The sequence below is a fragment of the Paeniglutamicibacter sp. GQ140 genome, from assembly GCF_059759235.1.
The window spans coordinates 1-57671 of the sequence record NZ_JCAXDW010000003.1 but is presented as its reverse complement, the minus strand read 5'-3'; the positions used below and the strand labels follow the sequence as shown (position 1 = coordinate 57671).

Below are 57671 nucleotides of genomic sequence, written 5' to 3'. Positions count from 1 at the left end.
AGCGAGAACCAGTCCCCCATGCGCCGGTCGGTGTTGTCCCGGCGCGAGGCGACGTCGCCATAGACGGCCAGGTCGCCGACCGCGGAGACCGACTCGGTGTAGCCGCCGGCCAGCCAGTGAATCACGTCGATGTCGTGGGCGCCCTTTTGCAGCAGCAGGCTCGTGGTGTTCCTGCGCTCGGCGTGCCAGTCCTTGAAGTAGTAGTCCCCGCCGTTGCCCACGAAGTGGCGGCACCACACGGCCTTGACCGTGCCGATGGCACCGGATTCGATGATCCCGCGCATCTGGCGGATCACCGGCATGTGGCGCATGTTGTGCCCGACGTAGAGCCGGGTGCCGGTGCGGAAGGCAGTTTCCAGCAGGCCGTCGACGGCCTCCAGGGTGACATCCAGCGGCTTTTCGCAGAACGTCGGGATGCCCGCCTCCAGGGTGCGCCGGGCGACGAGCGCGTGCTGGTTGTCGGGGGTCAGCACCAGCACCGCGTCCAGGCCCGCTCCCAGCAAATCGTCCAGGTCCGCGGTGATGATGGCCCCGGGCAGCTTGGCCGCGGCGTCGGCGCGGCCGCGCTCGGAGGTGTCGCATACCATGGCCACCATCGAGCCCTGGCCGGGGCGGTGGGCGTGCTTGTACAGGCCGGAGCGCAGGCCGAAGCCGACGACACCTACTTTGAGATCCACGAAATTACTCCTTAGTGACTAAAACATTCGGGCGCCCGCGGCGGCACGTCCTGGTGGACACGCGGCCGGGGGCGGATGGGGGTGCTTGCGGTTCTTCCGCGTTGGGAGGCGCGGCAGACCCGGGGGCGGGGGTGGCGCTAGCCGGCTGAGACATCCAGCGCGAAGTGGCACCGGGAGACGTGGGTGTCGCTGATCCGGATCAGCTCCGGTTCCCGCTGCGCACAGATCGCCTGGGCCATGGGGCAGCGGGTGTGGAACCTGCAGCCCGCCGGCGGGTCGATGGGAGAGGGCGGGTCCCCCTGCAGCACGATCCGCTCCCTGTCGGTGCCGTCGTTCTTGCGCAACTCGGGGGCGGCCGACAGCAGGGCCCGGGTGTAGGGCTGCCCGGTGCGATCGTAGACATCTGCATAGCTGCCCAGCTCGACCACCCGTCCCAGGTACATGGTGGCCACCCGGTCCGCGATGTGCCGCACGATCTGCAGGTCGTGGGCGATGAACAGGTAGCTCAGGCCCAGTTCCCCCTGCAGGTCATCGAGCAGGTTCACCACCTGGGCGCGCACCGAGACATCCAGCGCGGATACCGGCTCGTCGCAGATGAGCATCTGGGGGTTCAGCGCGATGCCGCGGGCGATGCCGATGCGTTGCTGCTGCCCGCCGGAGAAGTTGTGCGGGTACCGGTCCGCGTGGTTCGGGTTCAGCCCCACCAGTTCCAGCAGCTCCTTGATCTTCGCCCGGCGTCCGGCCTTCGGGGCCACCTCCGGGTGGATCTCGAAGGGTTCTCCGACCAGCTCTTCCACCGTCATGCGCGGGTTCAGCGAGGAGTACGGGTCCTGGAAGATCAGCTGGATGTTGCGGCGCATTTCGCGCTTCTCATCTCCCCGCAGGGCGTTGATGTCCTGGCCGCGGAAATACACCCGGCCCTCGGTCGGCTTCTCCAGCCCGGCCATGACCCTGGCCAGGGTGGACTTGCCGCAGCCGGACTCCCCGATCACGCCCAGGGTCTCCCCCGCGTTCACCGAAAGGTCCACACCGTCCAGGGCCTTGACGAACTTGCGCGGGCCGATCGGCAGGTGGCGGTGCACCGCATAGTGCTGCTTCACCGCGCGCATTTCCATCAGCGGGGCGCCCGCCGGCATCGTCCCGGTTCCCGCCAGGGGCTGCGTGCTGGTGCTAGGCGTGGGCATGGGCCAGGACCTCCCGGGTCTGGAAGCAGGCGCTGTGCCGTGCCTCGTCGATTGATTCCAGTGCGGGAATGGCCGTGAGGCATTCCGCGGTGCCGAAGGAGCAGCGGTTGGCAAAGCTGCAGCCGACGGGCAGGTTCAAAAGGTCAGGCGGCGTGCCGGGGATCGCCGGCAGCTTGTGGCCCTTGAGCTCCTCCCCGGCGATCGAGGCGGCCAGCCCCCTGGAGTACGGGTGGCCGGGGCGCGAGAGCACCTCGGCGGTGGGCCCGTGCTCCACGATGCGGCCGGCGTACATGACGGCGACCTGGTCGGTGACCTCCCTGACCACGGAGATGTCGTGGGTGATCAAAATCAGCCCCATGTTCCGCTCCTCCTGCTGTTCCTTGAGCAGCTCGAGGATCTGCGCCTGGACGGTGACATCCAGCGCGGTGGTCGGTTCGTCAGCGATCAGCAGCACCGGGTCAAGGGCCAGCGCCATGGCGATGACGATGCGCTGGCGCATGCCGCCGGAGAACTGGTGCGGGTAGTCGTTCACCCGCGAGGCGGCGGCGGGGATCCTCACCTTGTCCATCATCTTGATGGCCGCGGCCTTGGCGTCCCGGCGGGAGTAGCCGCGGTGCACTCGGTAGAGCTCGCCGATCTGCCGGCCCACCGGGTGGACCGGGTTCAGCGCCGTCAGCGCGTCCTGGAAGACCATCGAGACCCGGGAGCCGACCAGTTGGCGGTGGCGCCTGGGGGTGATGGTGAGCAGGTCCTCCCCCTCCAGCAGGATCTCGCCGCGCGGGATGTGCGCCGGGGGCCTATCCAGGATGCCCATGATGGCCCGGGCGGTGACCGACTTGCCCGACCCGGACTCGCCCAGGATGCCCAGCGCCTGCCCGCGCCTGACCTCGAAGTTCATGCCGTTCACTGCCGTGGCGACGCCCTTGGAGGTGTTGAATTCGACCTCAAGGTCCCGCACGCGCAGCAACACCTCGTCCGCCGGCTCCCCGGCGCGGTTCTGCGGGTTCGTGGTGCTCACTTACTTGCCTTTCGGATCGAACTCATCGCGCATGGCCTCGCCAAAGAGCACGAAACCCAGCACGGTGATGGTCAGGAAAATCGCCGGGAAGACCAGCAGGTGCGGGGCCGCGGAGATGTACTCGCGCGCCGCCGCAAGCTGCAGGCCCCAGGACACCGAGGGAGGGGTGAGCCCGATGCCGATGAAGGTCAGGCCGGCCTCGGCGGAGATCACCCCGCCGATGCCCAGGGTCTGGAGCACCAGCAACGGGGTCAGCGAGTTCGGGATGATGTGCTTGGCGATGATCCGCCCGTTCGAGGCACCCAGCAGCCGGGAGGCCTGGACGTATTCGCGGTTGCGCACCTCCATCACCGAGGAGCGCATGAACCGCACCCCGCCGGGCCAGGAGAACAGCGCCAGGGCGAAGATCACGGTCCAGACGGTGCGCTGCGAAAAGAGCTGCAGCACCACAATTGCGGCCAGGATGAACGGCAGGCCGAAGGCCATGTCGCAGGCGCGGGAAATGATCGTGTCGACCCAGCCGCCGAAGAAGCCGGCCAGCGAGCCGAGGATCGCGGAGATCACGAAGGAGATCGCGGTGACCACGATGCCCACCAGGATCGAGGCCCGCGCCCCGTAGACCACGTTGGTGTAGTAGTCGCAGCCCTGGATGTCGACGCCGAAAAGGTGCTCGGCGCTGGGCGGCTGGTTGGTCTTGAGGATGTCGCAATTGGCGGTGGGGTCAGAGCCGAACCCGGCAAAGAGCTGCGGGAAGGCGGCCATCAGCAGCATCACCGCAACGATCGAGCCCGAGATCAGGAAGCGCGGCTTGAGCCACACCGGCCCGCGGCTCCTCTTCGTCGCCGGCCTGCGGCGGGCAAAGCCGGCGGGCGCCGGGACGCCCATTCCCGCCGGGGCGGTGATCGGGTTGGTCGGGGCCAACGGATCCGCGACGGACTCCGTGGCCTGGTTGGTTTCGGTGTTCTGGCTCATATCCGCACCCTCGGGTCAATGATGCCGTAGAGCAGGTCCACGAACAGGTTGAAAAGGAGGTAGACCAGCACGAGCATCGTGGCGATGCCCACCACGACGGTGCCCTCCTTGTTGTTGATGGCGGCGACCATCAGGCCGCCGATGCCGGGGATGTTGAAGATCGCCTCGATGATCACCGCCCCGCCGAGCATGCCGGCCAGGGACAGGCCCAGGTAGGTGACCACCGGGATCATCGCGTTGCGCAACGCGTGTCCCCAGATGACCCGGCGCGGCGAGAGGCCCTTGGCCCGTGCGGTGCGCAGGTACTCGGCCCGCAGCACGTCCACCAGGGAGGTGCGCGTCAGCCGCGCCAGCCCGGCGGAGGCCTCGATGGCCATGACCAGGGCCGGAAGGATGAAGGCCAGCGGCCATCCGGCGCGGATGCCGGCCGGATCGACCCAGCCCAGCTGGACACCGAAGACCGTCTGCGCGCCCAGCGCGATGACGAAGCCGGGGATGCCCAGGAAGATCACGGTGAAGACCAGGGCGAAGTGGTCCCCGGCCTGTCCGTTGCGCAGTCCGCCGTAGACGCCGATCGCCAGCCCAATGACCATTTTCAGCGCCCAGGCGGTCATCGCCAGGGCAAAGGTGACCGGCAGCCGTTCCAGGATCAGGCCCAGCACGGGGCGGCCGAAGAAGTCGATGCCGAAGTTGCCCTGGACCAGGCCCAGCATGTAGTTGCCGTACTGGACCAGGAACGGGTCATCGAGGTGGTAGGCCAGCCGGATCTGCGCGACGGTGGATTCGGGCAGCGGACGCGAACCGGTCAGCGCCGCCACCGGGTCCCCGGGCATCAGGAACGTGAGTGCGTAGATGATGAAGGTGGCGCCGATGACCACCGGGACCATCTGCAGGATTCTTCGTAGGGTGTAGCCAAGCATGCAACTGCTTCCTTTCGCCGCCCGGTGCGGGGCGGCATCCGCACGGGTGCCGGAGCGGGCCGGAAATCGGCAGGCGCCCGGCACCCGTGCAAGTGTTGTGCCTGGGTCAGCAGCCGTATCCGGCGCGGTAGAACTGCAGATCGCCCTGGGCGTCGTTCATCACGGCGCACTTGGTGTGCAGGCCGAAGTCGGTCGGGATGAACAGCGGGATCGCGGGCATGTCCTTCATGACCACGGCCTCCGCCTGTGCGTACAGGGTTGCGGCCTTGGCCTCGTCCTGTTCGCCGCGGGCCGCGCGCAGCAGCTTGTCGACGCCGTCGTTCGAGTAGCCGGTGGTGACGTTGCCGTCTCCCCCGGTCTCGTACTGGCTCAGGTACTGGTCCGAGCTCTTGTACGACCAGCCCCAGAGGCCGAAGACGGCGCCTTCAAGCTTCTGGTTGTTGCGGCGGGCCTCGAGTTCGGTGCCCAGCATCGGCTTGAGCTGGACCTTGATGCCCAGGTTGTCCTGGATCTGCTTGGAGATGGCCTGGACCAGCTGCGCGTCGGAGGTCGAGTTGTGCTCGATGATGAAGGTGCCGTCGAATCCGCCGGCCTTCTTCAGCAGGTCCTTGGCGCCGGCGGCGTCAAAGGTGCACGATTCGCAGGAGCCTGCCTTGTAGGAATCCAGCGACGGCGGGACAAGGGAATCGGATGCGGCGGCGTAGCCCTGCAGCAGCGAGGCGGCGATGGCCTCGCGGTCGATCGACATGGAGATGGCCCGGCGCAGGTCCGGGTCCTCCAGGCCCTTGACGTATTCGGGGATCTGCAGCGTGTACTGCTTGGAACCGGTCTTGACCTCGTAGAGGGATTCCTCGCCGAGCTGGCTCTTGGCCTTGGAGACCATGGTCGCCGGCACGTTGCGGATCATGTCCAGGTTGTTGGCGGTCATGTCGGTGTACGCCGCATCCACCGCGGTGTAGATCTGCCCGACGAGCCTGTCCGCCCCGCCGGAGAAGCCGGCTGCGCCCTTGAAGCCGTCCCACTTTTCCAGGACGACTTCCTGGTTGTGGTTCCAGGAGACGAACTTGTACGGGCCGTTGGAGACCGGGTTTTCCTCGTAGGCCTTCGGGTCGCTGAAGGCGGCCTCCGGAAGCGGGCACAGCGGCGAGGTGGAAAGCACCTTCGGGAAGTCCGCGTTGGCCGCGTTGAGGGTGACCTCGAGGTTGTTCCCATCGATGACCTTCACGCCCGAGAGCGTCTTGGTCGTCGGCTTGGAGCCGTCGGTGGGGTTCAGTTCCTTGTACCCCTTGAAGGAAACGAAGCTGCCGTTGCCCTGCCAGGCGTTCGAGCCCGTGGCGGTCTTGGCCCAGGCCTTGGCGAACGAGTCGGCGGTCACCGGCGAGCCGTCCTGGAAGGTCCACCCCTCCTGCAGCTCGATGTTCCAGGTGGTGGCATCCTCGCTCGTGACCGACTTGGCGGCCAGCGGCTCCAGCTCCTGCGTCTCGACGTTCACCTCCATGAGGTTCGCGCAGGTCGCCATGGCGACCTGGCTTCCCGGGGACTCGTGCGGGACCAGCGACGTTGGCTCGGCCAGCTGGAACGAGAGGCGCTTCTCGCCACCGGCCGCCCCTCCGGCCTCCGCCCCGACCGAACAACCGCTGGCCGCCAGCATGAACGCTGCGGACGCCGCTGCGACGGCAATCAACTTCTTCTTCGACATGATGCTCCTCGTGTACGAATGACCCGTGTTACTCCGCCGTGCGCGACGGTGTTGGCCAGGCAACCACAGGGTGTGATTAGCCTCACCACTTATTTCACGCTCTAAAATAAACCAGACGAAGCGACGCATGTCAACAAATCCGGCCGCGCTTCCCGCGGTGCGGCCTCTGCCGGCGAGGTTCGGCGGCATTCGGCTAGGTCGCCGGCAGGACCTCGGGAACCGCATGCCCCAGGGGGTCGGCGAGGATCGCATCGACCATGGTCGAGGCGGCAAACAGCGAGAGGGAGAAAACGTGGTCGGAGGACAGCACGACCCGGCCCGCGGCACCGGCCCCCGCGTGTGCGGTGCGGGACACCTCGGCCAGCAGGGAGGCGAAGACCGCCGGCGTCTCGGCCGGGGTTCCCGCGACCACCAGCAGTTCCGGATCGTGGATGTCGATGAGCTGGCTCGCGGCCCGGCCCACATAGCGGTTGCGCTGTTCAAGCACGGAAATCGCCGCCTCGTTTCCGGCCAGGGCCAGCTCCAGTACGTGTTCGATGTGCTGCACCTGCCCCAGGCCCCGGCGCCGGGCCTCCGCTGTCACCGCGTCGTCGGATCCCATCACCGCCAGGCACCCGGTCTTGCCGCAGGGACACGGAACCTGCCGGTCGCTGACGCGCAGGTGCGCGATCTGCCCGGCCGTCTGGCTGAACCCCGCGCGGATCCGGCCGTCGTCGACCATCACCGAACCGATGTCGGCGGTGATGACCATCAGGACGAAGTCGTTGGACTGCCGCCCGTGGCCGTACAGCAGCTCCGACTGGGCCGCCGCACGCGCGTTGTTCTCGAGGATGACCGGGGCCGGCAGGCGGCCGCGCAGCAGCTCCATCACGTGCACGTCGTGCCAGCCCGCCCCGGGGTTGTCGATGATCACCCCGGCGGGCCTGTCCACGATGCCGCCGGTGGCGATGCCGGTCCCCAGCAGCTGCCTGCCGCGGGCGTGGCCGTCCACCAGGACCTCGGCCGCCGCAACCACCAGGTCGATCGACTCCCCGGCCCCCTTGCCGGCGTGCGGCACCAACACGGAGGCCTGCTCCAGGCCGTCAAGCCCCATCAACACCACCCCCGAGGTCCGCGGGCCCAGGTGGATGCCCAGCACCAGGGGGTTCTTGGCGTTGATCTCCAGCGGGATCCGCGGGCGCCCCTGCCCGCCGGCGGAGGAGGGCAGGGCCAGCAGCAGCCCCGCCTCCAGCAGGGCCGAGGCGATGTTGGTGACAGATGCGGCACTGAGCCCCAGCTGGGCCGCGATCTCGGAGCGGGACAGGCCGGGGTAGCCGAACACGTGCTTCATGACGGCCGCGGTGTTCAGCCGGCGCAGGTCGTCGCCGCGATGGCCGCGGCCGTTGCGCGGGCCTCCGGCAGGGTCCCGTTCGAGGTGTTCCATAGAGCCACGCTTTCCATTTCTCGCCCGCCCGGGCCGCTGGGCCGGCACGGATGGGCCGCCAACACGGCCGGAACCGCGCCGGCAATCCACGGCACCGGTTTTCCGACCTTACCCAGCGAATCCGCCGAATCCGAATTTTCCGCGCATCGTGAACCCCGAGGTCACCTGCGGAACCCGGCCCGCCTAGGAATCGGAAAGCAGATGGTCGATCCCGTGGGCGCCGACCCCGTGCAGCGGATCGTCCTGCGGCAGCCCGGACATCAGCGCCGCGTAGTTCGCCGCCCACGCCCGGGCGCGGATCCACGTTCCGGGCGAATACAGCCGGTGGCCCTCGAGCCGTTCCCGGAATTCCGCGCGTCCCCGCGGCGTGAAGTGCAGCCACGCCACCGCCAGGTCGCTGGCCGGGTCCCCCGCGGTCAGGTCCCCGAAGTCGATCACCGCACCGAGCCGCTCCGCCGGTCGGCCTTCGCCGCCGGCAGCCTCGTCACGCACGAGCATGTTGTGCGGGTGCGGATCCCCGTGCAGCCACAGGCGCGCACCGACGTGCCCATCCGCGGCGAGCCCCTGTTCCCAGATGGACAGCAGTGCCCCGCGTTCCGGGGCGGGCACCGCCTGGAGGCGCGACCTCACGGCCTCGTCCCGCTCCCGCAGCGGCACCCCGCGCACCGCATTGCGCGGGGCATCGGCCGGGGCCGGCACATGCAGTGCCCGGAAGAACGCGGCCAGCGCCGGGGCGTAGTCGTCGCGGACCTGCGCCGGCACCGTCGCCGCGCTGCGCCCGGACAGCCAGGGCACGACCACCCAGTGGTACGGGTAGCCCTCCCCCGGCTTGCCCCGATGCAGCGGGACGGGCACCTGCAGCGGCAAGCGGGGCGCCAAGAACGGCAGCCAGCGGATCTCGTTGAGCAGCAGCGCATGGGCCAGGTCCCGGCGCGGCAGGCGCACGGCAAGATCGGGTCCCAGCCGGTAGATCGCGTTGTCCCAGCCGTCGTCGGCGAACCTGACCTCCAGCCCCGCCAGCTGGGGGAACTGCCCGCGGACCAGCGCGCGGACCAGCTCCGGATCCACGCGCACGTCGGCCGCGGGCCGGGGCGTGCGGCTCACGCCTCCTCGTTCATCGCCGCGATCTGGATCAGGTTCCCGCAGGTGTCGTCGAACACTGCGGTGGTCACCGGCCCCATGGCCGTCGGCGGCTGGGTGAACTCGACGCCCAGGCCCACCAGCCGGTCGTACTCGGCCTGCACGTCGGCGACCGCGAAGGAGGTGAACGGGATCCCGTCGGCCACCAGCGCGTCGCGGAACGGCTTCACGGCCGGGTGGCTGGCCGGCTCCAGCACCAGCTCAACCCCGTCGGGGTCCTCCGGCGAGACGACGGTCAGCCAGGAGAACTCCCCCATCGGCACGTCGGTCTTCTTCACGAACCCCAGCGTGGCCGTGTAGAACTCCAGCGCCTTGGCCTGGTCGCTGACCAGCACGCTGGCAAGATTGATCCTCATGGTTTCTTCCCTTCCGACGATGGCGAAGTGCCCGTGCGCGGCGCGCCCGGGCCGGCGGTGCCGCCCATGGCTTCGGTTTCATTCGCGGCGGACGGCCGCCCGGCCTCCGGCGCAGCCGTTGACGCGGCCGTGTCCTGCCGGCCCGCCTCCGGCCAGCGCTCGGCGATCCGGCGCAACGGCGCGGTGTCCACGTAGTGGAACTTGAAGCGGCCCGAGCGCTCGCTGCGCACCAGCCCCGCCGACTCAAGCACCGCCAGGTGCTGCGAAATCGCCTGCCGGCTCGGGTTGATGCCGTGCCGCGAGGACAACCGGTTGCAGATCTCAAAGAGCGTCTGCCCGGTGCGCTCCACCAGCTCGTCCAGGATCACCGCCCGGGTCGGGTCCGCCAGCGCCTTCAACAGCTCTTCCACCCCACCATTAAGGCAAGCCCACGCTTGCCTGTCAAGAGCCACGCCTGTTCCATCCGCGTTGTCCACAACCCCGCGCACCGAGCCCCGCAACCGTGTGCGGCGGCGCATGCTTGGACCATGACCACGGCAGCAGCCATCGCCCTGCTCGCGGGGGACCGCGAGGATCCGAGGTACCCAGTGACCCCGGACGATGAGCTGCGCGCCTACACCGCCCTGGTCCGGGGGCTCGAGGAGCTGGGGCCGCGCATCCCCCGGCACACGAACTCGCCTGCGGACGCCGCCTACTTCATCCAGCTGGTCGAACGCGCCCACCGCGCCACCGGCTTTGCCCAGCTCTCGGCCACCGACATGGCCCAGCGCACCCTGGTCAACGAACTGCCCGAGGACACGCTGCTCGGGATCAACCGGTGCCTCGCGGACCCCGACGCCTACATCGACGGAGACATGGCCCTTCCCGAAGCGCCCGCCACGCCGCCCAAGGGACGGCCCACCTTCAAGGACACCACCGAGTTCCTGCAGCACTCCTTCCGCATCGGCTTCATCGAGGCCCGGGACCGTGTCCGCGCCGCCTCCAGGCTCTTCCCGCACACCGATGTCCACGGCATCGAGCAGCCTCCGAAATTCCCGTTGCTGGCCGAGGCGCTCGCGGGCGGCAAGGCCTCGCCCCAGCAGCTTGCCGAGGCCGCCAGGAAACTTGAGCGGTTGCAGCCGGAGATCAAGCAATACCCGAATCCCGAGGAACTTGCCTCCCGGCTTGAGGCCCAGGTCGCCGACTCCGTCCGGGAGGAAGACCCCCGCACCACCAACAAGTTGTTCGGCGCCATCGGGGTCTCGCTCGCCGGGGGCGTCAAGGAACCTTCCGAGGAAGTGCTGCGCGCCAAGCTTGGCGCGTTCTACCGCGGCACCAACGCCGGGATCGCAGAGTTCCTGCTGCGCGTCCGGGCGGCCGACGCCGAGGCCCTGCTAGCGCTCTTTGCCCAAATGGACAACCCTCGCACCAAGGCGGGAAACCGCGACGCACTTGCCCAGCAGGCAAGCAACGCATGGTACGGCGCTGACACCTCCAACGGTTCCAACGGTTCCAACGAAACAGCCGCAGCCACCCCCAAGGACGGAAGCCGCACGCAACCCGGCACTGCACCTTCGCTCCCGGACTTCCCCGACTTCCTTCTCGATCCCGCGACCGGCCTCCCGCTGACCGACCCCGCCGAAGCCAGCAAGCTCACCCTGGATCCGTTGCCGACGGAGGCCAACATCCTCGAAGCCATGAACAACACCGAATATGGCTCCGACGGCCTCACCCCGCCGCAGCGGCATCTCCAGGGCCTGATGAACCTGATCAAGACCAACGGCAGACCAACCAACGGAACCAAGACCGCGGGACTTCCCTCACCTGAAATATTCATCATCACGACGCTGGACGAGCTCGAGGGCAGGGCGGCGCAATCCGGTCTCACGCTGCACGGGCAGAAATGCACCCCGGCCGAACTCCGGCATGCCCTGTGCATTGGCGGGGCGATCCCCATCACGATGAACGGGGAAGGCCGGATCCTGGATCTGGGCACCGAGCAGCGTTACTTCCCCGACTACATGCGCAAGGCAATCCTCGCCATCTACGGCGGGTGCATCTTCCCCGGGTGCACTGTGCCACCGGAGCATTGCGAGATCGACCATGACGACGAATGGGCCAAGGGAGGAACAACCAGGATCAATGACGGGCGGCCATTGTGTTCCGGGCACCACCATGCCAGGCACACGGGACAGCTCACCGTGATCCGCGATGCCGACGGCCTGTTCTCCGTCATCCTGCCCACGTACCTTGACCCGGAACAGAAACCCCGGCGCAGCACCTACTGGCGACAATCACCCAACACCCCGCCGCTGTTCTGAGCCCGGATCGCGGTGCCTGGCAGGGACCACGGTTAAACGAAGTCGAGCCCCGGCCCCCACACTGTGGGTGACCGGGGCTCGACTTCGCCTGAAGCGGCAAGCGGGGAACTAGCCCTCGATGCCCAGCTTCTCCAGCACCAATTCGCGCACGCGGCCGGCGTCGGCCTGTCCGCGGGTGGCCTTCATGACCGGCCCCATCAGGGCGCCGATGGCCTGCAGCTTGCCGCCCTTGACCTTGGCGACCACGTCGGGCATGGCCTCCATGGCGGCATCGATTGCGGCACCCAGTGCCGAATCGTCGTTCACCACGGCCAGCGACCGCTTCTCGACGATCTGGGACGGGGTTCCCTCGCCGGCGACCACGAACTCGAGCACCTGGCGGGCGATCTTGTCGTTGATCTTCTTGCCCTCGATCAGCGAGTTCAGCTCAACGATCGTTGCAGGTTCGACGCCCATGTCGGTGACGTCCTTGTCGGCGTTCTTGGCCAGGCGTGCAATCTCGCCCATCCACCACTTGCGTGCCACCGCGGCGGTCGTTCCCGCTGCAATGGTTTCCTCGATTGCCTCGGTGACACCGGCGTTGACGACGTCGCGGAACTCGGCATCCGAGTAGCCCCAGTCGGCCTGGAGGCGCTTGCGGCGCTCGGCCGGCGGCTCGGGCAGGCGGGCGCGCAGCTCCTCGATCCACTCGGGGGTGGTGACGACGGGAACCAGGTCCGGCTCCGGGAAGTAGCGGTAGTCGTCCGCGTCGGACTTCGGGCGGCCCGAGGTCGTGGTGCGGGTGTCCTCGTGCCAGTGGCGGGTTTCCTGCACGATGGCCGCACCCGAGTTCAGCACCGCCGCGTGGCGCTCGATCTCGAAGCGCACCGCGTGCTCGACCGCACGCAGCGAGTTCACGTTCTTGGTCTCGGTGCGCGTGCCGAACTTCTCGGCACCCTTGAGCATCAGCGAGACGTTGGCGTCGCAACGCACGTTGCCGCGTTCCATCTTCGCGTCGGAGACATCCAGCGCCTTGACGATCTCGCGGATCGCCGCGACGTAGGCCTTGGCCAGTTCGGGGGCGCGCTTGCCGGCACCCTCGATGGTCTTGGTGACGATCTCGACCAGCGGGACGCCGGAGCGGTTGTAGTCCACCAGCGAGTAGTCCGCGCCCTGGATGCGGCCGGTGGCCCCGCCCATGTGGGTGAGCTTTCCGGCGTCCTCCTCCATGTGCGCGCGCTCGATCTCCACGCGGAAGACCTCGCCGTCGGACAGCTCGATGTCCAGCCAGCCGTCGTAGGCGATCGGGTCGTCGTACTGGGAGGTCTGGAAGTTCTTCGGGGTGTCCGGGTAGAAGTAGTTCTTCCGCGCGAAACCACAACGCTCGGCGATCTTGCAGTTCAGCGCCAGGCCGATCATGATCGCGTATTCCACGGCGGTCTTGTTGACCACCGGCAGCACGCCGGGCAGGCCCAGGCAGACCGGGGTCACGTTGGTGTTGGGCACATCGCCGAACACGTTCGGCGCCGAGGAGAACATCTTCGTCTTGGTGTTCAGCTCGACGTGGACCTCGAAGCCCAGTACCGGGTCGTATTTTTCCAGTGCGACGTCGAAGTCGACCAGTTCATCGGTGTACGAAGCCATGTTAGGCAACCCCTCCAGTGGTGGCGGCGGACAACGCGGGGGCCTGGTCGATCAACCGGCCACCCCACTTGTCTTCCAGCAGTTTTTCAAGTGCCGCACCGGCACGGTACAGGCGGGCGTCCTCGCGGGCAGGTGCCAGGAACTGGATGCCGACCGGCAGGCCCTCGGACAGGCCACCGGGAACGGTGATGCCCGGGATGCCGGCCATGTTCGCCGGGATGGTGGCAACGTCGTTGAGGTACATCGCCAGCGGGTCATCGGTCTTGGAGCCCAGCTCGAAGGCGACGGTCGGGGACGTCGGGGAGATCAGCACATCGGCCTGCGCGAACGCGGCGTCGAAGTCGCGCTGGATCAGCGTGCGGACCTTCTGCGCCGAGCCGTAGTAGGCGTCGTAGTACCCGGCGGAAAGCGCGTAGGTGCCCAGGATGATGCGGCGCTTGACCTCGTCGCCGAAGCCGGCGGCACGGGTGGCACCCATGACGCGTTCGATGGTCAGCGGTCCCTCCGCGGGGAGCACGCGGGTGCCGAAGCGCACGCCGTCGAACTTCGCCAGGTTGGAGGAGACCTCCGAGGGCATGATCAGGTAGTAGGCGCCCAGCGCGTACTTGAAGTTCGGGCAGGAAACCTCGACGATCTCGGCACCCGCGGCGCGCAGCGCCTCGAGCGACTCGTCGAAGCGGGCCTGGACTCCGGCCTCGTAGCCCTCGCCCTGCAGCTCCTTGATGACGCCCACGCGCACCCCGGTCATGTCGCCGGAGGCGCCCTGCTCGGCGGCGGCGATGAGTGCCGGCACCGGCTCGTTCAGCGAGGTGGAGTCGGCGGCGTCGTGCCCGCCGATCAGCTCGTGCAGGTACGCGGAGTCAAGCACGGTCCGGGTGACCGGGCCGATCTGGTCCAGCGAGGAGGCCATGGCGATGGCGCCGTAGCGCGAGACCCCGCCGTAGGTCGGCTTCACGCCGACGGTGCCGGTGACGGCGCCGGGCTGGCGGATCGAGCCGCCGGTGTCGGTGCCCAGGGCCAGCGGCGCCTCGAAGGCGGCCACGGCCGCGGCGGAACCGCCGCCGGAGCCTCCGGGGATCCGGTCCAGGTCCCACGGGTTGCGGGTCGGGCCGTAGGCGGAGTGCTCGGTGGAGGAACCCATCGCGAACTCGTCCAGGTTGGTCTTGCCGAGCATCGGCAGCTTCGCGGCGCGGATCTTTTCGATCACGGTCGCGTCGTACGGGCTCATCCAGCCTTCAAGCATCTTCGAGGCCGCGGTGGTCGGCTGGCCCTTGGTGACGATGAGGTCCTTGATGGCGATCGGCACGCCGGCGAACGGGTGCAGCGCCTGCGCGTCGGCTCCGCCGGCGGCGCGGATCGCGTCGACCTCGGCGGCAACCGCAAGGGCCTCTTCGGTGTTCACGTGCAGGAAGGCGTTGACGCCGCGCTCCCCGCCGTCAACCTCGGCAATGCGGTCCAGGTGTGCCTGGACGGCCGCGACGGAGGTGATTTCGCCGGCGCGCAGCTTGGCTGCGAGCTCGGTGGCGGAAAGGTGAATAATCTCGTTCATGAATTACTCTCCATCCAAAATGGCCGGCACCTTGAAGCGGGTGTCGACGGAGTCAGGTGCGTTCATCAGCGCTTCCTCGGCGGTGAGCGTCGTTCCCACGACGTCCTCGCGGAACACGTTCGACAGGGCAATGGGGTGCGTGGTGGCCGGGATATCGGCCGAGGCGGCCTCTGAGACCGACGCGATTGAATCGACAATGACACCGAGTTCGCCGGTCATTTTGTCCAGCTCGGCATCGCTCATCTCGATGTGGGCCAGCTGCGCCAAATGCGCAACGTCCTCACGGCTGATGGCAGACATGTATCTCCCTAGGTGGGCGGATGGGGTTTCCCCCCTAGTCTAGTACGCCCGGCCCTCGCGGATCGCTTCCGGCAGGCCCCCGCCAAGGCCATCCGGACCCCGGTCGCCCCCGGGGTCCGGGCACCAGCAACCTAGGAAAATTCGATGACGGCCCCGCTGACGGCCTGCCCGGCGGCGCTCCACGGCGACCCGATCCACGCGGCGGCGCCCGACGCGCCCGACGCCCCGGCAACCGGGCGACGGATCACCGCAATTTCCCGGTCCCCGTGCCGGGCGCCGGCGCCGGGTTCCGGGGCCGCAGGATGCACCCCGACCAGCGGCTCAAGGGTGTGGGAAATGTTCTGGTGCTGCGCCTCCACGTCACCCGCCAGCAGGGTCCGCACCTGTGCCTGCCACACCGGGTCCCCTTCCCCGTCGTAGATCCAGCGCGTGCCCAGCACGCCGTGTTCGCTGGTGCCCAGCAGGAAGGACTCGCCGCCGGGCAGCGGGGCCCCGCGATAGGACAGCGGCACGTGATAGGTCACGGGTTCCGGCGATGCGGTGTCCGTGACGATGATGAACTCCATGCCGACCTCGCCGGCGGGGTCATCGAGCCGGAAGCCGCCGACGGTTTCCAGCACCGGCTCCCGGTCACCGGCGAACCACGGCTGGCGCGGCAGCCACGCACTCATGAGCTCCTTCTTGGTGGGATCCATGGTGGTGGCAAAAATCTCGCTCATGATGCTCTCCTGCACGACGTCGACGGATGGAAGCGGCCCGGAATCCCGTCCGCACCAGCGGCGGCACCCCGGACCTGATACCCACCATATCCAATCGGCCCATGTCGCCTACCGAAAACCACGTCATGGGCCACACGCAGCAGGCTCCCGCGCGCGAAACAATTCGCGGTGCGGGAGCCTGGGCCCGGCCAATCCCCCTCCGCGTTGCGCCGGCCTGCGGGCAGCGGCGGGCGGGGAGGCCCGAAAGCGGGGAACGCTAGAGCGCGAGGGTGTAGACCACCAACACGATTTCGGTGTTCGGGACGTACCAGTCACGCTCGGGGGCATGCACGAAGCCGTCGGCCTCATAGAGTGCGCGGGCGCCAACCCAGTGGCCGCCGGTGGTCAGCGAGACGGTGTGCACGTCCTCGAGCTCGCGGGCCCGGGCAACCACGGCGTTGAGCAGGGCGCGGCCGGCGCCCGTACGCTGCACGGCGGGGTCCACCACCAGCATCCGGAATTCCAGCTCGCCGTCCCGGGCGATGTCCGCGTATTCGGTGCCCGCGCGCACCAGCGTGACAGACCCGATGACCGCGCCGTCGCGCTCGGCCACCAGGATCTCGGAGACCGCATGGCGCGCCGCGACCTGCTGGACGAACTGCAGGTACTCGTGCTCCGGGTCCGCGAAGTGCCCGGCGTGCAGGTAGGAATCCACGGTGATCCGCGCGATGTGCCGGTAGTCGGCTTCGGTGGCCGGGCGGATCAACACGGTGCTGGCGGGGTCGAGGGTTGCTGTAGTCATCACCTTCAAGTGTGCCAGCCGGTGCGGCGCGCACCCGTCCCGTGTTGCCAACCTCACCACCTGTGGAACGCAACCTGCGGGGCCTCCCGCTCCGTGCCGCTCCCGGTCATCGTCCGGCCCCGGCGCCTGCGCCCGCGGCGTTTCGGGCACCGCAACCGGCGCCCCCGCCGCGCCCGGATGCACCCGCAAGCGGTTTAGGGGTCCCTCCCGCCGGAGGGTTAAGCTGTCCTGATGCCGTGGCCCCGCCGCGGCCCGCCCGCACCACCGCAAAGGAACACCGATGGAAGTTTTGATCGCCGCCAACGCCGAAGAGGCCGCCAGGTTCGCTGCCAAGGCGGTGATCGATGGGCTGCGCACCCGTGTCACGGGGGATCCGGTCCTGGGCGTAGCCACCGGGTCCACCCCGCTGGGGCTTTACGCCGAGCTGGCCCGGGCCGTCGGGCGCGGCGATGCCGACTTCGGCAAGACCACCGCCTTCGCGCTGGATGAATATGTCGGCCTCGAGGGCACGCACGAGCAGTCCTACCGCCAGACCCTGGTCACCGAGCTGTGCAACGTCATCGGGCTGCCCGAGTCCCTGCTCCACACGCCCGACGGCCACGGGGATTCCGAGGAACGGATCCGGGCACAGGCCGCCGCCTACGACGCCGCCATCGTCGATGCGCGCATCGACGTGCAGATCCTGGGGATCGGCACCAACGGCCACATCGGCTTCAACGAACCGGGGTCCTCGCTGCGCAGCCGCACCCGCATCAAGCGCCTCTCCGCACAGACCCGCATGGACAACGCCCGCTTCTTCGACGGGCTTGACGCGGTCCCCACCCACTCGGTGACCCAGGGGCTGGGCACCATCCTCGATTCCCGCCGCATGGTGCTGGTGGCCACCGGCAGCCGGAAGGCCGCCGCGATTGCCGCCGCCGTCGAGGGACCGCTGTCGGCTGCCTGCCCCGCATCGGTGCTGCAGCTGCACCCGGACGCCGTGGTGGTGCTCGACGAGGCGGCGGCGGCCGGGCTGCGGAACCGCGCCTACTACGACGATTCGGCCGCCGGCCTGCAGTTCGGCATCTAGCCGCTCCGGCTTCCGCCCGCTGGCGGGGGCCGACGACGGGGCCCGCCGCCCGCGTGGTTCATCCGCGGGCGGCGGGCCTGCACATTCCCGGGGGAATCCCGGGCACGAGGTCCCGTTACTTCCCGGCGGGCACTTCGGCCGCGGGTTCCTCCGCGGGCAGCGCGTCGAAGTCCAGATGGCCGGCGGCCTGCCATCCGGGGTTGGCGCGCGGGCGCAGCACCGGCAGCCCGGCCTCGGCCGCGATCAGCGCGCCGGCCGCCCAGTCGAACTCCTGGGTGCCGTACTCCGCATAGGCGTCGAGCGTGCCGTCGGCCACCAGGCACAAGTCCAGCGCGGCGGACCCGATGCGGCGCACGTTCGCGAAGCCGGGCATCAGCCCCAGCAGCGCGCCGACCTGGAACTGGCGGCGGTCCGCATCGTAGCCGAAGCCGGTGGCCAGCAGCTTGCCCGCCTCGTCCCTGTCGCCGCCGTGCAGCCGCTGCGCGCGGGCCGGGCTCCCGTCGCGCCGGGACCCGGGCCCTGCCAGCTGCAGCGCATCGACCAGCCAGGCGCCGTCCCCGGCCGCGGCGTAGTACTCGGCGCCCAGGGCCGGGGCGTTGATCGCGGCGGCCAGCCACCCGTGGGTGCCGGCGTCCATTGCGGCCCCGTCGGCGGCCAGCGAATTGCCCCCGGCCTCCTGTGCGCCGTCCTTGGCGGCGGCGGGCGCGTCGTCGAGCGGCCCGAAGACGGCCACCGAGGTGCAGTAGTACACGATGCCGCGCACGAAGTTGGCGGTGCCGTCCAGCGGGTCGATCGACCAGCGGTAGCCCGAGGGGTTTTCCGGCACGGTGCGCCCGTACTCCTCGCCGGTGATCGCGTCGTTGGGGCGGGCGGCGGCGATCACGTCGCGCACCGCGATCTCCGCGCGCCTGTCGAAGTCGGTGACCCAGTCCCCGGCGGCGGACTTGGTGTCCGCATCAACCCTGCCGCGGCCGCGTTCGGCGAGCACCGCGGCGCCGGCGGCGGCCGCCTCGCGGGCCACGGCCAGCAGCCGGCGGCGCAGCGCCGAATCGCCGGCGGGCACCGGGCCGGTCGAGGCGGCCTCGGCGGTGCTCGGGTGCAGGTGCTTGGGGCTCGTGCTCATCTGGTGCTCCTTGGAAAGACGGGGACCGGCGGGTTGGGCGCCGGGTGCTGGAGGGGGCGGCGGTTTCCCGGATCCGGGGCATCCGGCCGCCGCCCGGCGTTCACTGGGCTTCGGGGTTGGGCAGGCCCTGAACGGCCTCGGGCCCGCCCTCGAGCAGCAGCTTGAAGCCTTCCTCGTCGAGCACCTGGATGCCCAGCGCGAGCGCCTTGTCCAGCTTGGACCCGGCTGCCTCGCCGGCCACCACGTAGGCGGTGTTCTTGGAGACCGACCCGGCGGCCTTGCCGCCGCGGATGATGATCGCTTCCTTGGCCGCGTCGCGGCTGTAGGTCGGCAGCGAGCCGGTGACCACGATGCTCATGCCCTCCAGGTGCCGGGTAATCGACTCGTCCTGCTCGTCCTCCATCAACACCCCCGCCGCCTTCCAGGCCGCAATGATGTCCCGGTGCCAGTCCACGGAGAACCACTCGATCAGCGCGTCGGCGATGATCGCGCCGACGCCGTCGACCTCGGCCAGGGCCTCGCGGGCGCCCTCGGCCTCCAGCGCCTCGATGATCTTGTCCATCGACCCGTAGCGGGTTGCCAGCGAGCGGGAGGCGGTGGGGCCCACGTGCCGGATGGACAGTCCGACCAGCACCCGCCACAGGGGCCTGGTCTTGGCCTTTTCCAGCTCGTCGAACAGCTTCTTGGTGGTCACTGTCGGCGCCGACGGCTTCTTGGCGGTGGCCTTGGAATAGAAGTACGGGACCAGCTGGAATTTTCCGGTGCCAGCGCCCTTGGAGCGGATCTCCCGCCACACCTGCACGTCGGCCAGGGTCTCGCGCAGCGCGGGATCGGGGTTGCCGGCGGCCAGATCGAAGATCGCTGCCTCGTTGCGCAGCGGGCCGGGGCCGGCCGGGACAATGGCCCCGCCGTTTTGTTCCGGGTCCTCGCCGGGTCCGATGGTCAGCGCCTGCGCCGCCTCGTAGCCCAGCGCCTCGATGTCGAACGCGCCGCGCCCGCCCAGGTGGGCGACGCGTTCGGTGAGCTGCACGGGGCAGGATTCGGCGTTGGGGCAGCGGATGTCCACGTCCCCCTCCTTGGCCGGGGCCAGCGCCGTCCCGCAGGACGGACAGTGCGTGGGCATCACGAATTCGCGCAGGTTCGCCTCGTTGCCCGTCCGCAGCGGCAGCACGGGCCCGACGATCTCGGGGATCACGTCTCCGGCCTTGCGCAGGATCACGGTGTCCCCGATGAGCACGCCCTTGGCCTTGACCACGTCCTTGTTGTGCAGCGTCGCAAAGCTGACGGTGGACCCGGCGACCAGCACCGGTTCCATCACCGCGTAGGGAGTCACTCGCCCGGTGCGGCCCACCTGCACCCGGATGTCGATCAACTTGGTGTTGACCTCCTCGGGCGGGTATTTGTAGGCCACGGCCCAGCGCGGGACGCGGGAGGTGAAGCCCAGGTTGCGCTGGATCTCGAAGGAGTCGGTCTTCACCACGATGCCGTCGATCTCGTGCAGCAGGTCGTGGCGGTGCTCCCCGTTCTCCGCGATGAAGGCCAGCACCTCGTCGAGGGTGTCGACGACGCGCGAGTACGGGGAAACCGGCAGCCCCCAGGAGGCCATGAGCGCATAGGCCTCGGACTGGGTGGCGGCGGTGAGGCCCGCGCGGACGCCGAAGCCGTGGACGAACATCTGCAGCGGGCGCTTGGCGGTCTCCGCCGGGTCCTTCTGCCGGATGGAGCCGGCCGCGGCGTTGCGCGGGTTGGCCAGCGGGGCCTTGCCGGATTCGATGAGCGCCTCGTTGTAGGCGGCGAAGTCGGCCGAGGGGATGAAGATCTCCCCGCGCACCTCGACCTCCTCCGGCCAGCTGTCCCCGGCCAGCTGCGTGGGAATCGTCTTGATGGTCAGCACGTTGTGCGTGACGTCCTCGCCGGTGGTGCCGTCCCCGCGGGTGGCGGCGCGCACCAGCTTGCCGTTGCGGTAGAGAAGGTTCACCGCCAGGCCGTCGATCTTGACCTCGCAGAGCCACTTGAGTTCGTGGCCCGACGCGCGCAGCGCGGCGTTGGCCATGGTCTTTTCGCCCCAGGAGGTGACCTCCTCGAGGGAGAACACGTCCTCCAGGGAGTACATGCGGGAAAGGTGCACGACCTCGGCGAAGGCCGCGGAGACCTCGCCGCCGACCTCCTGCGTCGGCGAGTCGTTGGCGACGATGGCCGGGTGCTGCGCCTCCAGGAGTTCCAGCCGGGAGTAGAGCACGTCGAACTCGGCGTCGGAAATCAGCGGCGCGTCCTCGTTGTAGTACGCGGCGCGGTGCTTGCGCACCTCGTCGATGAGCTGCTGGTATTCGGCGCGCAGGGCCTCGTCGGGAATCACCGCCTCGGCGTCGAGCGCCTCGGCCAGGGTCTCGGTGTCCTGGGACGGACGGTCGGCAACGGGCTGGTTCTTGACGGGCTGCGGGGTCGGCTCTTGGGGCATCACCCCTCCATTTTGCCCCAGAACACCCCCGAGTTGGTGTCCGGGCACGGTGCGCGTGTGGCGCGTCGCGGCGACGGTGCGCCCGCCTACGCGCCGGGGCCCTCGATATCGATGATGACCACCGAGATGTTGTCCCGCCCGCCGCTGGCCAGGGCGGCGTCGATGAGCCGGCCCACCGCCTCGGTGCGGTCGGGGGTCCGGGCGAGGATCTCCTCCATGGCCGCGTGCTCGACCTCTCCGGTGAGCCCGTCGGTGCACAGCAGGTAGCGGTCCCCGGGGCGCGGCAGGTGGAATTGGGTGTCGGGCACCGAGTTGCCGCCGGCACCCAGCGCCCGGGTGATCAGGTTGCGCTGCGGGTGGATGCGCGCCTCGGCCTCGGTGATGATGCCGGCGTCGATGAGTTCCTGGACCGCGGAGTGGTCGCGGGTCAGCTGGGTCAGCACGCCCTCGCGCAGCCGGTAGCCGCGTGAATCCCCGACGTTCAGCAGCATCAGCCGCACGGGGGTCTCCTCCGCGCCGGCATCCACGGCGCCGGCTCCGGGGATCGGGGTGACCTTCGAGGAGGTTCCGGCGACGGTCATCGCCGTTGCACCGGCCGGCGCGGCCGGCACCGCCCGGGCCTGCGCGCGCGGCAGCACATCGGTGGTGGGTTCGGCCTCGGCCGGGTGTTCGGCGGCGTCGTCCACGTCGCCCGATTCACGGATGCTGTCCAGGTAGCGCGGCACACCGAGGCCGGGCAGCGGCAGGTGCAGCGCCTCGGTCGATCCCGCCCTGGGCACGGTGGGCATCTGCGCCGTCGGCGGCGGACCGGCAGGGTCCCCGGGCCAGGCCCCGCCCTCGTCCTCGACGCGGACCAGGGCCAGCGCACACAGGGTGGTGCCGCCGCGGGCGCCGGTGGCCCGGCGGATCCGGGCATCGGCCTGGGTCACCAGGGCAAGCACGTCCCGGGCGTGCGGCAGCGACGCCAGGTTTTCCGCGGTGTCCGCGGGCGCCCGGTCCGGATTCGCGGGGTCCGGGGATCCGGCGGCGATCTCGTTAAGCGTCTCGATGCCCAGCCGGGAGGCCAGGTCCCCGGCCTCGTGCCCGCCCATGCCGTCGGCCACGGCGAACACGGTTCCGGCGTCCAGCACGCTGTCCTCGTTGACGGCGCGGCGCAGCCCGATGTCGGTTGCCGCCGCGGCACGCACCTGCCCGAATCCGAAGTCCATCTAGTCCAGCACCAGTCCCGATCCGGTGCCCGGGGCCAGCCGCACCGGGGTCAGGTCCCCGAAGCCGCGGATGGCTGTGACTTCCTGGGGCTCGAGCACGAACCTGTCGTCCCCGGCCAGGGTGGAGGCGGTGAGCTCGTCGGTCAGCACGGTGCCCGGCTCCGCCAGCGAGGTCAGCCGGGCGGCAAGGTTGACCGTCGGTCCGTAGATGTCGCCCAGGCGGGAGAGGACGCGGCCCCAGACCACCGCAACGCGCGTGTTGGGCAGCAGCTCGTCGGCGGCGAATTCCCGGGACATCGCCAGGGAGATCTGCGCGCCCGCCTGCGGGGTCTCGGCCACGAAGAGCACCTCGTCGCCGATGGTCTTGACCAGCCGGCCGCCACCGATGGAGATGATCTCCGCGCACTTGGATTCGAAGCGCTGCACCAGCTGGGCCAGCGTGCGCTCGTTCATCCGGCGCGAGAGCGAGGTGTAGGAAACCAGGTCGGCGAAGCCGACGGCGCGTGCCAGCGGCAGCGGGGCGTCGTCCTCGGAGCCGTCCCGGCCCTCGGCGGAGGCCGCCAGGCCGGTCTCGGCGCGCAGCACCAGCCGGTGCACCGCGGCGTTCAACTGCCGGCGCCAGGAGTAGACCAGCAGGTCCTCGAGCGGCTCGATGATCTCCGGCAGCAGGTTCACCAGGTTCCGGCGGGCCTCGGGGTCGCTCATCTTCTGGTTCTGCACCATGTCCTCGACCAGCGCCTCGACCTGCCAGACCACCATGCGGTCGGTCATCTGGCCGACCGAGCGGGTCAGCGAGATCGCGGTCTCCTCGGTCAGGGTTCCCTCGCGGACCATGTCCAGGATCGACTTCAGCGCTTCCTGGTCGACGGTGGTGAAGAAGACTTCCTCGTCGCCCAGGTTCGGGAATCCGAGGGCGCGCCAGATCTTGCGGGCGGAGAGCAGCGAGACCCCCGCCCCCGCGGCCATTTCACGGCGGCGCATGGTGCGGTCAGCCCCCAGCAGGCGCCGCTCCAGGTCGCGGATCGCGTCCCGCGCGGGCCCCGGGGTGGTCCGGTCGACCTGTTCGGGGCGCTTCATGGCCTCGACCAGGTCACCCAGCGGGTCCGCGAGCGCGGGCTCCAGTTCCACGGCCTGCGCCGCATCCGGATGCTGCGCGCCGTTGGCCTCGGATGCCGGGACGTCCACTGCATCGGAAGGGTGGCGAAGGGCCTGGGCACGTGCCGCGTCGCGGGCAGCGGTGGGCGCGACGGGTTGGGTTCCCGTCGCCGGCGACCGCTCACTCATGCTCAGTCCATTCTCTTTGTTGCTGCTGGTGCGATTCGTTCAGTGGCCTCGTTGGCGGATCCCCGTCAACGCGTTCTTCCATGTTTACACCATCAACCCGCGGGAAGTTCGGAAGGGCCGTGATGGCCCCGATGCAGTAATCCCGCATGCGGGCCACGGCGGGGACGTGCGGGATGTTGAAGCGTTGCTCGGCCAATACGACGGACAGCGTCCCGGGGGCGGTCTCCGGCGCGTTGGGCCTTACCACCGCAACAATATCGTGGATTGCGTACAACCCGATCGAATGTTGCCCGGTGGCCCGGCGGCCGCGCTTGGTGACGATGCGCTCGCTGGTCAGGTAGATGTAGCTGTTGGCCCAGCGGATCCAGGGCCTCAGGCACCAGATGACCAGCAGGACGCCGGAGACCACGGCAAGCAGCGCCGCCAGCAGCGGCCGGGCCTCGACCACCCACGGCGGCAGGTCGGTGCGCAACAGCAGGCCCAGCAGGTAGCAGCTGCCCGCCAACAGGAACAGGAAGCGAAGAAACGGGCCACGGAGCACCCGTCGGTGCGCGCGGGTCTTGACGATGACTCGCTCGCGCTTCTCCAATGTCAACTTCACGTCCCGGCTCCTTCAACCCACACACCGGTTGTGCGTGCCGGTCTTGCTCCTTCAATGGTAGAGCCAGTGCGCCCACGTTTTGGGTGCGGAACCGCGGTTCCTTGCGTGATGTGCCATTCATGGGCTCCGCTTCCTCGGCGCCCCGCGGCGGATTGCTAGGCGTAGGAGCCGTCGCTGCGCCGCAGGTGGAAGACGTCCCCGGCCAGGACGCTGTGGACCTTCCCGCCCGCCTCGCGCACACTCAAGGACCCTTCGGCGTCCAGGTCGATGGCGGTGCCGCGCAGCACCGTGCCGTTGGGCAGGTGCGCGTCGACCTCGTGCCCGATCGTCACCATGACCGAGCGCACCAGCTCGCGCAGCGTTGCCGGCGCGGGAACCTCGGTTCCGGTTCCCTCCCCCGCCACCGGCGCATACCCGGTCCGTGCCGCCGCGCTGCCGCCTGCTTGCTCAAAGGTCCGGAAGAGGTGCACCACCCTCCGCAGGTAGCCGCCCAGCAGCACCGTGCGGTCAAGGGTGCCGGCGCCCAGGGTTGCCAGGCTCGCGGCGGTGTCCACCGGAAGTTCGCCGGCCGTCATGCTCACGTTGAGGCCGGCACCAACAATGACCACCGGTCCCTGGGGCGTCATGACCAGTTGCGCCAGCACCCCGCAGACCTTCTTTCCGCCGGCGACCACGTCGTTGGGCCACTTCAGGCCAGCAGCCAGACCCGCGTCCTCCCGCAGCGTCTGCACCATGGCGGCGGCGCAGAGCATCGACAGCCAGGCCAGCCCCGACTGGTCGAACCCCGGGGCCGGGCGGAAGTAGATGCTGGTGGCCAGCGCGCTGCGCGCCGGCGTCTGCCAGCCACGCCCCAAGCGCCCGTGCCCGGCCACCTGGTGCTCGGTGGTCTCCACACTCAGGTTTCCCAGCGGGGCCTTCTGGGCGCGCGCGGCCAGGTCGTCGTTCGTCGACCCGGTCCGCTCGCTGATCCACAGCTCGCCGGCACCCAGCTCCGCCATCACGCGACGCAGCGCGGCGGCATCCAGCGGCGCGCGCCCGGCGTCGGATCCCTCCATGGAAGCGTCGGGTGTGGAGGTCTGCCCGGGGTTCGGTTCAATGCTCATGTCCCCAAGACTATCGATTCCCGCCACCAACGAGCTCCGGGTTTAGAGGAAGATGTCCGGGACCAGGTCGGATTCGGCGGCCCCCATGGAGTAGCCGGAGAAGTCGGTGACGCCGGCCGCGACCAGCACGGCCTCGTCGGTGAAGAAGTTTCCACTGCAGGCCCGCGCGTCGGACGTGAGGACGGCGTGGGCCGCGTCGGCGACGATGCGCGCCGAGCGCGCGGCCTTGACCATGCGCTCTCCTCCGGGCATGTTGCGGATGGCCGCGGTGTCGATCAGCGTCGCGGGCCACAGCGAGTTCACCCCGATGCCGGCGCCGCGCAGTTCCTCGGCCAGCCCGAGGGTCGTCATGCTCATCCCGTACTTGGCCATGGTGTAGGCCAGGTGGGCACCGGCCCACTTCGGCTCCAGGTTCAGCGGGGGCGAGAGCGTGAGGATGTGCCCGTTGTCGCTGGCCCGCAGGTGCGGCAGCGCGGACTTGGAGAGCAGGAAGGTGCCGCGGACATTGATGTCCATCATCAGGTCGTACTTCTTCATCGACACGTCCGGGGTCGCGGACAGGTCGATGGCCGAGGCGTTGTTGACCACCACGTCGATCCCGCCGAAGCGCTCGACGGTGCTGGCCACGGCGCCGAGCACGTCCCCGTCGTTGCGCACGTCCCCCACGATGGCCAGCCCCTGGCCGCCGGCGGCCGTGATTTCCTCCGCCGCGGTGAACACGGTCCCGGCGAGATTCGCGTGCTCGGTGGCGGTCTTGGCCATGATTGCCACGTTGGCGCCGTCGGCCGCGGCCCGCAGTGCGATGGCGAGCCCGATGCCGCGGCTGCCTCCGCTCATCAGGATGGTCTTCCCCTTCAGGGGCTTGGCATGGGGGGCGATGGCGTCGCGGATCGATTCACTCATGTGAACCACATTACGTGAAGCCCCGCCACGAAAGCTACTCGCCAGTAACTTGTTTTATGGACGACTTGGCCCCCAACACGACACGATTTTGTAGCTTTCCTACACATTATTCGGCACAAGGCCTCACTAGACTGGCCAAGGTGGCATTGTTGTTGTGCCTTTCCTACTAATTATCTACTTCAAGGGAGCCATGGGATGACCCAGAGCCGCATCGCCGACGCCACGGATTCGATCGACCTGTCGACCACGGCAGGAAAGATCGCCGAGTTCCGTCGCCGCGAAGCCCTCGCCCAGGCACCCTCGGGCGCCGAGGCCATCGAGAAGCAGCACGCACGCGGCAAGCACACCGCCCGCGAGCGCATCGAGATGCTGCTCGACGAGGGCTCGTTCGTCGAGTTCGACGCGCTTGCGGTGCACCGCACCTCGGCCTTCGGCATGGACAAGAAGCGCCCGCTGGGCGACGGCCTGGTCTCCGGCTACGGCACCGTGGACGGGCGCCAGGTGGCGGTCTACTCCCAGGACTTCACCGTCTACGGCGGCTCGCTCTCCCAGGTCAATGGCGAGAAGATCGTCAAGGTGCAGGAATTTGCGCTGCGCAACGGCTGCCCCGTCATCGGCATCCTCGACGGCGGCGGCGCCCGCATCCAGGAGGGCGTCGCCTCGCTGGCGATGTTCGCCGACATCTTCCGCAACAACGTCCACGCCTCCGGCGTCATCCCGCAGATCTCGCTGATCATGGGCCCGAGCGCCGGCGGCGCCGCCTACTCCCCCGCCTTGACCGACTACGTGATCATGGTCGACAAGACCAGCCACATGTTCATCACCGGCCCCGACGTGATCAAGACCGTCACCGGCGAAGAGGTCGACATGGAGACCCTGGGCGGGGCGCGCCAGCACAACGCCACCACGGGCACCGCCACCTACCTGGCCACCGACGAATCCGATGCGATCGAGTTCTGCAAGGAACTGCTCGAATTCCTGCCGTCGAACAACATCTCCGAGGCCCCGGCCGTGGAGTTCGACGAGGAGCTGGAGCTCACCGCCGCGGACCTCGAGCTGGACACGCTGATCCCGGACTCGGCCAACCAGCCCTACGACATGCGCAAGGTCATCGAGCACATCGTGGACGACGGCATTTTCCTGGAGATGCAGTCGCTCTACGCACCCAATGTCATGATCGGCTATGCCCGCGTCGAGGGCGCCACCATCGGCATCGTGGCGAACCAGCCGATGCAGTTCGCCGGCACCCTTGACATCGCCGCCTCCGAGAAGGCCGCCCGCTTCGTGCGCCACTGCGACGCCTTCAACATCCCGATCCTCACCCTTGTCGACGTGCCGGGCTTCCTGCCGGGCAAGGACCAGGAGTTCCAGGGCATCATCCGCCGCGGCGCCAAGCTGCTCTACGCCTACGCCGAGGCCACGGTGCCCAAGCTGACAGTGATCACCCGCAAGGCCTACGGCGGAGCGTACATCGTGATGGGTTCCAAGAAGCTCGGCGCGGACGTCAACCTGGCCTGGCCGACGGCGCAGATCGGCGTCATGGGCGCCCAGGGAGCGGTGAACATCCTCTACCGCCGCGACCTGGCGGCGGTGGCCGCCGAGGGCGGGGACGTGGAGGCACGCCGCACCGAGATCATCGAGGGCTACGAGGCCGAGCTGCTCAACCCGTACCAAGCCGCCGAGCTTGGCTACATCGACGCGGTCGTCGCCCCCTCGGACACCCGCCTGCAGATCGTGCGCGGGCTGCGCGCCACGCGCGACAAGCACGCCTCGCTGCCGGCCAAGAAGCACGGGAACATCCCGCTGTGACCGGCGACCGGAGCATCCAGGCCGTCATGGAGTCCCCGGCGACGGCGCTGTCCATCACCCGGGGGAATCCCACCGCCGAGGAAGTCGCAGCCCTGGCCGCGGTCGTGTCCGCGCTCGCGGGACAGGATTCGCCAGCGGCCGCCCCGACCGGCACCGAGCTGCGCCGCGGCAAGATCCGCCGACGCCGTGCCCTGAGCGCGTCACCGCTGCCCTGGAAGGTCGGCCGGCACTAGCAAGACGCCCTTCACCGCCGCAGACCGCGGCAGGTGGCATCGGCCGGGGCGCCCGCGGGATGGTTTCTTCCCGCGGGCGCCCCGGCCTTTCGCGTCCCGCGCTGCAAAAAGTTTTCCGGCAAAAATCTTCAACAACGCTTTCAGAAGCGCTTAGGCTGGTGCCATGACCAACACCACAGCCGTGCGCACAAGCAGCGCCATCGACGCCGTCGCCAACGAGTACTTCGCGCGCCTGCTTGAACTTGTCCCAGAATTCGCCACGGAGCTCGGCCTGCCCGGCAACGAGGCCGCATACTCCGACTACTCCCCCGCGGGCGTCGCCGCCCAGACCGCGGCGGCGCGCGAGACGCTGGCCAAGCTCGCACCGCTGGCCCCGGTGGACGAGGTCGACCGGATCACCCTCGACGCGATGAACGAACGCCTCGGACTGGAAATCGAGATCGCGGAAACACACCGGACCGAGCTGAACAACATCGCCTCCCCCGCCCAGGAAATTCGCGCCATCTTCGACCTGATGCCGCAGGAAACGGCCGCCGACTTCGCCTTCATCGCGGACCGGATGCACAACCTGCCGGCCGCCATGGACGGGTACATCGCCTCGCTGCGCGATTCTGCGGCCCGCGGCCTGGTCGCTGCCGCACGGCAAGTGCGGATCGTCATCACCCAGGGGCGCGAGTACGCCAAGGACGGCGGATTCTTCGATGGCCTCGCCGCTGCGGGCGCCAAGGTCGCCCCGGAGCTCGCCGAGCGGCTGGGCGCCGGAGCCGCCGTCGCCAACGCGGCCTACCTTCGCCTGGCCACAGTGCTCGAGGATGAGCTGCTCCCGATTGCCCCCGAGAAGGACTCCGTGGGGCGGGACTACTACGCGCTGATGTCCCGCCGCTTCCTGGGCGCCGCGGTGGACCTGGAGGAAACCTATGCGTGGGGAGTGAAAGAGCTGGCGAACATCATCGCCGAGCAGGAGCGCGTCTCCGGGCAGATTTCCGCCGGCGCCAGCATCGCCGAAGCCAAGGAAATCCTGAACCGGGATGAGACCCGGAAGTTGTCGGGCACCGACGCCTTGCAGCGGTGGATGCAGGAAAAATCCGACGCCGCCATCGTTGCGTTGGCCGGAACCCACTTCGAGATCCCCTCTCCCATGGACCGGATCCAGTGCATGATCGCCCCCACCCAGGAAGGCGGCATCTACTACACCGGGCCGTCGGAGGACTTCAGCCGCCCGGGCCGCATGTGGTGGTCGGTGCCGGAGGGCGAAGACCAGTTCACCACCTGGTCCGAGCTGACCACCGTCTACCACGAAGGCGTTCCCGGCCACCATCTGCAGGTGGCCACCGCGGTGCTCGCCCGCGACACCCTCAACGACTGGCGACGCCACGCCTGCTGGGTTTCGGGCCACGGCGAAGGCTGGGCGCTGTATGCCGAGCGCCTGATGCTGGACCTCGGTTTCCTGGCCGATCCGGGCGACTACCTGGGCATGCTCGATGCCCAGCGCATGCGCGCGGCCCGCGTCGTCTTCGACATCGGCGTGCACCTGGAACTGCCAATCCCCGAGGCGTGGGGTTCGGGGACCTGGGACAGCGAAAGCGGCTTCTCGTTCCTGAAAAGGAACCTGGACATCTCGGCCGGCCAGCTGGAATTCGAGTTCACCCGCTACCTGGGCTGGCCGGGCCAGGCACCGGCGTACAAGGTCGGACAGCGACTGTGGGAGCAGATCCGCGCCGAGCGCGAGACCCGGGCCGGGACCGAATTCGACCTGAAGGAGTTCCACACCCAGGCCTTGGGCGTCGGATCGGTGGGTCTCGATACCCTGCGTCGGGCACTGCTCGGCTAGCTTGGCGCGAAACCGGTGCCCGCGTGGGCGGGGGCCGGGTTGCCTGCGGGCATACCCGGTCCCCGGCATGCGAAGGACGCCTGGTCTAGAGCAGGCTTTTGGCCGCAGCCCCTGCGGCGTCCCGCCGCTTTTATCCATTTGAGTTCGAATGAGGGTGAACGCAAGGGTGAATCCGGCCTACATCCCTGATATCGCAACGAACCAACTGTCATAGTGGGTCTTGTTACTGCGAATCACGTCGAAGTGACCACACCACGGGCAACCGAGAAACTCCACTTCGCGTACAAAAGCGTTTATCGCCGGAAAGTTCGCAGTATGGCATGGATGCATTGCTTGGGGGCTGCATCAGTGCCAACGGGATTACTTTCCGAGTCTAGTTTGGTGGAAGCCCGACCCCCGCACCTCGGCCCAGCTCTCGCGCAAGGCATTTTCCGCGGCCGCTGCCCCGTTCTGGTCTGACCTATTCGACGGCTTCGCTGTCCCTGCTCGGGACCAGTCCCTGCACGCGCGCAGCGTCCAGCGCGGAGGCGCGATCGGAGACGCCCAGCTTGCGGTAGATGCTGCGCAATTGGCTCTTGACGGTGTTGACCGAGACAAATTGCCGTTCGGCAATGAGCGAGGCGCTTCCGGTGGACACCAACTCACCCAAAACCGCCAATTCGCGCGAGCTAAGCACCGCACGCCCCAGCCCGCCGGGCATGTTCGAGACGGCGTTCGGATCGATCTTGAGCCTGATGCGCATATCCCTGGCGGCAGACAGTATGCGTTCCAAATCCGGGGCGGGCAGCAGGTTCAGAGCCAGCCCCAGTCCGTACTCCTCGCTCAGCGCGGCCACCCTGCGAAGCGCGCCGCCAACGGCCGCCACATTGCTTTGTTGCAGCGTTGCGGCCAGCACAAGCACCGCCTGCTCGAAGCGCGCGCGGGGTTGCACCGGCGTGCCCAAGGCCGTGCACATCCTCAGCACTTCGGCGGCATCGCCCTGGGCAAGCCTCACTCCCGCCTGCAGCATCAAACGGGAGGTTCCGTCCGGCGACTTCGTCGCGGCCTTGAATGCCTGGGACGCGTCACCCACTGCGAGGTTCAGCAAGCACGCGGCCGAGGCCAGCATTTGCCTGCCGGCCCTCTGCACGACGGGCTGCTCGCGCTCCCGCACCAGATAGCCCTGCATCCTGACCAGCGAGGCAGTCGTCTCCCCGCGGATCACCGCGAGCAGCGCCTCAGCCAACCGGATCGACGGCCAGAATTCGTTGCTGTGCTGGTCGATGCGCAGCAGCTCCACCCAGCGCGCGGCGTCATCGAATCGCTGCTCGTCCATCGCGCACAGGAAAGCTGTCGCGCGGTAGGGGGTGGCGAAATAGGCGTTGGTGGCGGGGTTTGACCAGTGCTCTGGCAACGATTCGGCCAGCATGCCGGAGGCCTTGTGGACGTCCCCGTTCAGGGCATACAGGTAGGCCTGGACGGTGGCTGCGTAGTGGTCGTTGTCGACGCGGTTGTGGCGCTGGTCGGCCGACACTCCGAGCTCCGTCGCGATTAGGGCCTCGTCGTTGACCCCGCCGGCGTGCAGGTTCAGGGCAAGCTGGATGAGCAGGGGTCCCTCGAAGGGGCCGATCCCGTCGCGCTGGCCCGGCGACATCTCCCGGTACAGAGCGATGCCGCTGCGGGCCGAGCGCACCGAGGCCTCCCCGGCACCGCTCAATCTCATCGCCACGGATTCGACCGTGATCATGATCAGTCGGTTCGGCGGCGGGGCCTTGCGTCCCACGGTGCGTGCGCCGGCGGCGGCCAGTGCCAGCAGCTCCAGGGTCTTTAGCTTGAATTTTCCGGTGGCGCTGTAGGCGATCGCCAGGCAGATGGCCAGCAGCGGAAAACGGGCCAGGACCGTCAGCGGCAGGTCATCGAGCAACACGGCTCCGCGGGTGCCCAGTTCACCCTCGAGGTACTCGTCGGCATGCATGCGCAGGACATCGGAGGCCAACTGGTAATCGGGAGCCTCCAGCGCGTGGCGCAGGGCGCGGAACGCCGACCCCTGGGCGGTCTCGTACCGTGCACAGATCCGGTGCAGGTCGGCCAACTGTTCCGGATCTGGTTCCAGGTATGAACGCTTCAGCACCCGGCGCAGCACGGGGTGCAGGCAGTACTCCTCGTCGGGATTCTGCGAGGAGCGATACACCAGTCCGCGGCCCTCCAGGTCCCGGAGCCATCCCTCCGAATACCGGAAGGCCAGGAGCGGAAGCAGTGCGGCGGGGACCGTGGTGGGCACCGAGATCAGTGCCAGGAAATCAAGCTGCCCGGGCTCCAGGTCCTCGCTTTCGAGCATCAATTTCACATCGCGGTCCACCGCGCCGTGCACGGAGGCCAGAAATGCCTTGGCCGCGGGGTCAAGTTCCAGCAGCGTGGGCGAGGGCGGATCCAGGGGTGAGGCCGACTGCCCGGGACTCGGCACGAGGTCCGGTCGCCGGGGCGGTTGCATGGTTTGGGCGCGGAGCTTTGCCATGCGCAACAATTGCGCAGTGCCGCACAGCTCGTCGGTCAGTTGCCCGGCGAAGTCGGCGAGCGCCGTCCCCCGGAGGTAGTCGGCGGCCTCACCGGCGGTGAAGCGGAATTCGTGGGGCGGAAGCACCGAGATGCCGATGGGCAGCAGCGTGCGATGGCGTTCCATCTCCAGATAGTCGCGCGTAACGATGACCAGGCGTCGGTGTGGATGCCGGCGCGCAGTGTCCTGCACCAACCGCAGGAGCTCCTTGTCGTGCCGCCGCGTGTAGCCAACGAGCGCGACGAGGTGCGATTCGGGGTCGTCGGCCGTTGCATAGGTCCGGGCCAGGGCCTCTTCCAACGAACCGGCAGAATCGTCGCACTCGATCCAGGTCCAGTTGATGGCCAGGGGATCACGCCGGGACAGCCAGCCGCGAATCGCGGTGCGCTTTCCCGAGCCGCGCGGCGCCCTGGCGATGACCACGGAGGACGCGACCGCCTGGTTGAGCAACAGATCAAGGCGCGGGCGGGGCAGGGTGTCGTCGACATTTCCCCACTTCATGCACCCAGCCCCCTTCCCCATTTGTGCCGACCTGGGCGCCCGGAGTTCAGCGCTTCGGACGCAAACCAATAACATAAATATCCATTGGTTGAAAGCTCATCTTAACACCGGGACGGGCGCATATGTAACGCGTCACAAAAATTGCCCAATAAAGCATTCCGGGCGGATTTTGCGTAACATTCCTCAATGCTGGCTATCCTTTGCTATGGAGCACCGCCTAACTTCGTAGCGTGACTACCTCCAACACCACGCCTAAGAGGCGCATCCCGGCCTGGGCCACCGCCTTCGGCCCCCAAATCATCGTCGCCCTGGCCCTGGGCCTGGGCCTTGGCCTGCTGGCCAAGTACACAGGCCACACCGCGGACACCAAGACCGGTCTGGGTGTCACGCTGGAAACCCTCGGCAACAGCTACATCTCGCTGCTCAAGGCGGCGGTCATCCCGCTGATCTTCTTCGCCGTCGTTGCCTCGATCGCCAACCTGGCCAAGGTCACCAACGCGGCGCGACTGGCCTGGCAGACGATCCTGTGGTTTGCCATCACCTCGGCCATCTCCGTGGTCATCGGCATGGTGCTGGGCACCGTGCTGCGCCCGGGAGCCGGAACCGGACAAAGCGCCCCTCCCGAATACGACGGACGCACCGGTGACTGGTGGGCGTTCCTGATCGGGATCATCCCCTCGAACTTCCTGGGCCTGGGTGCCACAAACAAGGTCTCCGAAAGCGGGGACATCAGCACCGCACTGAGCTTCAACGTCCTCCAGGTGCTTGTCATCGCGATCACCGTGGGCATCGCGGCACTCAAGGTCGGCGAGGCGGCCAAGCCGTTCCTGGACTTCTCCGCCGCTACCCTGGCCGTGATCCAAAAGGTCCTCTGGTGGATCATCCGCCTGGCACCGCTTGGCACCGTGGGCCTGATCGGCAACGCCGTGGCCACCTACGGCTGGGACACCATCGGCGCACTGGGCAAGTTCACCATCGCGATCTACATCGGCCTGGCGCTGGTGATCTTCGGCCTCTACCCGGTGCTGGTCCGCGCCCACGGCCTGAGCATCAAGCAGTACTTCTCCGGAGTCTGGCCCGCCGTGCAGCTGGCCTTCGTCTCCCGATCCTCCATCGGCACCCTTCCGCTGACCCAGCGCGTCACCGAGCGCAACCTCGGCGTGCCCTCGGGCTACGCCTCCTTCGCCGTGCCGCTGGGCGCCACCACCAAGATGGACGGCTGCGCCGCCATCTACCCGGCGATCTCCGCCATCTTCGTCGCCCAGTTCTACGGCATCGACCTGGGACTGACCGACTACCTGCTGATCGCCATGGTCTCGGTGCTGGGCTCGGCCGCCACCGCCGGAACCACCGGCGCCGTGGTCATGCTGACCTTGACGCTGTCCACCATGGGCCTGCCGCTGGAAGGCGTCGGACTGATCCTGGCCGTCGACCCGATCCTTGACATGGGCCGCACCGCTGTCAATGTCGCCGGGCAGGCCCTAGTGCCGGCCATCGTCGCCAAGCGCGAAGGCATCCTGGACGAGGAGCTGTACAACGCACCGCGCCTCGGCGATCCGTTCAACGACGAGTTCAAGGCGGCCACGGATTCCACCGAGGCCACGGCACGGGACACGGCACAGACGCCCGTCGGCTAGCCACGCCGCCTTGCGGTAGTCACACCAACACGGGGCGGGTCGCTTTCGCCCGGGGATGCACTGCACCCCCGGGCGGAAGCGGCCCGCCCCTTGGCGTCGGTCCCCGCTCCCAAAAAATTGCACGGCACGCAAGTTTGCACGTAGTGTAGAAAGAGTGATCGAATCCCCCGCGCAGCCGCCCTCGCGGCGCGAAATGAACAAGGCCGCCACCCGGACCGCCATCGTGCATGCAGCCCTCGCCCAGCTGGAAACGGCCGGCTACGCGGCGCTGACCGCCGAATCCGTGGCCGATGCCGCCGGCATCTCCCGCCGGACCTTCTTCAACTACTTCCCGTCGATCGAGGCCGCCCTCAACGAGCCGAACAGGCTGCTGCTGGAGAACGCGGTGGGAGTGCTCGATGAGCTGGATCCCGCCATCGACCTGCTCTCCGCGGCGGTGACGGCGGTGGAATCCCTCGTCGACCCGGCCCTGCTGGAGCCCATCGCGAACCTTTACCTCCATGCCTCCGCGCACCCGCAGATGGCGCGCATGCAGCTCGAGGCCTGGAACGACTGCGCCGAGGCGCTCACCGAGATCATCACCGCCCGCGCCCCGCACGGCACGCCCTTGGCCGCCTCCGTCCTTGCCCAGAGCGTCATCGGCGCCGGCAAGGCCGCCTTCGCCGCCTGGTCCCGCGAGCTGGGCGAGTCCCCGGATGCCGCGGACCCCCGGCGCACCGCGCTGCTGCGCGCCACCCTCGCCGAGGCCGTCGCCCAGTTGCGCGACGGCTTCCCCTCCCTCCAACGGCGCGCACCGCACCCCCGAAAGGCCTAAGACACCATGGCTTCCTTCCTCTATCGACTCGGCGCGATGGCCTACCGCCGGCGCTGGGCAGTCGTCGGCATCTGGGCCGTCCTGCTGTTGGCCATCGGGCTGTGCGCCGGCGCCTTCATGGGCAAGCTGTCGAACACCTTCACCATCCCCGGCACCGAAACCCAGCGCACGCTGGACCGGATGAAGGTCGAGATGCCCGAGCTGGCCGGCGGCACCGGATCCATCGTCTTCCGTTCCGCGGACGGCCGTGAGCTCACCTCCGCCCAGCACCGGGCCATCGAGTCCTCGCTTGGCGAACTCGCCGCCCAGTCCCCGATCACCGAGGTCGCAAGGCCCTTCGAGCTCCAGGCACAGCTCGATGAGGCCAAGCCGCAGCTCGCCGAGGGCCAGGCCAAGCTCGAGGACGCCGCCAGGCAGCTGGCCGATGGCACCAAGCAGCTCGAGGAGGGCAGGGCCGCGCTGGCCGACGCGCAGGCGGAGCTCGACTCCGGGCGCGTGCAGCTGGGCGATGCCAAGAAGCAGATGGCCCAGGGCCGCACGTCCCTGGCCGCCGGGCAGGCGAAACTGGATGCCGCGGCCGGGGAACTTGCCGACGGCTCCGCCGCCCTGAAGGACGGCCAGGCGCGGCTTGCGGCGGGACAGGCCGAGTGGGACGCGGGAAACCGCGAATACCAGGCCGGTGTCGCGAAGATTGCCGAGGGCCGAAAGGCCCTGGCTGCCGGAGCGGCGAAACTTGATTCCGCGGCCAGGGAACTAGCCGACGGCAGGGGGCAGTTCGACGCAGGCATGAAGAAGATCCTGGGCGGACAGTCCCGGGCGACGATCGAAAAGCAGCTGGCCACGGGCAAACAACAGGCCACCGCCGGGCTGGCCCGGGTGGACGCCGCACTCCGGGACCTGGACGCCGGCATCGCCCAGGTCAACACGTTGGCCGGCCAGGCCAAGCAGGATCTCGCCAACGCGACCACCGACGCGCAGAAGCAGGCCGCCCGGCAGGAACTCTCGGTACTTGCGGCGAAGCTCAAGGACCTTCAGGCCCAGCGGGAATCGGCGGCCGACTCCAAGGCCGGGGTGGAAAAGAACCTGCGGGACATTGCCGATGCAACCGCGGGACTCAAGGCACTCGACGCGGCCAAGGCCCGACTCGATGCCGGGGCCAGGGAACTGGCCGCCGGGGAAAAGACGCTGGCGGCGAAGGAGGCGGAGCTGGAGGCCGGGGCCGGGAAGCTTCCGGCCGCGAAGAAACAGCTCGATGCCGGAGCTAGGGAACTGGCAGTGAATCGCGCCAAGGTCCAGGCCGCAGCGGAGAAGATCTCCACGGGCAAGGCGCAATTGCGTGCCGGGCAGGCGGAGCTCGACGCGAACGCCGCCAAGCTGGCGGCCGGCCAGCAGGAAATCGAGGAGAACCAGGCCAAGCTGGTCGCCGGGCAAAAGACGGTGGACGAAAAGACGGCTGCCCTGCCCGCGGCCGAGGAAAAGCTCGAGCAGGGCGCCAGGGACCTGGCCGCCGGGCGCGCCGAGCTGGCCTTCGCCGAACGCCGGGCCGGGGCATCGGAGGGCATGCGCTTCGTCTCCACCGATGGCTCCACCGCGGTGGCCCACGTGACCTTCGTCGGGGCGACCGACTCGCTGAGCACGGCCGAGCGCGCCGACATCCAGTCCATCGCCGCCGGGCCCGAGGCCGCGGGCGTCGAGGTGCTCTTCTCCAAGGAGATCCTGCAGGACCTGTCCTCCATCTTCGGGGCCGCCGAGATCATCGGCCTGGCCGTGGCGGCGGCGGTGCTGCTGATCATGCTCGGCACGCTGGTGGCCGCCGGGCTGCCGCTGCTGATGGCGGTGCTCGGCGTGGGAGCCGGGGTGGGCGGAACCCTGGCCCTGTCCTCCGTGATCGAGATGGCCTCCATCACCCCGGCCCTGGCGCTGATGCTGGGTCTGGCGGTGGGCATCGACTATTCGCTGTTCATCGTGCACCGGCACCGCCGCCAGCTGCTCGAAGGCGTCCCGCTGGGCGAATCCATCGCCCGGGCCACGGGCACCAGCGGCAACGCCGTGGTCTTCGCCGGGCTGACCGTGGTCATCGCCCTGTCCGCGCTCGCGGTCCCGGGGCTGCCCTTCCTCACCGTGCTGGGCGCCTCCGCCGCGTTCACGGTGCTGGTGGCGGTGCTCATCGCGATCACGCTGACCCCGGCGCTGCTGGGGGTCATCGGGACCCGCCTGGTCTCCAAACGGGCCTGGGCACGCGCCGGATCCGCCGACGCGGACGCCCTGGCGCCTTCCAACGACGCGGGCAACCGCGGCTGGGGCGCGCTGGTGACCCGCCGCCCGTGGATCGCCGCGATCGCGTCCATCGCCCTGCTGGCCGTAGTCGCCCTGCCCGCGCTGCAATTGCGCACCGCGCTGCCCGACGGCAGCGCCGAACCGGTGGACTCGGGCGCCTACAAGGCGTACGAGCAGATGAGCGACGCCTTCGGGGCCGGGTACAACGGGCCGCTGCTGGTGCTCGCGGACCTGCCGGCCGGGCTGGATGAGCGCGGGGCGGATGCCGCGAACCTCGACGTGGCCGACGCCGTGCGCCAGATCCCCGGCGTCGTCGCGGCGATCCCGGTGGCGGTCAACGAGTCGCGGAACCTCGGCGCGATCCAGGTGATCCCCACCGAGGGCCCGGCCAGCGCGCAGACCGAGGCGCTGGTGCACGGGCTGCGCGACGCCGCGCCCGGGATCCGGGAGGCCACCGGTGCGCACATCGCGGTCACCGGGCAGGTCGCGGCGCAGGTGGACGTCTCCGAGAAGCTCGCCGAGGCGCTGCCGCCGTACATCGGCATCGTCGTGGGGCTCTCGCTGATCCTGCTGTTGCTGGTCTTCCGCTCGGTCGTCGTTCCGCTGCTGGCCACCGCGGGCTTCCTGCTCTCGCTGGCCGCCGCGTTCGGCGCGACCGTCGCTGTCTACCAATTCGGCTGGCTCGGCGAGGTGTTCGACGTGAACGTGCCGGGTCCGATCATGAGCTTCCTGCCGATCCTGCTCACCGGCATCCTCTTCGGGCTGGCCATGGACTACCAGGTGTTCCTGGTCGCCGGGATGCGCGAGTCCTTCGCCCACGGGCAGCCGGCCCGCGCCGCGGTGCGCTCCGGCTTCGCCCACGCGGCCCCGGTGGTCACCGCCGCGGCGCTGATCATGATGGCGGTGTTCGCCGGGTTCGTGTTCTCGCACCTGACGATGATCCGGGCGATCGGGTTCTCGCTGGCCATAGGCGTGCTCTTCGACGCGTTCATCGTGCGGATGACGCTGACCCCGGCGATCATGCACCTGCTGGGCCACCGCGCCTGGTACATCCCGCGCTGGCTGGATCGGATCCTGCCGGACGTGGACGTGGAGGGCTCGAAGATCGCCGCGCTGGCCGCGGCGCACGGCGAAGGCCCCGGCACGGAGCCCGGCACCCAGGCGCCGCCGGCCCGGGATACGGTTGATGCATGAGCGAAAACGCGAACACTTCCGATACTGCCGCCGCCACCGATCCGCGCGGGGAGGTCGAGAACCCCGAGGAGCTGCCGCTGCTGGTGCTTGCCTCGGCTTCCCCGGGCCGGGCCAAGGTGCTCGCCGACGCCGGCATCGACTTCGCCGTCCAGGTCTCCACCGTGGACGAGGACGCGGTCCTGGCCCGGGCCGTTGAGCGCTTCGGCGAACTGGGCCCGGCCGACACCGCCTTGCTGCTGGCCAAGTCCAAGGCCGAGGACGTCGCGGCGACCCAGGAGGCCGACGGCGCGGTGGTCCTGGGCTGCGACTCGGTCTTCGAATTCGAATCCGTGGCCTACGGCAAGCCGTACACCGCCGAGGCCGCCACGGAACGCTGGGAGGCGATGGGCGGGAAGTCGGGGATCCTGCACACGGGGCACTGGCTGATCGACAACCGTTCCGAGGAGGACGGGGACGGCGGGTCCGGGGCGACCATCGGCGCCGTCTCCTCCACCACCGTGAACTTCGAGAAGGTCACGGCCGCGGAGATCGCCGCCTACGTCGCCACCGGCGAGCCGCTGCCCTGCGCCGGGGCGTTCACCATCGACGGCCGCGGGGCGGCGTTCATCCGCGGCATCGAGGGCAACCCGCAGAACGTCATCGGGCTAAACGTCTCCACGCTGCGCGAGCTGCTGGCCGAGACCGGGCTGTCGATCTCCGACGTGTGGGCGTAGTCGGCCACCGATTGTAGGTTTCCCACAAAGAAATCACGACCTACTCCCGACACAGGGGGTTTTGGGGGTACACATCCCACAAACGCGGGTAGGCTCCACAAGAGCATATTTAAGGAGATAACCCCTGCCATGAGTCAGTTGACGAAGGTTCTCATCGCCAATCGCGGAGAAATCGCCGTACGCATCATCCGCGCCGCCCGCGATGAGGGCATCGGATCGGTTGCCGTGTACGCCGAGCCCGACCGCGATGCACTGCATTCGAGGCTGGCCGACGAGGCCTACTCGCTGGGCGGTTCCACGGCCGCGGAATCCTACCTGGACATCACCAAGATCCTCGAGGTCGCCAAGCGCTCCGGCGCCGACGCCGTGCACCCCGGCTACGGCTTCCTGGCCGAGAACGCCGGGTTCGCCCAGGCCGTGATCGATGCCGGACTGACCTGGATCGGCCCTCCCCCGGCGGCCATCGAGCAGCTGGGCGACAAGGTCCAGGCCCGCCACCTGGCCGAGAAGGTCGGTGCCCCGCTGGTGCCGGGCACCAAGGACCCCGTCGCATCCACCGACGAGGTGCTGGCCTTCGCCGATGCCCACGGCCTGCCGCTGGCCATCAAGGCCGCCTACGGCGGCGGCGGGCGCGGCATCAAGGTCGTGCGCAACCGCGAGGAAATCCCCGAACTCTACGAGTCCGCCGTCCGCGAGGCCGTTGCCGCCTTCGGCCGCGGCGAGTGCTTCGTCGAACGCTTCCTGGATGCCCCGCGCCACGTGGAAACCCAGTGCCTGGCCGACGTGCACGGCAACGTCGTGGTGGTTTCCACCCGCGACTGCTCGCTGCAGCGCCGCAACCAGAAGCTCGTCGAGGAGGCCCCCGCGCCGTTCCTGACCGAGGAGCAGAACACGCGCCTCTACGAGGCGTCCAAGGCCATCATGCGCGAGGCCGGGTACGTGGGTGCCGGCACCTGCGAGTTCCTCGTGGGCCAGGACGGGGTGATCTCCTTCCTGGAGGTCAACACCCGCCTGCAGGTCGAGCACACCATCTCCGAGGAGGTCACGGGCATCGACCTGGTGGCCGAACAGTTCCGGCTGGCCCGCGGCGAGGAGCTGGGCTACACCGACCCCGCGCCCCGCGGCCACTCCTTCGAGTTCCGCATCAACGGCGAGGACGCCGGGCGCGGCTTCATGCCGGCGCCGGGCACCATCACTTCCATGAACCTGCCCACCGGGCCGGGCGTGCGCATCGACTCGGGCGTCGAGGCGGGGGAAACCGTCTCGGGGAACTTCGACTCGATGATCGCCAAGCTCATCGTCACCGGCTCCACCCGCGCCCAGGCAGCGGCCCGGTCGCGCCGCGCCCTGGAGGAATTCCGCATCGAGGGCATGCCCACGGTGCTTCCCTTCCACCGCGCCGTGATGGCCGATGCGGCGTTCGTCCCGGAATCCGGCCCGTTCTCGGTCCACACCCGCTGGATCGAGACCGAGTTCGCCAACGAGATCCCCGCCTGGGACCCGTCCACCGCCGGCACCCCGGGCGAGGACGACGGACGCAACGCCATCACCGTCGAGGTCGGCGGCAAGCGCCTGGAGGTCGTGCTGCCCGCCTCCCTGGGCACCATGTCCTCCTCTTCCAACGGCAAGACGCGGAAGAAGAAGCGCGCCGCGGGCGCCCGCGGCGCCGCGACCGCCGGCAACTCGGGCGCCGACCTGGTCTCCCCCATGCAGGGCACCATCGTCAAGGTTGCCGTGGCCGACGGGGACACCGTGTCCGAGGGCGACCTGATCCTGGTCCTGGAGGCCATGAAGATGGAACAGCCGCTGACCGCGCACTGCGACGGCGTGGTTTCCGGGCTCAGCGCCGTGCCGGGCGACACGGTGTCGGCCGGGACCGTGCTGGCCTCCATCGGCGAGTAACACCGCACCATCACCGCACCACCGGGGCGGCACCCGTCTTCTTCCCGAAGGCAGGTGCCGCCCCTTGCCGTTGCCGCCCTCTCCCCGCCGCCTGCGCCGTGGCGGCTCCCGTGGCGCGGGTAGCGGGCCCTAGGCTGGTTCCCATGGCTCCTGAAATGCTTGCCCCGCCCTCCGCCGACCCGCGCACCGATCCGCCACCATGCGGCAGCGAGCGGGAGACCTTGACGGGGTTCCTGCGATACCAGCGCCACACCCTGGAGCTGAAGTGCGCCGGGCTCCCGCCGGCGGCACTGGGCGCCCGTGCCGTGCCGCCCTCCGGCCTCTCGCTGCTGGGGCTGGTGCGGCACCTGAGCGATGTGGAACGCTTCTGGATCCGCTCCTCGCTGGCGGGCCACCGGGCCCCGCCGCTGTACTGGCGCGCCGACGGTGCCGACACCGATTTCGACTTCCCGGAACCCGACGCCCGGATCGTGCAGCAGTCCTTCGCCGCCTGGAATAACGAGACGGCATTTTCCGACGCCGTCCTGGGCGAGGGGCCCCTGGAACGATCGGTGACGGCCGGGCGCCACGGGACGGTCTCGGTGCGCTGGATCCTGACCCACCTGATCGAGGAGTATTCCCGGCACAACGGGCATGCGGACCTGCTGCGCGAGTGCATCGACGGCCAGGTCGGCGACTAGCGCCGCGCGGGCATCCGGCCCCCGGGCGGCGTCGGTTCCCCAACGCACCGGGCGCCCGCCTCCCCGAAGGGGTGGCGGGCGCCCGGTGTCCGGTCCCGGGAAACGCCAGAGGCGGACCCGGTGCGAAATTTCAGTTAGGCGACGTTGTTCTCGTAGTCGACGTCCTTGGTGTCCTTGGTCAGGAACAGGGCGACGAGCGTGAGCACCGCACCGAGTGCCAGGTAGGCGCCGACCCAGACGGTGTTGCCGCCGCCGAACTGCCACAGCGCGATGGCCACGAACGACGCGGGTGCCGCGCCGATGACCGAGGACATGTTGTAGGCGACGGCCGAACCGGTGTAGCGCACGTTCGAGGGGAAGAGCTCGGGCAGGTAGGCGGCCATCGGGCCGAACGTCGCACCCATCAGCGTGAAGCCAATGACCAGGCCGACCATGGCGGCGCCCTTGCCCGGGCCGAACATCAGGGTCCAGGCCAGGCCGAAGACCAGGATGCCGCTGGTGACATAGATCAGGAACTTGCGGCGGCCGAACTTCTCGGCCAGCGGGCCGGAGACCATGGTGAAGATGCCGAAGAAGACCACGCCGATGATCAGCATCGTGAGGAACTCGGGGCGGGCGATGCCCAGGCCCGGCGCAAAGGCTGCCTCGGCGGCGGCGTCAAAGACCTTGCCCTTGGCCTCGGCCGCGGCGCGGGCCGCCTCGACGGTGGCCGGGGCGGTGCCGTAGGTCAGCGTGAAGGCTGTCATCAGGTAGAAGAGCACGTAGGTGGCCAGCATGATGAAGGTGCCGGCGAGCACCGGACGCCAGTGGTACTTCATGGTGGTCTTGAACGGGGACTTGGCGACCTTCTTCTGGTCCACGACCTTGGTGAAGGCCACGGACTCGACCAGCTTCAGGCGGACCCAGAGGCCCACGGCGACCATCACGGCGGAGAGGATGAACGGCACGCGCCAGCCCCAGGACATGAACTGCTCCGGGGACAGGCCCAGCTGCAGGCCGACGAACATCAGGTTGGCGATGATGAAGCCGATCGGCGCGCCCAGCTGCGGGAAGGTGCCGTAGATGGCGCGCTTGTTGGCCGGGGCGTTCTCGGTGGCCAGCAGGGCGGCGCCGGACCACTCGCCGCCGAGGGCCAGGCCCTGGGCGAAGCGCAGCAGCACCAGCATCAGCGGTGCCAGCACCACGAAGTTGCCCTGCGCCGGGGGCAGGAAGCCGATCAGGAAGGTGGCGATGCCCATGAGCAGCAGCGAAGCCACCAAGGTGCCCTTGCGGCCGATCTTGTCGCCAAAGTGCCCGAAAAGCACCGAGCCGACCGGGCGGGCGACGAAGGCCACGCCGAAGATCGCGAACGAGGAGAGGATCGCGTTGACGTTGGACGCGTTCGGGAAGAAGAGCGTCGGGAAAACCAGCACCGATGCCGTGGCATAGGCGTAGAAGTCAAAGAACTCAATGGTGGTGCCGATGAGGCTGGCAAACAGCACGCGTCCGCGCGTGTTTTCTTTCGGTGCAACGACCGCGGTCTTGTTGGACATGGGCTCGTGATTCTCTAGGTGGTGCCTTAAAATTACTAAGTGACAAGTTTATGCTGGACGTCCATCTATTGGACAGTCCTTCCACTATTTGGACAACTGTAATACAAGCCACAGCGATCCCGCGCGCATGACTGTCGCGCAGCCCGATATTTTTGATTCGACTTGGCACTTCGCGGACCCGGAATCGACCCGTTCCGGCGGTGGCTACTTCTTCGAGGACCCCAGGTCCGCCCGGGGCGCGCCCACTGGCACGGCGACTGCGGCCAATTCCCGCTGCTGGCGCGCACGGGCAAAGTTCCTGGAGAGTCGATGCGACGGCCGCTCGACGACCAAATAGAACAGCCACGCGACGAACAGGGAGAGGGCAAACCCCACGGGAATCTGCACCCACAGCGGAACCAGCCCGTGGGTCGCGAAGGCAAGGGCCACGACCACCGGCTCCTGGGTCAGGTAGAGGCTGAAGGAAATTCTGCCAAGCCAGCGTATCGGGCGCGAGCCGAACGCCCTGACGCTTGGCCGCCAGAAGGCGACGGCAAAAACCAACAGCGTCGCGCCGATCGCCGCAAAGCCGATCCAGGACTGCCGCCACCGGGATTCCGGGTCGACGCCGGCCACCAGCCAGGAATAGCACAACAGGAGGATCGACGCGACGCAGATCAGCGTCCACCCCCATCCCCGGATCCTGGCGGCCCGGGCCCGCAAGGCCTCGATGTTGTAGGCCATCAGCACGCCGAGCAGGAAGACGCTCAGGTACACCAGATCCGGGTAGAAGAAGCCCGCCAAGGGCCACAGCATGCAGAACAGGGGCACCGCCGCGACCTTCAGCCACAACAGCCTTTTCCAGGTGAAGGCCACCCAGAGGAAGAGCGGGAGCAGCAGCGAAAAGAGAACCTCATAGCGCAGCGACCAGAGCGAGGTGTTCAGCCCTCCCCAGCCGGCAATCAGCGACGAGCCCAGCAGCACCTGCACCGGCCCGTTGGGGGCCGCCGCATGGTCGTTCAGCCAGGGGCTGCCATTGGGGATCTCCGCCCGGCGGATGGCCAGCGTCGTCAGATACGCAAAGACTAGGCTCGCGATCGACGGCACATAGAGGCGGAGCAGCCGGCGGGGGTAGAAGTATTTCCACGGCACCGCCGCGCCGCGGGCAAAGGGCAGCGCCAGGACGAAGCCGCTGAGCACGTAGAAGACGACCACCGCTTCCGATCCCGCCCAGAGAATCCGCAGCGGCGAGTAATTCATGAGGGTTTCAAAGGTGGACAGCGGGCCAGTCTCGGTCAGCTTGTAGATCGCACCGGCCCGGTCATTCGAAACCACGATATGAAAGACGACCACGACGGCCGCCGCCACTCCACGCAACCCGTCGAGCGAACCGAATCTCGCACTTTCCCCTGCCATGGAACCCCGCCCCCAAACAACGCATGTGCAAACAGGGTACTCCCGCCGGGACGCAGCAATTCACGTAGTTCCCACTCGAAAACGTGGAGCCAAACAGGTAGTCCACCGTGCCCCGCGCGCGAGGGGGCACGGATGCACATGGCCGCCGCCCCCGGGTCGGGGGCGGCGGCCATGTGCGATGCGATTTCGGCGGCGCCTTTGGGCGCCCCACGGAGGCTAGAGGTGGACGTGCAGGCGCCGCGCGGCCTCGGAAATGGAGCCCGAGAGCGAGGGGTAGACCGAGAACGTCTCGGCCATGTCATCGACGTGCAGCTTGTTGTGCACGGCCAGCGCGATGGGGAAGATCAGCTCGGAGGCACGCGGCGCCACCACGACGCCGCCGATGATGGTTCCGGAGCCGCGGCGCGAAATGATCTTCACGAAGCCCTGGTTCACGTTCATCATCTTGGCGCGCGCGTTGGTGGCGAGGTCCAGCTTGATGATGTCGGCCTGGTACTTGCCTTCCTCGACCATGCGCTCGGTGACCCCGACGGTGGCGATCTCCGGGGAGGTGAAGATGTTCGAGGAGACCTCGGTGAGCTTCAGCGGCTTCACCGAATCGCCCAGCAGGTGGGCCATGGCAATGCGGCCCTGCATCGCGGAGACCGAGGCCAGCGCGAAGACACCGGTGCAGTCCCCGGCCGCGTAGACGTTGGTGGCGGTGGTGCGCGAGACGCCGTCGACCTGGATGTGGCCGGATTCGCTGAGCTTGATGCCCGCCTCCTCCAGGCCGATGCCGGCGGTGTTGGGGATCGAGCCGACGGCCACCAGGCAGTGGCTGCCCTCGATGACCTGTCCGTCGCCCAGGGTCACCCGCACCGTGTCGCCGTCGCGTTCCACGGCCTCGGCGCGGGACTTGGCCACGACGTTCACGCCGTTTTTCTTGAAGGCCTGCTCCAGGACCTCGGCCGCATCGGCGTCCTCGCCGGGCAGCACGCGGTCGCGCGAGGAGACCAGGGTGACCTTGGTGCCCAACAGGTTGTAGGCGGAGGCGAACTCGGCACCGGTGACACCGGAACCGATGACGATCAGGTGCTCGGGGACTTCCTTCAGGTTGTAGACCTGGGTCCAGTTGAAGATGCGTTCGCCGTCGGGAATCGCCGTGGGAAGCTCGCGCGGGTGCGCCCCGACGGAAATCAGCAGGGCGTCGGCGGGGATGGTCTCGGTGCTGCCGTCGGTGCGGGCGACCTCGACGGTGGAGGCGTCAAGCAGCCTGCCCTCGCCGATGACCACGCGCACTCCCACGCGCTCGAGGCCCATGTGGATGTCGGAGGACTGCTCGCGGGCCAGTTCCAACAGGCGCGCGTTCATGACCGAGAGGTCGGCCACCGCCTCGGTGCCGGCATCACCGACCTCGACACCGAACTCGCGGGCGCCGAAGACCCGGCGCATGGCATCGGCCGTCGCCACCAGGGTCTTGGACGGGACGACGTCGGTCAACACCGCCGAGCCGCCCATGCCCGCGCGTTCGACGATGGTCACCTGGGCGCCGAGCTGGGCACCTACCATCGCGGCCTCGTAGCCACCGGGGCCACCGCCGAGAATTACTAGCCTGGGGGAACTGATATCGCGTTGTGCACTCACGATCACTCATTCTTCCCTACCGGGCAGCCAAGTGCACACCGCACACGCGGGCGGGGGTCCTCCGCAGTGGCGGCGAACTGCCGCCCGGTGCCCGCGCCCGGGGTGCCCGGGGGCACCCCACCTGACAACGCCGGGATCCGCCGGTAGGTTTAACCCCGTGATCGACAACGAATCTGCCCCCTTTGACCTGGCCAACGCCGCCGCCGCCAAGATCGCCGAACTCACCGGCATCCCGAACCACGACATCGCCCTGGTGCTGGGCTCCGGCTGGGGCGAGGCGGCGGACCTCATCGGTGAAACCACCCACCGCATCGACGCCACCGAGTTGCCCGGATTCCACGCCGCCGCGGTGCCCGGGCACGTGGGCACGATCTCCTCGGTGCTCACCACGGGCGGCAGGCGCGTGCTGGTGCTCGGCGCGCGCACCCACTTCTACGAGGGCAAGGGCGTGCGCTCGGTGGTCCACGGCGTGCGCACCGCCGCCGCGGCGGGCGCCAAGACGCTGGTGCTGACCAACGGCTGCGGCGGGCTGAACCCGGCCTGGAGCCCGGGCACCCCGGTGCTGATCTCCGACCACCTCAACCTCACCGGCACCTCCCCGCTGGAAGGCGCGACGTTCGTGGACCTGACCGACCTGTATTCCGCGCGCATCCGGGACCTGGCCCGCGAGGTCGACCCGTCCCTGGACGAGGGCGTGTACGCGCAGTTCACCGGCCCGCACTACGAGACCCCCGCCGAGGTGCGCTACGCCAAGGTGATCGGCGCCGACCTGGTGGGCATGTCAACCGCCCTGGAGGCCATCGCCGCGCGCCACGCGGGCATGGAGGTCTTCGGGATCTCACTGGTGACCAACCTGGCCGCCGGGATCTCCGAGACCGCGCTCAGCCACGCCGAGGTCATCGAGGCCGGCCAGGCCGCCGGCCCGCGGATTTCCGCGCTGCTGGCGGACATCGTCGCCAAGCTCTAGGCCCCCGAAGCGTCCGCCCCGGTGGATCCCCAGCGACCGATCCCGATCCCGGAGCCTGCCAGACCCGGCAGCCCGGCCCAGCAGAAGGACCCAGCACAGCAGATGACCACCCACCAGATCGACGCCGCCCTGCTTGAGACCGCCGCGGCCTGGGCCGCCCAGGACCCGGACCCGGTGACCGCCGCGGCGCTGCGCAAGCTGTGCGACGCCGCCGGTGCAGGTGACGGACCGGCCGCCGCCGAGCTGGCGGACCGCTTCGCGGCGAACCTGGCGTTCGGGACCGCGGGGCTGCGTGCCGAGCTGGGGCCGGGCCCGAACCGCATGAACTCCATGGTGGTGCGGCGCACCGCCGCCGGGATCGGGCGCTTCCTGCTGGACACGGCCAAGGGGGCCTACAGACCGCGGGTGGTCATCGGCTTCGATGCCCGGCACAACTCCGACGTCTTTGCACGCGAGTCCGCCGCCGTGCTCACCGCCGCCGGGCTCGAGGTGCACCTGCTGCCCTCGGCCCTGCCCACCCCGGTGCTGGCCTGGGCCGTGCGCGAGCTGGGCGCGGAGGCCGGGATCATGGTCACCGCCAGCCACAACCCGCCGGCCGACAACGGCTACAAGGTCTACCTCGGCGGGCGCGCCGAGAGCGGGTGGGGGCAGGGCGTCCAGATCGTCAGCCCCGTGGATGCGCAGATCGCCGCACGGATCAACCACGGCGAACCGATGGCTGACATCGCCCTGGCCGCCGAGGGCTGGGCCGTGCTGCCCGGCGCCGGGGAGCCAGGGGACATCGAGGGCGGGTACCTGGATGCCATCGCCGGCGTCGTACCGGCGGCCGGCGGGACCGACGGGGACGCCATCACCGCGGCGCGCGAGAACCTGAGGATCGTGCTGACCCCGATGCACGGGGTCGGCGGGCACACCATGGCCCAGGCGCTGGGCCGCGCCGGTTTTTCCCGGGTGCGCCTGGTGGCCGAGCAGGCCGAGCCGGACCCGGACTTCCCCACCGTCTCCTTCCCCAACCCGGAGGAGCCCGGCGCCCTCGACCTGGCCCTGGCCCTGGCCGCCGGGACCGACGCCGACCTGGTGATCGCCAACGACCCGGACGCCGACCGCTGCGCCGTCGCCGTCAGGTTCCCCGACACCGGCTGGCGGATGCTGCGCGGGGACGAGCTCGGCTGGCTGCTGGGCGACCGCGCCGCCGCGACAGCGGCCCCCGGCGCGGTGCTGGCCAACTCCATCGTCTCCTCGCGCATGCTCGCACGAATCGCCGCGGCGCATGGGCTGGCCCACGAGAGCACGTTGACCGGCTTCAAGTGGATCTCGCGCGTGCCCTCCCTGGCCTTCGGCTACGAGGAGGCACTGGGCTATTGCGTGGCCCCCGACCTGGTGCGCGACAAGGACGGCATGTCGGCCGCGCTGATGCTTGCCGACTACGCCGCGGAGCTCAAGACCGCCGGCTCCTCCCTGCCGGCGGCGCTCGATGCCCTGGCGCTGGCGCACGGTCTGCACCAGACGGACCAACTCTCGGTGCGCGTGGCGGATTTGGCCCTGCTGGACACCATGATGGAGTCGCTGCGCGCAGCCCCGCCGGCCACCCTGGGCGGGGAGGCCGTCACCGGTTTCGAGGACCTGTCTCTGGGGGCGCACCTGCCGCCGACCGACGGGCTGCTCTTCGCCACCGCCGCCCACACCCGGGTGATCGTGCGGCCCTCGGGGACCGAGCCGAAGCTCAAGTGCTACCTCGAGGTCATCGCGCCGGTCACCGGCCCCGGCGAGCTGCCGGCGGCCCGCGCCGCCGGCAGCGCACGGCTGGAGGCCATCAAGCAGGAACTCGCCGGCCTGCTGGGCCGCTAGGTGGCGGCCGGCGGCCAATCCGCCGGGCGCGTCCCCCTCCCCCACGCCTTTTCATCCAGATCACGACCAGGAGCCACAGAACACGCCATGAGCACCCCCAACATTGCCTCGTACATCGACCACACCATCCTGAACCCCGACGCCGCGGCCTCCGATGTCGCCCGCATTTGCGCCGAGGCCGTGCAGTACAAGTTCAAGTCCGTTTGCGTGAACCCGATCTGGGTGGCCACCGTGAGTGCCGCGCTGGCGGACTCCGGCGTGCTCACCTGCTCGGTCATCGGCTTCCCCTTCGGCGCCATCCCCACCGCCGCCAAGGTCTTTGAGGCGAACACGGTGGTGGCCGACGGCGCCAACGAGGTGGACATGGTCATCAACATCGCCGCAGCCAAGGCCGGGGACGAGGAAGCCCTGGTGGCCGACATCTCCGCCGTCGCGCAGGCGGTGCATGCCGGCGGCGCGATCCTGAAGGTCATCATCGAGACGGCGCTGCTCAGCGACGAGGAGAAGGTGCTTGCCTGCCGCGCCTCGGTGCGGGCGGGGGCCGACTTCGTGAAGACCTCCACCGGCTTTGCCGGCGGCGGGGCAACGCTCGAGGATGTGGCGCTGATGCGGGCCACCGTGGGCCCGGAGACGGGCGTGAAGGCCTCCGGCGGGGTGCGTTCGCTGGAAACGGCGCACGCCATGATCGCCGCCGGCGCCACGCGTCTTGGTTCCAGCTCCGGAGTTGCTATTGTGGAGGGTGAACAAGGCGCCGAGGGCTACTGATCTCGTATCCCGCGCGCATTGAAACCAGATCATTTTTAGGAGATTCGCTGTGTACTCGAACGGCAAGAACGTAGCCCACTCGGGCCAGGGCCGACTGGCCGGGAACGTCATCGCTTTGGTGGTGTTCTTCGTCATGTTCGCCGGAGCCATCTTCGCGCTCTCGTACTGGTCGCTGGACAACGCCTGGATCCCGGGCATTGCCTGCCTCGTGCTGGCCATGTTGGCCTTCGCCATTCCGCAGCACATCTTGGGCATGTCCGACCGCGACCCGGCCAAGACGGCTTCGAAGCAGGACTAGACGCCAGCTGCGTCTCCCGCAAAGGGAGGCGGGCACCGCGCAGCATCCGCAATCCGCACCCCGTGCGGACCTGCGTTGCACGCGGTGCCCGCCTCCCTTTTTGCATGCCGATTTCGGCCGCTTTCCGGCACGTCTCCGGCCCGCGGGAGACCGGGCGCGGAGCCCTCGCCAAAACTTCTACAAGTCGTAGAAAACTACAGGTGGTCGCGTGTAGGATGAAGTCCAACGGAAACCCAAGGCTTTCGTTGGACCAGCCGACTCTGCCTGAAGAAATGAGCGCCCCACCATGGAAAACACTCCGCGCAGCAACGTCGTTGTCGGCATTGACGGATCGCCGCAATCCATCAGCGCCCTTCGCTACGCAGCCACCCTTGCAGCATCCCTGGGCCACGGCCTGGTGGCTTTTTCCTCGTGGCTGCCGCGCATCGCGTTGGAGGACTACACCCCGGACTGGGCGCCCGAGCAGGACGCCCGCGACGCGCTGGAAAAGTCCATCGAACAGGCCTTCGGCGAGGACATTCCCGCCGGCCTGGAGCGCAGGGTGGTCATGGGCCCCGCTGCTCCCAACCTGATCGAGGCCTCCAAGGACGCTGCCATGCTGGTGTTGGGCACGCGCGGGCGCGGCGGCTTCAAGGGCCTGCTCCTGGGTTCGGTGTCCAGTTCGCTGGCCGCCCATGCCAAGTGCCCGGTGCTGATCCACCACGGAGAAGCCGCCGCCGCCTGACAACCACCGATATGCGGATGCCGGGTGGCTGCCCCCATGTCGGGGCCGCCACCGGGCATCCTTGCGTTGCGGTAGATGTCCGCTAGACCCTGGCGCGCGGGGCCTCGACCTCGAAGATGTTGGAAAGCACCGACGAGACCCACTCCAGGATCTGCTCGTCCACCAGGTCCCGTCCGCCAATGGCGGAGGTCTGCGGCTTGGGAATCACAATGGCACCCAGCGCCGGCTTGTCGGCCGCGCCCTTGTACATCCGGGCCAGGCGCAGCTGGCGCGAATCCGGCAGGTCGGCGATCGCCGCCGGGGCGAACTTGATCGTGTTGCCCATCATCGCCACATCCGTAAGCCCCAGCGCGCGGGCCCTGATGCGGATCCGCGCGACCTCCAACAGGTTCACCACCGGCGCCGGCGGCTGCCCGTACCTGTCAACCAGCTCGGCCAGCACGTCCTCAAGCGCCGCGAAGTCGGTGGCGGCGGCGATCTTCCGATAGGCCTCCAGGCGCAACCGCTCCCCTGGCACGTAGTCGTGCGGCAGGTGCGCGTTGACCGGCAGCTCGATCTTCATCTCCGCGGTCTTCTCGTCGGCCTCGCCCTTGAAGTCCGCCACCGCCTCGCCGACCAGGCGCAGGTAAAGGTCGAAGCCGACCCCGGCGATGTGCCCGGACTGTTCCCCGCCGAGCAGGTTGCCGGCCCCGCGGATCTCCAGGTCCTTCATCGCCAGCTGGTAGCCCGAGCCGAGCTCGTTGTGCGCGGCCACGGCCTTGAGCCGCTCGAGGGCGACCTCGCCCAGCGGCTTTTCGGCGTTCCACAGGAAGTAGGCGTAGGCGCGCTCGCGTCCGCGGCCCACGCGCCCGCGCAGCTGGTGCAGCTGGGACAGGCCGTAGTTGTCGGCCCGGTCCACGATCAGCGTGTTGGCATTGGAGATGTCGAGGCCCGTCTCGATGATGGTGGTGGAGACCAGCACGTCGAACTTCTTCTCCCAGAAGTCCTGGATGATCTTCTCCAGCCGGGATTCGCTCATCTTGCCGTGTGCCACCTCGACCCGGGCCTCGGGCACCAGCTCGCGCAGCTCGGAGGCGATCTTGTCGATGGAGGAGACGCGGTTGTGCACGAAGAAGACCTGCCCGTCGCGCATCAGCTCGCGGCGGATGGCCGCGGAGATCTGCTTGTCGGTGCGCGGGCCCACGTAGGTGAGCACCGGGTGGCGCTCCTCCGGCGGGGTGGCCAGCGTGGAGGTCTCGCGGATGCCGGTCAGGCTCATCTCCAGGGTGCGCGGGATCGGGGTCGCGGACATGGACAGCACGTCCACGTTGGTGCGCATCTTCTTGAGCTGTTCCTTGTGCTCGACGCCGAAGCGCTGCTCCTCGTCGACAATCACCAGTCCGAGATCACGGAATTGCACGGTGTCCGAGAGCAGCCGGTGGGTGCCGATGACCACGTCGACGGTGCCGTTCTTCAGCCCCTCGATGATGTCCTTGGACTCCTTGGCGCTCTGGAAGCGCGAGAGCGTCTTCACCCGCACCGGGAAGCCGGAGTAGCGCTCGGTGAAGGTCTGCTGGTGCTGGGAGGCCAGCAGCGTGGTGGGCACCAGCACCGCGACCTGCTTGGAGTCCTGCACGGCCTTGAACGCGGCGCGCACCGCGATTTCCGTCTTGCCGAAGCCCACGTCCCCGGAGACCAGCCGGTCCATCGGGATCTCGCGCTCCATGTCGGCCTTGACCTCGTTGATGGTGGTCAGCTGGTCCGGGGTCTCCACGTAGGCGAAGGCCTCCTCCAGCTCCGACTGCCAGGGGGTGTCGGTTGCGAAGGCGTGCCCGCGCGAGGCCATGCGGGCGGAGTAGAGCCGGATCAGGTCCCCGGCGATCTCCTTGACGGCCTTGCGCGCCCGGGACTTGGTGCCGGCCCAGTCCGAGCCGCCCATCTTGGACAGCGTCGGGGCCTCGCCGCCGACATAGCGGGTGACCTGGTCCAGCTGGTCGGTGGGCACGAAGAGCTTGTCACCCGGCGCCCCGCGCTTGGCCGGCGCGTACTCCAGGACCAGGTACTCGCGCTTGGCGTCGGCCCCGCCGGCGACCTTGCGGGCGATCAGCTCCACGAACCTGGCGATGCCATGTTGCTCGTGCACGACGAAGTCGCCCTCGGTGAGGGTCATCGGGTCAACGGCATTGCGCCGCTTGGCGGCAAGCCGCTTGGCCCCGCTCGGGGCGTAGGCGCTGGATCGGCCCAGGAGGTCCGCCTCGGTGAGGAAGCCGAGTTTCAGCGAATCGAGCGCAAAGCCGCGCCCGGCCTGCGCGGTGGTGATCTCGATCAGCCCGGGGGTCGGTGCCTCGTCGAGCGAATTGATGCGGTGGGTGGGGATGTCGGCGTCGTGGAAGAGCTCGGCCAGGCGCTGGGCGGGTCCGGGGCCGTCGGTTGCCACCACGATCGACCAGTCGTCCTTGATGCGCCCGGAAATGAACCCGAGCATCTCGGCCACATCCCCCTGGTAGCCGCGCGGCTCGCGGGCATTGATGCGGATCGAGTCGGCCTCGGGCAACAGTTCGGCGTCGGTGCCCAGCGAGGTCACCGACCACCAGGAGACCTTGGCGGCCTGCGCGTCGTTGCGGGTGGTGGCCAGGGAGGTGAAGTTCCCGGCCTCCAGCTCGGCCGCGGCGGCCTGCGCCTGCGCCTGGGACAGGTCAAGGGGTGCGGCCCCGCCGTCGGAGGCGGTTGCCCAGGCGGCGGCCAGAAACTCGGCGTTGGTCGCTTCCAGGTCATGGGCCCGGGCGCGGACCCGTTCCGGTTCCATGACCAGTGCGATGGATTCGGCCGGCAGCGCCGAGAGCAGCGGCACCATGGCGTCGACCAGCAGCGGGGCCAGGGACTCCATGCCCTCCACCGCCAGGCCGCCGGCGATCTTGGCGAGCATGTCCCTCGCCGCGGGCATCTCCGACTGCAGCTTTGCCGCCCGCGACATCACCGACGGGGTGATCAGCAGTTCGCGGCAGGGCGGTGCCTGGATCCGGGTGGGCGCCTCGTGCTCCAGGGAACGCTGGTCGGCGATGGAGAAGAAGCGCATGGCCTCGATCTCGTCGCCGAAGAAGTCGATGCGCACCGGGTGGTTCAGGGTGGGAGGGAAGACATCCAGGATGCCGCCGCGCACCGCGAACTCGCCGCGGTGGGTGACCATGTCCACGCGCGCATAGGCGGCATCGGCCAGCGCCCTGACCACGGCGGAGAACTCGTATTCGTCGCCCACCTGCAGGTGAACCGGCTCCAGCTTGCCCAGGCCGGCGACCAGGGGCTGGATGACGGCGCGGATCGGCGCCACGATGACCTGCAGCGTCGGGTCCTTGGTCTCCAGCCGGCGCAGCACGTCCAGGCGCCTGCCCACGGTGTCCGAGCGCGGGGAAAGCCGCTCGTGGGGCAGCGTTTCCCAGGAGGGGAATTCCGCCACGGCATCCTCGGGGAGGTAGCTGTGCAGGGCTGCGAGAAGTTCCTCGGTCTCGCGGCCGGTGGCGGTCACCGCCAGCACCAGCCCGTCGGCGACCTTGGAGCGCAGCGCCTCGACGGTTTCGGCGGTGATGACTGCGCGCATTCCGGCCGGGGCGGCGATCTCCAGCTCGTTGGCGCGGGCGGCGTACCCGGTTGCGGCATTGGATCTGACGCGGGAAAAGGAGGTGTCGGTTCGCAATGCTGTGCGCAGGCCGTGAAGCGCCATCGGGTGGGGTCCTTTCCGAAGACTGGTACGCGCACAACACAATTACCCGAGATCCATGCCGGATCCCGGGGTGCGCCTTTCAAGCGTACCGCCGCGCGCGCGCATGCCCGGTACGCTGGTGGGGTTGTATCCCGGCCGATCTACTTTACGGAGTCCTGCCCCATGGCACTTAACGCCACCACAGACCTGACGCACGCCCCCGACGCCGTCATCGCCACGCTTGCCGATCGCGACTTCGCCGAGCACCTCACCGGCCTGGTCGGAGGAGAGCTCAAGAGCTTCGAGGTTGCCGGCGACACCGCCGCGGCCTTCACGCTGACCACCGTCCGCACCCTGCCCACCGACCGCGCCCCGGAAATCGCCCGCAAGTTCGTTGGCCAGTCCGTGGAAGTCACCCAGGTCGAGTCCTGGTCGTCCCCGGCAGCCGACGGCTCCCGCGAGGCCACCTTGAAGGTCACCGTCGGTTCGCTGCCGGTTTCGGTGTCCGGCACCGAGTCGCTGCGCGCCACCGACGCCGGCTCGGCCCTGGGCGTGGAGGCCACAGTGTCCTCCTCCATCCCGTTTGTGGGCGGAAAAATCGCCTCGGCCGCCGAGCCATTCATCTCCAAGGCGCTCTCGCTGCAGGCTGCCAAGGTCTCTGCCTGGATCGAACGCGGCTAAATACCGACGCTTGGCCCGCCGTGGTTGCGGCGGGCGCCAGTCCCTGGCCAAAGGGCCGGCACGTGCATGCCCCGGAGGGCGGACCTCGTGCCGGTCCTTCGCCTTTAAGGCGGGCCGCCGCAGGCGCACTGCCGGGTCGGTCAAGACGCGGCGGCCACCGGCTTCATGTGGCTTCCGGATGTGCACCGGGACACGTTTAGGCGATAGTGTGGTCTCTGGTGTGCCGGGAAGTCTGGTCGGCGATAACTTCAGCGTCCCCGAAAGAATTGAAGAAATACCATGAACCAAGCCCCCACACCCACGCCGAAACCCAAGACGGTTTTCGGCCCGGGCAGCTACACCGAGTACCTGCGCATCGGGGAGATCCTGCGCAAGGAAACCGTTGGCGGCCTCGTCCTGATCGTGGGCGCCGTCATCGCGCTGATCTGGGCCAACTCCCCGGCCGCCGACAGCTACTTCGCCCTTCGCGATTTCCACCTCGGCTTCGAGGTGTTCGGCATCGACCTGAACCTGTCCCTGGGCCACTGGGCCGCCGACGGGCTGCTGGCCGTGTTCTTCTTCCTGGTCGGCCTGGAGCTGAAAAAGGAATTCGTGGCCGGGGACCTGCGCGACATGAAACGCGCCATCGTCCCGGTGACAGCCGCCTTTGGCGGCGTGTTGGTCCCCGCGCTGATCTTCGTCGCCCTGAACGCCTCCACCGGCGGGGAAACCCTGCGCGGCTGGGCCATCCCCACCGCCACCGACATCGCCTTCGCCGTTGCGGTGTTGGCCGTCATCGGCTCGAACCTGCCCTCCCCGCTGCGCATCTTCCTGTTGACCCTCGCGGTCGTCGATGACCTGATTGCCATCGTGATCATCGCCTTCGTCTTCACCGAGGATCTGAACCCGCCATACCTGCTGATGGCGCTGGCCCCCATTGCGCTCTATGCGTTCGTGACCCACAAGTGGCCGAAGTTCTTCGCCGCGCGCCTCTGGGCGCCCTGGGTCATCCTGCTGCCGCTGGGCATCGCGGCATGGGCACTGGTCTTCGGATCGGGCATCCACTCGACCATTGCCGGCGTTGTGCTGGGTTTCTGCGTCCCGGTGCTGCGCAAGAACAAGGACGAGATCGACAGGCCGGGCCTGGCCGAGCAGCTGGAGCACCGCTTCCGCCCGCTCTCCAGCGGCTTCTGCGTCCCGGTCTTCGCCTTCTTCTCCGCCGGCGTGGCGGTCGGCGGCGCCGAGGGCTTCGCCTCGGCCCTGGGCGACCCGGTGCTCTGGGGCATCGTCTTCGGCCTGGTCTTCGGCAAGCCCATCGGCATCCTGGGCTCCACCTGGCTGGTGACCCGCTCGTCCAAGGCGAACCTGGATCCTGACACCAAGTGGGGCGACCTGTTGGGCGTGACGTTCCTGGCGGGCATCGGATTCACCGTGTCCCTGCTGGTCTCCGAGCTCTCCTTCGGCCTGGCCTCACCGCACTACGACCACGCGAAGGTCGCGATCCTGACCGCCTCCGTGGTGGCCGCCATCCTCGGCACGATTTGGCTGCGGCCGCGCGACCGCCGCTACCGCCTCGTGAACGAGCGGGCGGCCAGGGACGAGGACCGCGACGGCGTCCCCGACATCTTCCAGCAGCCCGAAAACAACGG

The 57671-nt window shown here is 68.9% G+C and carries 45 protein-coding genes (1 of these 45 running past the window's edge); 18 read left to right on the top strand and 27 right to left on the bottom strand.

Translation table 11 applies throughout. The features are described 5' to 3' along the window. The 10 genes from AC6CHY_RS05120 to AC6CHY_RS05075 form a co-directional block, all read right to left on the bottom strand. On the bottom strand, positions 1–677 hold the 5' portion of the coding sequence (locus AC6CHY_RS05120; protein WP_498225821.1) for a Gfo/Idh/MocA family protein. It extends 502 nt beyond the left edge of the window; the window shows 677 of its 1179 coding nt (coding positions 1–677); the start codon lies at positions 675–677; the stop codon falls past the left edge of the window. A gap of 137 nt (positions 678–814) precedes the next feature. Continuing rightward, entirely contained in the window at positions 815–1861 is a 1047-nt protein-coding gene (locus AC6CHY_RS05115) for an ABC transporter ATP-binding protein (RefSeq protein WP_498225819.1), read from the bottom strand. Next, positions 1848–2879 (bottom strand): ABC transporter ATP-binding protein, encoded by a 1032-nt coding sequence (locus AC6CHY_RS05110; RefSeq protein ID WP_498225817.1) that lies wholly within the window; start codon positions 2877–2879, stop codon positions 1848–1850. The genes AC6CHY_RS05115 and AC6CHY_RS05110 overlap by 14 nt, the downstream gene beginning before the upstream one ends. Then, positions 2880–3851, bottom strand: coding sequence for an ABC transporter permease (locus tag AC6CHY_RS05105; RefSeq protein ID WP_498225815.1), 972 nt, complete (start codon positions 3849–3851; stop codon positions 2880–2882). Further along, positions 3848–4771 carry an ABC transporter permease gene (locus AC6CHY_RS05100; RefSeq protein WP_498225813.1) on the bottom strand — a complete coding sequence of 308 codons (924 nt, stop codon included), beginning with the start codon at positions 4769–4771 and terminating at the stop codon, positions 3848–3850. The genes AC6CHY_RS05105 and AC6CHY_RS05100 overlap by 4 nt, the downstream gene beginning before the upstream one ends. A 106-nt stretch (positions 4772–4877) precedes the next feature. Beyond that, entirely contained in the window at positions 4878–6470 is a 1593-nt protein-coding gene (locus AC6CHY_RS05095; RefSeq protein ID WP_217389740.1) for a peptide ABC transporter substrate-binding protein, read from the bottom strand. Between the two features lie 193 nt (positions 6471–6663). Continuing rightward, positions 6664–7893, bottom strand: coding sequence for an ROK family protein (locus tag AC6CHY_RS05090; RefSeq protein WP_498225811.1), 1230 nt, complete (start codon positions 7891–7893; stop codon positions 6664–6666). A 183-nt stretch (positions 7894–8076) separates the two neighbouring features. Next, entirely contained in the window at positions 8077–8997 is a 921-nt protein-coding gene (locus AC6CHY_RS05085) for an aminoglycoside phosphotransferase family protein (protein WP_217389742.1), read from the bottom strand. Beyond that, positions 8994–9389 carry a VOC family protein gene (locus tag AC6CHY_RS05080; RefSeq protein WP_498225809.1) on the bottom strand — a complete coding sequence of 132 codons (396 nt, stop codon included), beginning with the start codon at positions 9387–9389 and terminating at the stop codon, positions 8994–8996. Before AC6CHY_RS05080 ends, AC6CHY_RS05085 begins: the two co-directional genes overlap by 4 nt. Beyond that, complete coding sequence (locus AC6CHY_RS05075) at positions 9386–9799, bottom strand: ArsR/SmtB family transcription factor (protein ID WP_498225807.1); 414 nt, start codon at positions 9797–9799, stop codon at positions 9386–9388. The genes AC6CHY_RS05080 and AC6CHY_RS05075 overlap by 4 nt, the downstream gene beginning before the upstream one ends. 117 nt (positions 9800–9916) lie before the next feature. On the opposite strand from AC6CHY_RS05075, the gene AC6CHY_RS05070 reads away from it, so the two are divergent. Continuing rightward, complete coding sequence (locus AC6CHY_RS05070) at positions 9917–11689, top strand: HNH endonuclease signature motif containing protein (protein ID WP_498225805.1); 1773 nt, start codon at positions 9917–9919, stop codon at positions 11687–11689. Between the two features lie 108 nt (positions 11690–11797). Here AC6CHY_RS05070 and gatB read toward each other — a convergent pair whose 3' ends face one another. The 5 genes from gatB to AC6CHY_RS05045 form a co-directional block, all read right to left on the bottom strand. Continuing rightward, a complete protein-coding gene (gene gatB, locus AC6CHY_RS05065; RefSeq protein WP_217389746.1) occupies positions 11798–13312 on the bottom strand; it encodes an Asp-tRNA(Asn)/Glu-tRNA(Gln) amidotransferase subunit GatB in 1515 nt (504 codons plus the stop codon). 1 nt (position 13313) lies between these two features. Beyond that, positions 13314–14861: an Asp-tRNA(Asn)/Glu-tRNA(Gln) amidotransferase subunit GatA gene (gatA, locus tag AC6CHY_RS05060; protein WP_498225803.1), complete on the bottom strand. Its 1548-nt coding sequence runs from the start codon at positions 14859–14861 to the stop codon at positions 13314–13316. A gap of 3 nt (positions 14862–14864) precedes the next feature. Continuing rightward, positions 14865–15161, bottom strand: a complete 297-nt coding sequence (gene gatC / locus AC6CHY_RS05055) for an Asp-tRNA(Asn)/Glu-tRNA(Gln) amidotransferase subunit GatC (protein ID WP_217389748.1) — start codon at positions 15159–15161, stop codon at positions 14865–14867. 131 nt (positions 15162–15292) lie between these two features. Next, the gene (locus AC6CHY_RS05050; RefSeq protein ID WP_498225801.1) at positions 15293–15880 is read right to left on the bottom strand and encodes a maltokinase N-terminal cap-like domain-containing protein; all 588 of its coding nucleotides are present in this window, start codon (positions 15878–15880) and stop codon (positions 15293–15295) included. Positions 15881–16136: 256 nt separating this feature from the next. Further along, on the bottom strand, positions 16137–16661 hold the full coding sequence (locus tag AC6CHY_RS05045) for a GNAT family N-acetyltransferase (RefSeq protein WP_498225800.1): 525 nt from the start codon (positions 16659–16661) through the stop codon (positions 16137–16139). A gap of 280 nt (positions 16662–16941) precedes the next feature. Between AC6CHY_RS05045 and AC6CHY_RS05040 the strand changes: the two genes are divergently transcribed. Continuing rightward, a complete protein-coding gene (locus AC6CHY_RS05040) occupies positions 16942–17730 on the top strand; it encodes a glucosamine-6-phosphate deaminase (protein WP_498225798.1) in 789 nt (262 codons plus the stop codon). Positions 17731–17845: 115 nt separating this feature from the next. Here AC6CHY_RS05040 and AC6CHY_RS05035 read toward each other — a convergent pair whose 3' ends face one another. The 7 genes from AC6CHY_RS05035 to AC6CHY_RS05005 form a co-directional block, all read right to left on the bottom strand. Beyond that, complete coding sequence (locus AC6CHY_RS05035) at positions 17846–18853, bottom strand: inositol monophosphatase family protein (protein WP_498225797.1); 1008 nt, start codon at positions 18851–18853, stop codon at positions 17846–17848. Between the two features lie 100 nt (positions 18854–18953). After that, complete coding sequence (gene ligA, locus AC6CHY_RS05030; protein WP_498225795.1) at positions 18954–21311, bottom strand: NAD-dependent DNA ligase LigA; 2358 nt, start codon at positions 21309–21311, stop codon at positions 18954–18956. Between the two features lie 86 nt (positions 21312–21397). Next, the gene (locus tag AC6CHY_RS05025) at positions 21398–22519 is read right to left on the bottom strand and encodes a PP2C family protein-serine/threonine phosphatase (RefSeq protein WP_498225793.1); all 1122 of its coding nucleotides are present in this window, start codon (positions 22517–22519) and stop codon (positions 21398–21400) included. Continuing rightward, positions 22520–23803 (bottom strand): adenylate/guanylate cyclase domain-containing protein, encoded by a 1284-nt coding sequence (locus AC6CHY_RS05020; RefSeq protein WP_217389755.1) that lies wholly within the window; start codon positions 23801–23803, stop codon positions 22520–22522. Continuing rightward, positions 23796–24404 carry a hypothetical protein gene (locus AC6CHY_RS05015; RefSeq protein ID WP_217389756.1) on the bottom strand — a complete coding sequence of 203 codons (609 nt, stop codon included), beginning with the start codon at positions 24402–24404 and terminating at the stop codon, positions 23796–23798. The genes AC6CHY_RS05020 and AC6CHY_RS05015 overlap by 8 nt, the downstream gene beginning before the upstream one ends. A 155-nt stretch (positions 24405–24559) precedes the next feature. Further along, positions 24560–25507, bottom strand: coding sequence for a biotin--[acetyl-CoA-carboxylase] ligase (locus AC6CHY_RS05010; protein ID WP_498225791.1), 948 nt, complete (start codon positions 25505–25507; stop codon positions 24560–24562). A gap of 42 nt (positions 25508–25549) precedes the next feature. Further along, positions 25550–26410 (bottom strand): SDR family oxidoreductase, encoded by an 861-nt coding sequence (locus AC6CHY_RS05005; RefSeq protein ID WP_498225789.1) that lies wholly within the window; start codon positions 26408–26410, stop codon positions 25550–25552. Positions 26411–26605: 195 nt separating this feature from the next. On the opposite strand from AC6CHY_RS05005, the gene AC6CHY_RS05000 reads away from it, so the two are divergent. The 3 genes from AC6CHY_RS05000 to AC6CHY_RS04990 all read left to right on the top strand — a co-directional run bounded on the left by AC6CHY_RS05000 (position 26606) and on the right by AC6CHY_RS04990 (position 30283). After that, the gene (locus AC6CHY_RS05000; RefSeq protein WP_217389759.1) at positions 26606–28219 is read left to right on the top strand and encodes an acyl-CoA carboxylase subunit beta; all 1614 of its coding nucleotides are present in this window, start codon (positions 26606–26608) and stop codon (positions 28217–28219) included. Further along, the gene (locus AC6CHY_RS04995) at positions 28216–28452 is read left to right on the top strand and encodes an acyl-CoA carboxylase epsilon subunit (protein ID WP_498225787.1); all 237 of its coding nucleotides are present in this window, start codon (positions 28216–28218) and stop codon (positions 28450–28452) included. The genes AC6CHY_RS05000 and AC6CHY_RS04995 overlap by 4 nt, the downstream gene beginning before the upstream one ends. A 163-nt stretch (positions 28453–28615) precedes the next feature. Continuing rightward, on the top strand, positions 28616–30283 hold the full coding sequence (locus tag AC6CHY_RS04990; RefSeq protein WP_217389761.1) for a DUF885 domain-containing protein: 1668 nt from the start codon (positions 28616–28618) through the stop codon (positions 30281–30283). 460 nt (positions 30284–30743) lie between these two features. Here AC6CHY_RS04990 and AC6CHY_RS04985 read toward each other — a convergent pair whose 3' ends face one another. Beyond that, positions 30744–33317, bottom strand: coding sequence for a response regulator transcription factor (locus AC6CHY_RS04985; protein ID WP_217389762.1), 2574 nt, complete (start codon positions 33315–33317; stop codon positions 30744–30746). A 230-nt stretch (positions 33318–33547) separates the two neighbouring features. On the opposite strand from AC6CHY_RS04985, the gene AC6CHY_RS04980 reads away from it, so the two are divergent. The 6 genes from AC6CHY_RS04980 to AC6CHY_RS04955 all read left to right on the top strand — a co-directional run bounded on the left by AC6CHY_RS04980 (position 33548) and on the right by AC6CHY_RS04955 (position 42534). After that, complete coding sequence (locus AC6CHY_RS04980) at positions 33548–34954, top strand: dicarboxylate/amino acid:cation symporter (protein WP_217389763.1); 1407 nt, start codon at positions 33548–33550, stop codon at positions 34952–34954. 154 nt (positions 34955–35108) lie between these two features. Further along, the gene (locus AC6CHY_RS04975; RefSeq protein ID WP_217389764.1) at positions 35109–35768 is read left to right on the top strand and encodes a TetR/AcrR family transcriptional regulator; all 660 of its coding nucleotides are present in this window, start codon (positions 35109–35111) and stop codon (positions 35766–35768) included. 6 nt (positions 35769–35774) lie between these two features. After that, a complete protein-coding gene (locus AC6CHY_RS04970) occupies positions 35775–39239 on the top strand; it encodes an MMPL family transporter (RefSeq protein WP_498225786.1) in 3465 nt (1154 codons plus the stop codon). A 71-nt stretch (positions 39240–39310) separates the two neighbouring features. Beyond that, entirely contained in the window at positions 39311–39952 is a 642-nt protein-coding gene (locus AC6CHY_RS04965) for a Maf family protein (protein ID WP_498226192.1), read from the top strand. Positions 39953–40081: 129 nt separating this feature from the next. After that, entirely contained in the window at positions 40082–41854 is a 1773-nt protein-coding gene (locus tag AC6CHY_RS04960; protein WP_498225785.1) for an acetyl/propionyl/methylcrotonyl-CoA carboxylase subunit alpha, read from the top strand. 143 nt (positions 41855–41997) lie between these two features. After that, positions 41998–42534 (top strand): DinB family protein, encoded by a 537-nt coding sequence (locus AC6CHY_RS04955; protein WP_498225783.1) that lies wholly within the window; start codon positions 41998–42000, stop codon positions 42532–42534. 134 nt (positions 42535–42668) lie between these two features. Here the strand turns inward: AC6CHY_RS04955 and AC6CHY_RS04950 are convergent, their stop codons facing one another. The 3 genes from AC6CHY_RS04950 to AC6CHY_RS04940 all read right to left on the bottom strand — a co-directional run bounded on the left by AC6CHY_RS04950 (position 42669) and on the right by AC6CHY_RS04940 (position 47084). Beyond that, the gene (locus AC6CHY_RS04950; RefSeq protein WP_217388713.1) at positions 42669–44066 is read right to left on the bottom strand and encodes an MFS transporter; all 1398 of its coding nucleotides are present in this window, start codon (positions 44064–44066) and stop codon (positions 42669–42671) included. Between the two features lie 204 nt (positions 44067–44270). Further along, positions 44271–45461: an acyltransferase family protein gene (locus AC6CHY_RS04945; RefSeq protein WP_217388712.1), complete on the bottom strand. Its 1191-nt coding sequence runs from the start codon at positions 45459–45461 to the stop codon at positions 44271–44273. 216 nt (positions 45462–45677) lie between these two features. Continuing rightward, the gene (locus AC6CHY_RS04940) at positions 45678–47084 is read right to left on the bottom strand and encodes an NAD(P)H-quinone dehydrogenase (RefSeq protein WP_217388711.1); all 1407 of its coding nucleotides are present in this window, start codon (positions 47082–47084) and stop codon (positions 45678–45680) included. 157 nt (positions 47085–47241) lie between these two features. On the opposite strand from AC6CHY_RS04940, the gene AC6CHY_RS04935 reads away from it, so the two are divergent. The 5 genes from AC6CHY_RS04935 to AC6CHY_RS04915 all read left to right on the top strand — a co-directional run bounded on the left by AC6CHY_RS04935 (position 47242) and on the right by AC6CHY_RS04915 (position 51686). Further along, positions 47242–48051, top strand: coding sequence for a purine-nucleoside phosphorylase (locus AC6CHY_RS04935; RefSeq protein WP_217388710.1), 810 nt, complete (start codon positions 47242–47244; stop codon positions 48049–48051). A gap of 102 nt (positions 48052–48153) precedes the next feature. Then, the gene (locus AC6CHY_RS04930) at positions 48154–49899 is read left to right on the top strand and encodes a phospho-sugar mutase (protein ID WP_498225780.1); all 1746 of its coding nucleotides are present in this window, start codon (positions 48154–48156) and stop codon (positions 49897–49899) included. Positions 49900–49986: 87 nt separating this feature from the next. Continuing rightward, complete coding sequence (gene deoC, locus AC6CHY_RS04925) at positions 49987–50664, top strand: deoxyribose-phosphate aldolase (RefSeq protein WP_217388708.1); 678 nt, start codon at positions 49987–49989, stop codon at positions 50662–50664. A 49-nt stretch (positions 50665–50713) separates the two neighbouring features. Continuing rightward, positions 50714–50962 carry a hypothetical protein gene (locus tag AC6CHY_RS04920; RefSeq protein ID WP_217388707.1) on the top strand — a complete coding sequence of 83 codons (249 nt, stop codon included), beginning with the start codon at positions 50714–50716 and terminating at the stop codon, positions 50960–50962. Positions 50963–51248: 286 nt separating this feature from the next. Next, complete coding sequence (locus AC6CHY_RS04915) at positions 51249–51686, top strand: universal stress protein (RefSeq protein WP_217388706.1); 438 nt, start codon at positions 51249–51251, stop codon at positions 51684–51686. A gap of 82 nt (positions 51687–51768) precedes the next feature. Here AC6CHY_RS04915 and mfd read toward each other — a convergent pair whose 3' ends face one another. Beyond that, positions 51769–55383 (bottom strand): transcription-repair coupling factor, encoded by a 3615-nt coding sequence (gene mfd / locus AC6CHY_RS04910; RefSeq protein WP_498225778.1) that lies wholly within the window; start codon positions 55381–55383, stop codon positions 51769–51771. Positions 55384–55545: 162 nt separating this feature from the next. Between mfd and AC6CHY_RS04905 the strand changes: the two genes are divergently transcribed. Together AC6CHY_RS04905 and nhaA are read left to right on the top strand one after the other, a co-directional pair. Continuing rightward, entirely contained in the window at positions 55546–56043 is a 498-nt protein-coding gene (locus tag AC6CHY_RS04905; protein WP_498225776.1) for a DUF2505 domain-containing protein, read from the top strand. A 279-nt stretch (positions 56044–56322) separates the two neighbouring features. Continuing rightward, the coding region (nhaA, locus tag AC6CHY_RS04900; protein WP_498225775.1) for a Na+/H+ antiporter NhaA at positions 56323–57671 on the top strand (1349 nt) is incomplete at its 3' end.

Bases quoted from the DNA above. Each gene is read 5' to 3' on its own strand.
- AC6CHY_RS05115 (WP_498225819.1), bottom strand. From the start codon at position 1,861: ATGCCCACGCCTAGCACCAGCACGCAGCCCCTGGCGGGAACCGGGACG.
- AC6CHY_RS05105 (WP_498225815.1), bottom strand. From the start codon at position 3,851: ATGAGCCAGAACACCGAAACCAACCAGGCCACGGAGTCCGTCGCGGAT.
- AC6CHY_RS05100 (WP_498225813.1), bottom strand. From the start codon at position 4,771: ATGCTTGGCTACACCCTACGAAGAATCCTGCAGATGGTCCCGGTGGTC.
- AC6CHY_RS05095 (WP_217389740.1), bottom strand. From the start codon at position 6,470: ATGTCGAAGAAGAAGTTGATTGCCGTCGCAGCGGCGTCCGCAGCGTTC.
- AC6CHY_RS05090 (WP_498225811.1), bottom strand. From the start codon at position 7,893: ATGGAACACCTCGAACGGGACCCTGCCGGAGGCCCGCGCAACGGCCGC.
- AC6CHY_RS05080 (WP_498225809.1), bottom strand. From the start codon at position 9,389: ATGAGGATCAATCTTGCCAGCGTGCTGGTCAGCGACCAGGCCAAGGCG.
- AC6CHY_RS05070 (WP_498225805.1), top strand. From the start codon at position 9,917: ATGACCACGGCAGCAGCCATCGCCCTGCTCGCGGGGGACCGCGAGGAT.
- gatB (WP_217389746.1), bottom strand. From the start codon at position 13,312: ATGGCTTCGTACACCGATGAACTGGTCGACTTCGACGTCGCACTGGAA.
- gatA (WP_498225803.1), bottom strand. From the start codon at position 14,861: ATGAACGAGATTATTCACCTTTCCGCCACCGAGCTCGCAGCCAAGCTG.
- gatC (WP_217389748.1), bottom strand. From the start codon at position 15,161: ATGTCTGCCATCAGCCGTGAGGACGTTGCGCATTTGGCGCAGCTGGCC.
- AC6CHY_RS05050 (WP_498225801.1), bottom strand. From the start codon at position 15,880: ATGAGCGAGATTTTTGCCACCACCATGGATCCCACCAAGAAGGAGCTC.
- AC6CHY_RS05045 (WP_498225800.1), bottom strand. From the start codon at position 16,661: ATGACTACAGCAACCCTCGACCCCGCCAGCACCGTGTTGATCCGCCCG.
- AC6CHY_RS05040 (WP_498225798.1), top strand. From the start codon at position 16,942: ATGGAAGTTTTGATCGCCGCCAACGCCGAAGAGGCCGCCAGGTTCGCT.
- AC6CHY_RS05035 (WP_498225797.1), bottom strand. From the start codon at position 18,853: ATGAGCACGAGCCCCAAGCACCTGCACCCGAGCACCGCCGAGGCCGCC.
- ligA (WP_498225795.1), bottom strand. From the start codon at position 21,311: ATGCCCCAAGAGCCGACCCCGCAGCCCGTCAAGAACCAGCCCGTTGCC.
- AC6CHY_RS05025 (WP_498225793.1), bottom strand. From the start codon at position 22,519: ATGGACTTCGGATTCGGGCAGGTGCGTGCCGCGGCGGCAACCGACATC.
- AC6CHY_RS05020 (WP_217389755.1), bottom strand. From the start codon at position 23,803: ATGAGTGAGCGGTCGCCGGCGACGGGAACCCAACCCGTCGCGCCCACC.
- AC6CHY_RS05010 (WP_498225791.1), bottom strand. From the start codon at position 25,507: ATGAGCATTGAACCGAACCCCGGGCAGACCTCCACACCCGACGCTTCC.
- AC6CHY_RS05005 (WP_498225789.1), bottom strand. From the start codon at position 26,410: ATGAGTGAATCGATCCGCGACGCCATCGCCCCCCATGCCAAGCCCCTG.
- AC6CHY_RS05000 (WP_217389759.1), top strand. From the start codon at position 26,606: ATGACCCAGAGCCGCATCGCCGACGCCACGGATTCGATCGACCTGTCG.
- AC6CHY_RS04990 (WP_217389761.1), top strand. From the start codon at position 28,616: ATGACCAACACCACAGCCGTGCGCACAAGCAGCGCCATCGACGCCGTC.
- AC6CHY_RS04985 (WP_217389762.1), bottom strand. From the start codon at position 33,317: ATGAAGTGGGGAAATGTCGACGACACCCTGCCCCGCCCGCGCCTTGAT.
- AC6CHY_RS04970 (WP_498225786.1), top strand. From the start codon at position 35,775: ATGGCTTCCTTCCTCTATCGACTCGGCGCGATGGCCTACCGCCGGCGC.
- AC6CHY_RS04960 (WP_498225785.1), top strand. From the start codon at position 40,082: ATGAGTCAGTTGACGAAGGTTCTCATCGCCAATCGCGGAGAAATCGCC.
- AC6CHY_RS04955 (WP_498225783.1), top strand. From the start codon at position 41,998: ATGGCTCCTGAAATGCTTGCCCCGCCCTCCGCCGACCCGCGCACCGAT.
- AC6CHY_RS04950 (WP_217388713.1), bottom strand. From the start codon at position 44,066: ATGTCCAACAAGACCGCGGTCGTTGCACCGAAAGAAAACACGCGCGGA.
- AC6CHY_RS04945 (WP_217388712.1), bottom strand. From the start codon at position 45,461: ATGGCAGGGGAAAGTGCGAGATTCGGTTCGCTCGACGGGTTGCGTGGA.
- AC6CHY_RS04930 (WP_498225780.1), top strand. From the start codon at position 48,154: ATGACCACCCACCAGATCGACGCCGCCCTGCTTGAGACCGCCGCGGCC.
- deoC (WP_217388708.1), top strand. From the start codon at position 49,987: ATGAGCACCCCCAACATTGCCTCGTACATCGACCACACCATCCTGAAC.
- AC6CHY_RS04915 (WP_217388706.1), top strand. From the start codon at position 51,249: ATGGAAAACACTCCGCGCAGCAACGTCGTTGTCGGCATTGACGGATCG.
- mfd (WP_498225778.1), bottom strand. From the start codon at position 55,383: ATGGCGCTTCACGGCCTGCGCACAGCATTGCGAACCGACACCTCCTTT.
- AC6CHY_RS04905 (WP_498225776.1), top strand. From the start codon at position 55,546: ATGGCACTTAACGCCACCACAGACCTGACGCACGCCCCCGACGCCGTC.